Genomic DNA, 55,970 nt, shown 5'->3' with positions numbered 1-55,970 from the left:
ACATCCTGATCTATATCCCCACGCACAAATTATTCGCATTTGCCGAGTCGGGGCAGTTGGTGCAAGCGCCCAGTCGCCGTGTCGGGAGGATTGCCTAATGGCTGAGATTCGTTTGCACAACCTAGCGCACAGCTACAGTGCCCAGCCCAAGGGGGCGGATGATTACGCGATTCGCGCCATGACCCACGTGTGGCAGCAGGGCGGTGCCTATGCCTTGCTGGGGCCTTCGGGCTGTGGCAAGTCGACGTTGCTGAATATTATTTCGGGCTTGCTGCAGCCCTCCGAAGGCGAGGTGCAGTTTGATGGTCAGGTGGTTAATCAGTTGACCCCGCAAGAGCGCAATATTGCTCAGGTTTTTCAGTTTCCCGTGGTGTACGACACCATGACGGTGTTCGATAACTTGGCGTTTCCGCTGCGTAATCAAGGCATGGACGAGCCGCGCATCCTCAGCAAGGTGCACGAGATTGCCGAGGTGCTCGAACTGCACCCGCTGCTCAAGAAAAAAGCCAGCAACCTGACCGCCGACGAAAAGCAAAAAGTCTCCATGGGGCGCGGCCTGGTGCGCGATGACGTGTCGGCGATCTTGTTTGATGAGCCGCTCACCGTGATCGATCCACACCTGAAGTGGAAGCTGCGGCGCAAGCTCAAGCAGATCCACGAGCAGTTCAACATCACCATGGTTTACGTCACCCACGACCAGCTGGAGGCCTCAACCTTCGCTGACAAAATCGCGGTGATGTACGGCGGGCAAATTGTCCAGTTCGGCACCCCGCGTGAGCTGTTCGAACGGCCGCGCCACACCTTTGTCGGTTACTTCATTGGTAGTCCCGGGATGAACCTGATCGACGTCACCGTGTGTGCCGGCGGCGTGCGTTTTGCCAACACCGAAGTGCCGTTGTCGGCAGCGCTCAATGCGCGGCTGGCACAGTGCGGTGCGCGGCGTTTGCAGTTGGGGATTCGACCTGAGTTTGTGCATGTCTGGGAGGGGCCTGCCGATGGCGCGCTGTGTGCCCAGCTTGAGCATGTTGAGGATCTGGGGACTTACAAAATCCTCACCCTGACGTTGGATGGCCAGCCCCTCAAGGTGCGCCTGCAAGAAGATCAAGCCGTGCCGCAACACACGGTTTACCTGAGCTTCCCCAGTCAGTGGTTGATGCTCTACGCCGATGACTATCTGCTGGAGGTCGACGCATGAATAAGGTGCATAACAATAAAGCGTGGTGGCTGGTGCTGCCGGTGTTCTTGCTGGTCGCCTTCAGCGCCATCGTGCCGATGATGACGGTGGTGAACTATTCGGTGCAGGACATCTTTGATGCCTCCACACGGTTTTTTGTCGGTACCGATTGGTACAAGCAGGTGCTGCAAGACACGCGCTTGCATGACTCATTGCTGCGCCAGTTTGTTTTTTCTAGCTGCGTGCTGCTGATTGAGATTCCGCTGGGGATTGCCATTGCCTTGAGCATGCCGACGCAAGGGCGCTGGACCTCGGTGTGCCTGATTGTGCTGGCGATTCCGCTGCTGATTCCATGGAACGTGGTCGGCACGATTTGGCAGATTTTCGGTCGCGCCGATATTGGCTTGCTCGGCTGGAGCCTGAATGCGCTGGGGGTGGACTACAACTACGCCTCCAACACGATGGATGCGTGGGTCACGGTGTTGGTGATGGATGTCTGGCACTGGACTTCGCTGGTGGCACTGCTGTGTTACTCCGGTTTGCGCGCTATCCCCGATGTCTATTACCAAGCGGCGCGCATCGACCGTGCATCGCCGTGGGCGGTGTTTCGCCATATTCAGTTGCCGAAGATGAAAAGCGTGCTGCTGATCGCCGTGCTGCTGCGCTTTATGGACAGCTTCATGATCTACACCGAACCCTTTGTGCTGACCGGCGGCGGGCCGGGCAATGCCACCACCTTTTTAAGCCAAACCCTGACGCAAATGGCGGTCGGGCAGTTCGACTTAGGGCCGGCGGCGGCGTTCTCGCTGGTGTACTTCCTGATCATCCTGCTGGTGTCGTGGCTGTTCTATACCGCCATGACCCACGCTGACCAGAATCGTTGAGGGGCTTATGAATACGCGTAAACGGGTGGTGTTGGCGCTGTTTGTGGTGTTCTTGCTGGTGCCGATTTATTGGCTGCTGAACATGTCGTTTAAGAGCAATACCGAGATCCTCGGTGGGCTGACGTTATGGCCGCAAGACTTCACCTTGGCGAACTATCAGGTGATCTTTACCGATCCCAGTTGGTATTCGGGGTACATCAACTCGCTGTACTACGTGAGCTTGAACACGCTGATCTCGTTGTTGGTGGCCTTGCCTGCAGCGTATGCGTTTTCGCGGTACCGCTTCTTGGGCGACAAGCACTTGTTTTTTTGGCTGTTGACCAATCGGATGGCACCGCCGGCGGTGTTTTTGCTGCCGTTCTTTCAGCTGTATTCCTCCATCGGCTTGTTCGATACCCACATTGCGGTGGCACTGGCGCATTGCTTGTTCAGCGTGCCGTTGGCGGTGTGGATTTTGGAAGGCTTCATCTCGGGCGTGCCGAAAGAAATCGACGAAACCGCCTATATCGATGGCTACAGCTTCCCCAAATTCTTCGTGAAGATTTTTATCCCCTTGATTGGCTCGGGCATCGGCGTCACCGCGTTTTTCTGCTTCATGTTCTCGTGGGTTGAGCTGCTGTTGGCGCGCACGCTGACGTCGGTTAATGCCAAGCCGATTGCCGCGGTGATGACCCGCACGGTGTCGGCCTCCGGCATTGACTGGGGCGTGTTAGCCGCTGCCGGTGTGCTGACTATTTTGCCCGGCGTGTTGGTGATTTGGTTTGTTCGTAACCACGTGGCTAAGGGCTTTGCCCTTGGCCGAGTTTGAGGAGCAGCACATGGAATGGATGGCTTGGACTTTGCCCACCGCCGCGTTCTTTATCAGCATCGCGGTGCTGCTGGTGGTGATGACGGTATGGGAAGTGCGGTCACCGTGTGTGGAGCGGCGCGGCTTTTTGCCAATCGTCACCACGCGCGGGGATCGCTTGTTTATTGGCCTTTTGGGCAGCGCGTACCTGCATCTGATGGTGCTAGGCCTGACCACTTGGCCGATCTGGATCGCCTCAGTACTGGCACTGGTTTGGCTGGTGGCAGTACTGCGTTGGGGCTAGTGCGGTACCCGCGTTTGGGGTGTAAGGCGACAGCGTTGTCGGTAGCGGGTGTGCTGGCGGCGTTTAATCAACACTAAGGAGAGCTCGATGTTTAACAAAAACAACAAAAGGCAGCAGAGCCGAGCATTGGCGGCGTTTATCGCGCTGGCCAGTGTCAGCGGTGCGGTATGGGCAGATGCGTATGAAGAGGCTGCGAAAAAGTGGATTGGCGCCGAGTTTGCGCCATCTACCTTGACCAGCGAACAACAGCTGGAAGAGTTGAAGTGGTTTATTAAGGCGGCTGAACCGTTTCGCGGGATGGAAATTAACGTCGCCTCCGAAACCATCGCCACTCATGAGTACGAAGCCAAAGTACTGGCCAAAGCCTTCACCGAAATCACCGGCATCAAGCTCAATCACGACTTGATCCAAGAAGGTGACGTGGTGGAAAAGCTGCAGACGCAAATGCAGTCTGACAAGAACATCTATGACGGCTACATCAATGACTCGGATTTGATCGGTACGCACTTTCGCTACGGCAAAGTGGTGCCCATCAGCGACATGATCGCCGGTGACGGTAAGGACTACACCTTGCCGACCCTGGATCTGCCGGACTTTATCGGCTTGTCGTTTACCACCGGCCCCGATGGCAAGCTGTATCAGCTGCCCGATCAGCAGTTCGCCAACCTGTATTGGTTTCGCGCGGACTGGTTTGAGCGCCCTGAGCTGAAAGCCAAGTTCAAAGAGTTGTACGGCTATGAGCTGGGCGTGCCGGTTAACTGGTCGGCCTATGAAGACATCGCCGAATTCTTCTCTGAAAAGGTCAAAGAAATCGACGGCCAGCGTATTTACGGCCACATGGATTACGGCAAGAAAGATCCGTCACTGGGTTGGCGCTTTACCGATGCCTGGTTCTCCATGGCTGGCGCTGGCGACAAAGGCTTGCCTAACGGCTTGCCGGTGGATGAGTGGGGTATTCGTGTTGAAGGTTGTAGCCCCGTAGGCTCAAGCGTTGCCCGTGGTGGTGACACTAATGGCCCGGCTGCGGTGTACGCGACCACCAAGTATGTGGATTGGATGCGCCAGTACGCGCCGCCAGAAGCGCAAGGGATGACTTTCTCTGAGGCAGGTCCCGTACCGGCGCAGGGCAACATTGCCCAGCAAATCTTCTGGTATACCGCCTTCACCGCTGACATGACCAAAGCCGGTTTGCCGGTGGTAAATGAAGACGGCTCGCCGAAGTGGCGTATGGCGCCATCGCCCAAAGGCCCGTACTGGGAAGAAGGGATGAAGCTTGGCTACCAAGACACCGGTTCGTGGACATTCTTGAAATCCACCCCGCAAAAGCAGCGTTTGGCCGCTTGGCTGTATGCGCAGTTTGTGGTGTCAAAAACCGTGTCGCTGAAGAAGACGCTCGTGGGCCTGACGCCGATTCGTGCTTCTGACATCAACTCGCAAGCAATGACCGATGCCGCGCCTAAATTGGGTGGTTTGGTTGAGTTCTACCGCAGTCCAGCCCGCGTGCAGTGGACGCCCACGGGCACCAACGTGCCGGACTATCCACGGTTGGCACAGCTGTGGTGGCAGTTCATCGCCGAAGCGGCCAGTGGAGATAAAACCCCGCAGCAAGCGTTGGATGGCTTAGCTGCAGCTCAAGATAAGATGCTGTCGCGTATTGAGCGTTCAGCGGTACAGGGCGAGTGTGGGCCGAAACTGAACGAACCGCGTGATCCGCAGTATTGGTTCGATCAGCCGGGTGCGCCCAAGCCTAAATTGGCTGATGAAAAGCCCAAAGGCGAAACCATCGGTTACCAAGACTTGTTGAAGTCATGGGAGCAGGCTGCGCAGTAATCGGTGCAACCATAAAAAGCCGCGCTCACTTTTTACAGTGGCGCGGCTTTTTTGTGCCTGCGTGGCGGCGGGTAGCGCTTAAGGGTGTAAGCGCTCGGCGGCGTACAGGGTGTTCTCCAGCAGGCATGCGCGCGTCATCGGGCCCACACCGCCAGGCACGGGGGTGATGAATGCGGCATGCTCAGCAGCAACGGCAAAATCCACGTCACCGACCAAACGGCCGTCTTCCAGGCGATTGATGCCAACGTCGATCACAATAGCGCCAGGCTTGATCCACTCACCTTTAACCAGTCCGGGTTTGCCCACGGCAACCACCACCAAGTCAGCATTGCGTACGTGGCTTTCTAAATCGCGGGTGAAACGATGGGTGACGGTGGTGGTGCAGCCGGCGAGCAGCAACTCCAAAGCCATGGGGCGACCAACAATATTGGAGGCGCCGACAATTACGGCGTGCAGCCCATGCAAATCGACCTTGGTGGTTTCCAGTAGCGTCATGATGCCTTTGGGTGTGCAAGGGCGCAGTAACGGCATGCGTTGCGACAGGCGGCCAACGTTATAGGGGTGGAAGCCGTCGACATCTTTGTCAGGACGAATACGCTCCAGCAGCTGCGAGGCATCTAGATGCTCAGGCAGTGGCAGTTGCACCAAAATACCGTCGATCGCGGCATCGCTGTTGAGCTGATCAATCAAGGCCAGTAGTTCGGCTTGTTTGGTGCTGGCGGGCAGGTCGAAGGCACGCGAAACAAAGCCGACTTCTTCGCAGTCTTTGCGTTTGTGGCTGACGTACACCTGCGAGGCGGGGTCGCTGCCGACCAAGATAACGGCCAGGCCGGGCGCGCGTTGGCCTTGGCTGCGGCGCTCTTTAACGCGTTCGGCGATAGTGAGGCGAAGGTCAGCGGCGATTTGTTTGCCGTCGATAAGCGTGGCGGTCATGGGGGCCTGCATAACAGAGTAAGGAAGATGACGGCTATTTTCGCATTGGTAGGCGTGCGGGCCAAGGCTGATCCCGCTTTTGCATGTAACTGATTGCGCAGGCTGAATTTTTTTATTTTTTTCGTTGACGACCCTAGGGGCGCTGAGTATGATTCGCCCCGCTTGCCGAACGCTGCTTGCGGCGAGGTAAGAAGGCGGTGCAAACCGGCCTTGCGGCGGTTTAAGTTGGGCTGCAAAGTCTGACAAGCCAAACCAAGCGCCCGTAGCTCAGCTGGATAGAGCATCCGCCTTCTAAGCGGATGGTCGCAGGTTCGAGTCCTGCCGGGTGCGCCATTTGGCCGCTGGGTATAGCAAGCAAGTTGTAAAAATATGGTGGGCGTAGCTCAGCTGGTAGAGCACAGGATTGTGGCTCCTGTGGTCGTGGGTTCGATTCCCATCGTCCACCCCATATTTAAAAACGCCAAGCCACTGGCTTGGCGTTTTGCTTTAAGACCACTTGCGGAAGTGGTGGAATTGGTAGACACACTGGATTTAGGTTCCAGCGCCGCGAGGCGTGAGAGTTCGAGTCTCTCCTTCCGCACCATTATTTAAGTCGAGTTCGATGAGTCAGTGGCAGTAAAGCGCGGCTTGTTAACCACTTAAAAGTAAGTAAGCAGCTGCGTTAGTTTGACTCAACGCTGCGCAGCAAAAAGGCAGCCAAGAGCTGCCTTTTTGCGTTTTACCGCTCTGGCTTTGTGCAAAACAGGTTATGTGGTGCGGCTTTGGGCTGCTTTAGCGTGCCGGTTGATGTTGCGGCTGTCGCCAGTGGCGTGACTTATACAGTTACCCGAACTAGAATGCCCGCCTTGGTTTAGGGGCGGTGTGCCCTTTTGTATCTGTTGGTGAGGATGATTCATGCAAGTTTCCATTGAAGCCACCTCTGGCCTCGAGCGTCGTATGACCATCGGCGTACCTGCCGAGCGTATTGAAAAAGAAGTGGACAAGCGTCTGCAGCAGACCGCCCGTCGCGTTAAGGTTCCGGGCTTCCGTCCGGGCAAAGTGCCGATGAATGTGGTGCGCCAGCGTTACGAAGACTCCGCTCGTCAAGAAGTGTTGGGTGATGTAATCCAGTCTTCTTTCTACGAAGCCGTTGTGCAGGAAAAACTGAATCCTGCCGGCTCGCCTTCAGTAGAGCCAAAAGTATTCGAAAAGGGTAAAGACCTCGAGTACATCGCTACTTTCGAAGTATTCCCAGAAATCGACGTGGCCGGCTTTGAAAGCATCGAAGTTGAGCGCCTGCAAGCGGATGTCGCTGATGCAGACCTCGATAACATGCTGGAAGTGCTGCGCAAGCAAAACATCAGCTACACCGCCGTAGAGCGCTCAGCGCAAACGGATGACCAGTTGGTGATCGACTTTGTTGGTAAGAAAGACGGCGAAGCCTTTGCTGGCGGCAGTGCTAAAGGCACGCAGCTGGTGCTGGGTAGCGGTCGCATGATTCCAGGCTTTGAAGATGGCTTGGTCGGTGCGAAGGCGGGTGAAGAGCGTGTGCTTAACCTGACTTTCCCTGAGGACTACCAGAACAAGGATCTGGCCGGTCAGGCGACTGAGTTCACCGTAACGGTCAATGCCGTACAAGAGCCAACCCTGCCTGAGTTGAACGAAGAGTTCTTCTCTCAGTTTGGTATCAGCGAAGGCGGTGAAGCCGGCTTCCGCGAAGAAGTCCGCAAGAACATGCAGCGCGAACTCAAACAGGCGATCAAGACCAAGGTTAAGAGCCAGGTCATGGACGGTTTGCTGGCCGCTAATGCGATTGAAGTGCCGAAGGCTGCGATTGAGTCTGAAGTTAATCGTCTGCGTCAGCAGGCTGTGCAGCAGTTCGGTGGCGGCCTTAAGGCTGATCAACTGCCGGCTGAGCTGTTCGAAGAGCAAGCCAAGCGTCGTGTTAGCTTGGGCTTGATCGTGGCTGAAGTGGTCAAGAAGTTTGATCTCAAGCCCAACGAAGAGCGCGTTAAAGCGATGATCGAAGAGCTGGCCGGTGCTTACCAAGAGCCCGAGCAAGTTGTTAGCTGGTACTACAAGAACGACCAGCAGCTGAACGAAGTGCGTTCGGTTGTTTTGGAAGAACAAGTTGTAGATACTGTGCTCGAGAAGGCCAAGGTGACCGACAAACAGGTCTCCTACGAGGAGGCGGTCAAGGCCGCTGGAGCCCAGCAGGAATAAGCTGCGCTCAACCTCTAGCACGTGCACATAAGCCAGCCTTCGGGCTGGCTTATGTTTTTCTGAATTAAGGAGTGATGCCAGGTATGTCTCTGATCAATAGCGGCAATTTTCCCCCAGTCATCGAAGCTGCCGGTGGCCTGGTGCCCATGGTGGTCGAGCAGACCGCTCGGGGTGAGCGCTCATACGACATTTATTCGCGTCTGCTGAAAGAGCGGGTGATCTTCCTGGTTGGGCAGGTTGAGGACTACATGGCCAACCTCGTGGTGGCTCAGCTGTTGTTCCTTGAAGCAGAAAACCCCGACAAAGATATTCACCTGTACATCAACTCGCCTGGCGGTTCGGTGACGGCGGGTATGTCGATTTACGACACCATGCAATTTATTAAGCCAGACGTGTCGACTATCTGTATTGGTCAAGCCTGCAGCATGGGCGCCTTGTTGTTGGCCGGTGGCGCGAAAGACAAGCGTTATGGTTTGCCACACTCGCGCATGATGATTCACCAGCCGCTGGGTGGTTTCCAAGGCCAAGCGTCAGATATCGAGATTCACGCGCGTGAAATCCTCACGATTCGTGAGCGCTTGAACAAGATTTTGGCCGATCATTGTGGTCAGCCGATTGACGTGATCGCACGCGATACCGATCGCGACAACTTTATGAGCGGTGATGAAGCGGTGAAGTACGGGCTGATCGACAAGGTATTGTCGCGCCGTGAGATGCCGGTTTAAGGCTATTGATAGGATTGATTGCCTAATCTAAGTGCAAGCGGGCTTGAAAATGGCCCGCTTTGCCTTCATCTTGTTTTAGAAGCCTTTTTAGACTGGATTGAGCGAATGAGTAATTCCCGCAACGGCGAGGACAACGGCAAGCTGCTGTACTGTTCCTTCTGTGGCAAGAGTCAGCATGAAGTGCGCAAGCTGATTGCTGGCCCGTCGGTATTTATCTGCGACGAATGCGTTGATTTGTGTAACGACATCATTCGCGAAGAAGTGCAGGAAGCACAGAGTGAGACAGGTAGCCAAAAGCTGCCGGCCCCCAAGGAAATCAGCGGCATTCTTGATCAGTACGTGATTGGTCAGGAGCGCGCGAAAAAGGTGCTGTCCGTGGCGGTGTACAACCACTACAAGCGCCTGAATCAACGCGATAAGAAAGACGATGTCGAGCTTGGCAAGAGCAATATCTTGCTGATCGGTCCAACGGGCTCGGGTAAAACCTTGCTTGCCGAGACCTTGGCGCGCTTGCTCAACGTACCCTTCACCATTGCTGACGCAACCACCCTGACCGAAGCCGGTTATGTGGGTGAGGATGTCGAAAACATCATCCAAAAACTGCTGCAAAAGTGTGACTACGACGTTGAGAAAGCCCAGATGGGTATCGTCTACATCGATGAGATCGATAAGATTTCACGTAAGTCCGATAACCCGTCGATCACCCGCGATGTCTCCGGTGAAGGCGTGCAGCAAGCGCTGCTTAAGCTGATTGAAGGCACGGTTGCTTCGGTGCCGCCGCAAGGTGGTCGTAAGCATCCGCAGCAAGAGTTCTTGCAGGTTGATACGCGCAATATTTTGTTTATCTGCGGTGGTGCGTTTGCTGGCCTTGAAAAGGTTGTGCAGATGCGTTCGACCAAAGGTGGCATCGGCTTTAACGCTGAAGTGCGCAGCAAGGACGAAGGCAAGAAAGTCGGTGACGCGCTACGCGAAGTCGAGCCAGAAGATCTGGTTAAGTTCGGTCTGATTCCAGAGTTCGTGGGTCGTCTGCCTGTGCTGGCAACGCTTGAAGAGTTGGACGAGGAAGCCCTGGTGCAGATCTTGGCTGAGCCCAAGAATGCCCTGACCAAGCAATACGCCCGTCTGTTTGCCATGGAAGACGTCGAGCTTGAGTTCCGCCCTGATGCCTTGGTGGCCATTGCTCATCGTGCCCTGGAGCGTAAGACCGGTGCGCGTGGCTTGCGCTCAATCATGGAGGGCATTTTGCTCGATACCATGTACGAAATTCCGTCCATGGATTCGGTCAGCAAGGTGGTGGTTGATGAGAGCGTGGTCACCGGCGCGTCTAAGCCGCTGTTGATCTATGAGAACAACGAGCCCAGCGCCAAAGCGGCACCTGACGCTTGATCCTATCGGGAGCCGCAAGGCTCCCGATTCGCTTTAACCCCTTTATTTATTAGTGCGCAATCTTCTATGGATGCCGTGCTTTGCCTTGTTTTTTCCCAAGCCTGCCCCCATCTTTGAAGTAAGCCTATGCGCGCCGACGCGCTTCACCGTCGCCCGAGAATGAATATGACTGAAGTAATTACGCTCCCCTTATTGCCCCTGCGCGATGTCGTGGTATTCCCGCACATGGTTATCCCGCTGTTTGTTGGGCGTGATAAATCCATTGCTGCGCTTGAGCAGGCGATGCGCGGCAGTAAACAAATCCTATTGGTCTCGCAGCGCAATCCCGGTGATGACGATCCGGCAGCCGATGGCTTATATGAGATGGGCTGCGTTGCCACTGTGTTGCAATTACTCAAGTTGCCCGATGGCACGGTTAAAGTGCTGGTCGAAGGTGAGTCGCGCGGCGCCATTACTGCGATCACGGAGCAAGATAACTACCTCACGGCCGATGTTGAACTGCTGGTCGAGGCGGAGCTGGATGCGCGTGAAATGGAGGTCTTTGGCCGCAGTTTGCTGAGCCAGTTTGAGCAGTATGTGCAGTTAGGGAAAAAAGTACCGGCTGAAGTGCTGTCTTCACTGCAAAGCATCGAAGAGCCAAGTCGCTTGGTCGATACCATGGCGGCGCATATGCAGCTGAAGCTTGAGCAAAAGCAGCAGATTCTTGAAGTGGTGACACTGCCTGAGCGTGTCGAGCGTGTGCTGGGCTTGCTGGATGCTGAGATTGACTTGCTGCAGGTTGAAAAGCGCATTCGTGGTCGCGTTAAGAAGCAGATGGAGCGCAGTCAGCGCGAGTACTACCTGAATGAGCAAATGAAGGCCATTCAGAAAGAGCTTGGCGACATCGATGAAGGCCACAACGAAATCGATGAGCTAAAAAAGCGCATCGAATCCGCCGGCATGAGCAAAGAAGCCCTGACCAAGGCCATGGCGGAGCTGAATAAGCTCAAGCAAATGTCGCCGATGTCAGCCGAGGCGACTGTCGTACGCTCGTATCTGGACTGGATGCTCAATGTGCCGTGGCAGGCGAAAACCAAAGTCCGCTTGGACTTGGCAAAAGCCGAAGGCATCTTAGAAACCGATCACTTTGGTTTGGAAGACGTCAAAGAGCGCATTCTTGAGTATCTGGCCGTGCAAAAGCGGGTCAAGAAGCTCAAAGGCCCTGTGCTGTGCTTGGTTGGGCCGCCCGGTGTCGGTAAAACCTCGCTGGCCGAGTCGATTGCGCGTTCGACGAATCGTAAGTTCGTGCGCATGGCCTTGGGTGGCGTGCGTGATGAGGCAGAAATTCGCGGTCATCGCCGCACCTACATCGGCTCAATGCCCGGTCGTTTAGTGCAGAAAATGACCAAAGTAGGTGTGCGTAACCCGCTGTTCTTGCTGGATGAGATCGACAAGATGGCCAGCGATATGCGCGGCGATCCAGCCTCGGCGCTGCTTGAGGTGCTCGATCCTGAACAGAATCACACCTTCAATGATCATTACCTTGAGGTCGATTATGACCTGTCCGATGTGATGTTCATCTGTACGTCTAACTCGATGAATATCCCCGGCCCCCTGTTGGACCGCATGGAAGTGATCCGCATCCCCGGTTATACCGAGGATGAGAAGCTCAATATTGCTAAGCGGTACTTATTGCCTAAGCAGCTCAAGGCGAACGGTTTGAAAACGTCTGAGTTGGCACTGGACGATGCAGCTTTGCTGGATGTGGTGCGCTATTACACCCGTGAGGCGGGGGTGCGGAGCCTTGAACGCCAGCTGGCTAAAGTGTGCCGTAAGGTAGTGCGTGAGCAAGCGACCAAGAAGAAATTTAGTTTAACCGTCACTGCGGATGAACTTGAGCACTACTTAGGTGTGCATAAGTTCAAGTACGGCTTGGCCGAGGAGCAAGATCAAATTGGTCAGGTGACCGGCCTTGCTTGGACTCAAGTGGGTGGTGAGTTGCTCACGCTAGAAGCCGCTGTGGTGCCCGGCAAGGGGGCTGTGACTAAAACAGGCTCCTTGGGTGATGTGATGCAAGAATCCATCGTGGCGGCGCTCACAGTGGTCCGTAGCCGTGCGCGCTCGCTGGGTATCGTCGGTGACTTCCACGAAAAGCACGATATCCATATCCACGTCCCTGAGGGGGCTACCCCCAAAGATGGCCCCAGTGCCGGTATTGGCATGTGTACCGCGTTGGTTTCTGCGCTCACAGGAATTCCAGTCAAAGCCGATGTGGCAATGACCGGAGAGATCACCTTGCGCGGTCAGGTACTGGCGATTGGTGGCTTGAAAGAAAAACTGCTAGCGGCACATCGCGGTGGGATCAAGACGATTGTGATTCCAGAGGAAAATCGTCGTGATCTACGCGACATCCCCGATAACATATTGGCCGATCTAACCATTAAGCCGGTGAAATGGATTGACGAGGTCCTGCAAATTGCGCTGCAATACGCCCCGGAACCCTTATCCGAGGCGGCTTCCAGTCTAGTGGCCTCGGACGAGTCGCGTGAACCTGACAGCAAAGATCGCGTCAGCACGCATTAAGCTGGAGGCTTCCTTGACACTGGTTTTTGGCGCTTGTTATAAAGCGGCGCCTATAGTGTCGGTGAGCCACTCAGCCCGAATTGCTTTGACCAGACATTAAAAAACATAACTCCGTACCAAAAAGGGGACATAAGAGTGAACAAGTCGGAACTGATTGATGCTATCGCCGCATCGGCTGATATCCCAAAAGCTGCCGCTGCTCGTGCACTGGACGCTGTAACTGAATCCATCACTGACGCGCTGAAGAAAGGCGAGTCTGTTGTACTGGTGGGCTTTGGTACTTTCGCGGTTAAAGAGCGTGCTGCACGCACTGGCCGTAACCCGCAGACTGGCAACCCGATCGAAATCGCGGCTGCCAAGATTCCGGGCTTCAAGGCCGGTAAAGCTCTGAAAGACGCCGTTAACTAAGCGTCTATCGGACTGGGAGGTGTGATTCGCACCTCTCTGCGCAGCGGTAGTTCAGTCGGTTAGAATACCGGCCTGTCACGCCGGGGGTCGCGGGTTCGAGTCCCGTCCGCTGCGCCACTAATCCCAAAAGGCGCATCCTTAACTGGATGCGCCTTTTTTGTTAAGGCCTGTGCCGCTGGGGTAATCAGCGCACGCTGGGGGAAGCATGCTGCAAAATATTCGCGACAACTCGCAAAGCATGATCTCGAAGGTTGTTATCGGCGCTGTGGTGCTGGTGATGGCGCTCTTCGGGTTCGATGGCATCGTAAGTTTGGCATCCAATAGTCAGGATGCTGCATCGGTTAACGGTCAAGTCATTGCCAAGACTGAACTGGAGCAAGCGGTTGAGCGCCAACGCCGCTCGCTGGCCCAGCAGTTGGGGAATCAATTTGACGAGTCACTGATTGATGACAAGTTGCTGCGCGAGTCGGCCCTGAAGGGGCTGGTTGAGCGCAGTCTGCTGATTCAGGCAGCACAAGACGGCAAGATGGATCTGGCGCCGCAGGCTTTAGATCAGCTGATTCTGCAAGAAAAGGCTTTCCAGCTGGACGGCAAGTTTAATGCCCAGCGCTTTGACCAGTTGATCAGCCAGAGCGGCCTCACGCGGCAAGGTTTCCGCGATTCCATGACCCAAGATGTGCTGCTAAACCAGCTGCGTTTGGGTGTGGGCGCGAGTGATTTTGCAACGGCCGAAGAGGTAGCGGCCTTGGCTGCGCTGGAGCAGCAAAAGCGTGATTTTGCTTTGCACACCATCAAAGCTGATAGCAGCGCGATTAACCCAAGCGATGACGAAGTGGCGGATTACTTCGAAAACCATCAGGTCGAGTTCATGAGCCCTGAGCAGGTGATCGTTGAGTACATCACGCTAAACAAGGCGCATTACTTCGATCAGGTGGAGTTGAGCGAGGAAGCCCTAGAAGCGCTGTACCGCGAGCAAATCGCTAACTTGGGCGAGCAGCGTCGTGCGGCGCACATCCTGATTGAAACCAGTGATGCGGTCAGTGACGAGCAGGCGCAAGCCAAATTGGCGGAGATTAAAGCGCGTTTAGCTAAAGGCGAAGCGTTTGCGGATTTGGCCAAAGAGCTGTCTGATGACAAGGGCTCCGCGGCCGATGGTGGCGACTTGGGCTTTGCTGGCCCTGGCGTGTATGACCCCGAGTTTGAAAAGGCGCTGTTTGCGTTAAAGCCTGAAGCAGTATCTGACGCGGTTAAAACCGAATTTGGCTGGCACTTGATCACTTTGTTGGGTGTGCAAGCCGCCGATGTACCGACCATGGACTCGATGCGCGCGCAGTTGGAGCAAGAACTGAAGAACAGCGAAGTTGAAAAGCTGTTTGTAGAAGGCAGTCGTGAGCTGGAAAGTTTGGCTTTCGAAGCGTCTGATCTGCAGCAGCCGGCGGAAGAGCTGGGCTTGAAGGTGCAGACCAGCGCGGCTTTCGGTCGTAACGGCGGCGAAGGCGTTCTAGCAAACCCGCAAGTAGCACGTGCCGCGTTTAGCGAAGAAGTGCTGCAGGATGCGGCCAACAGCAGCCTGCTGGAGCTGGATGCTGACACTGTGTTGGTGCTGCGCGCTAAAGAGCACCTTAAGCCTAAGCAGCAAGCCTTAGCCGATGTAAGTGCGGCTATTGCCGATCTGCTTAAGCAGCAACAAGCTGCCGATAAAGCAAAAGCCCAAGCGGATACCTTGCTCGCGGCACTGAAAGCAGGCTCTGCGGCTGAGTTGCAGTGGCAGGTGACCAAGGACGGTACACGCATGCAAGAAGGGGTAAACCCGCAAGTGCTGCAGGCGGTCTTCCGTCAACCTAAACCCACCGCGGATCAGCCTGTGTATGCGCAGCTGGCGATGGGTAACGGCGATGTGGTGGTGGTGCGTGTGGATGCGGTGACCACGCCTAAGGCTGAGCTAAATAAAGAAGAGCAGGCGATGTTCCAGCGCTACTTGGCATCACGTAATGGTCAGCAAGCGTTTGAAGCGTATCGCGTGGCACTCAAAGAAAGCGCCGATATCGAAGAGTATTAAAGGTTGTGGCACGGCGGGGCTTAGGCTCCGCCTAGTTAAGACCGGTGAGACACAAAAAAGCCGCTTGAGTGATCAAGCGGCTTTTTTGTTAGCAGTGGCTTATTCCTCTAAACCACCCATGGCGGTGATGTTAAAACCGCCATCGACGTAGGTGATCTCGCCACTCATGCCGGAGGCTAAGTCAGAGCAGAGGAACGCCGCGACATTGCCCACTTCATCAATGGTGACGTTGCGGCGCAGCGGCGTTTGTCGCTCGTTAGCGGCCAGCATCTTGCGGAAGCTCTTAATGCCACTGGCCGCCAGCGTGCGGATTGGGCCGGCGGAGATCGCATTGACGCGGGTGCCTTCTGGGCCAAGACTGGTGGCGAGGTAGCGTACGCCCGCTTCGAGACTGGCTTTAGCCATGCCCATGACGTTGTAGTTGGGCATGGTGCGCTCGGCGCCGAGGTAGGTCAGGGTCAGCAGGCTGCCGTTGCGGCCCTTCATCATGGTGCGGCCAGCACGGGCGAGGGCGACAAAGCTGTAAGCGCTGATGTCGTGCGCGATCTTAAAGCCATCACGGCTGGTCACGTCGGTGAAATCACCATCGAGCTGGTCGCCCGGCGCAAAGCCGACCGAGTGCACGATGCAGTCGAGGCCGTCCCACTTTTGCGCGAGGGCTTCAAACACGGCGGTAATTTCGCCATCGTCGGCCACATCACAGGGGAAGCACAGTTCAGGGCCTGAGCCCCATTCTGCGGCAAAGCCTTCAACACGGCCTTTGAGCTTTTCGTTTTGGTAGGTGAAGGCCAGTTCGGCGCCTTCGCGGTGCATGGCGGCGGCGATGCCGGAGGCAATCGACAATTTGCTGGCTACGCCAACGATCAGAACGCGCTTACCGGTTAAAAAACCCATGGTCATTCCTTCCTTTTGTTTAGGCAGTGCTAGTGGCGAATAAAAGCGGCCTCTAACAACTGCTGGGTATAGGCATGCTGTGGCTCACGGAAAATCCCTGCTGCCTCGCCTTGCTCAACGACTTGGCCTTGGCGCACCACCATCAGTTGATGGCTAAGCGCTTTAACCACGGCCAAATCATGGCTGATGAACAAGTAGGTTAGGTTGTACTTAACCTGCAGTTGGCGGAGTAATTCGACCACCTGTCGCTGCACGGTGCGGTCCAGTGCTGAGGTGGGCTCATCCAGCAGGATAAGCTCAGGCTTAAGCACCAGTGCCCGGGCAATGGCAATACGCTGGCGCTGCCCGCCGGAAAACTCATGCGGGTAGCGATGGCGTGTTTCGGGGTCGAGTCCGACTTCCTTCAGCACATCAATAATCGTCTGTTCACGCTCGGCCGGCGTACCGATACCGTGGATCTCCAAGCCTTCGCCGATAATCTGGCCCACTGACATGCGCGGGCTGAGACTGCCGTACGGGTCCTGGAACACCACCTGCAATTGTCGGCGCAGCGGGCGAATCGCCTGCTGAGACAAGCCTTGCAAGTTATCGCCGTGCAAGCGGATCTGGCCTTCGCTGTTGATCAGGCGCAAAAGCGCCATGCCCAAGGTTGATTTGCCAGAGCCACTTTCGCCAACGATCCCCAAGGTATGCCCACGCGGCAGGCTGAAACTGATGCCGTTGACGGCTTTAACGTGGTCAACGGTGCGTCGCAGGATGCCTTTCTTGATCGGAAACCAGACCTTCAGTTGTTCGGCTTGCAAGATAATCTCGCCCGGCGCATTGCTGGCCGGATCGCCACTGGGGTCGGCTTCAATCAACTCGCGGGTGTACGGATGCTGGGGCGAGGTGAACAGAGCTTCACAATCGTTGGTTTCGACGATCTCACCTTGCTTCATGACACATACGCGGTGCGCAATTCGACGGACCAGATTCAAATCGTGGCTGATCAGCAAAATGGCCATGCCTAAGCGGGCCTGCAAATCCTTCAGCAGGTCGAGGATTTTGAGCTGCACGGTGACGTCCAAGGCGGTGGTCGGCTCGTCGGCAATTAACAGGTCTGGCTCGCAGGCCAGCGCCATGGCAATCACCACACGCTGCCGTTGGCCGCCGGACATCTCGTGCGGGTAAGCGCTCAGGCGTTTGGCCGGCTCTGGCAGGCCGACCAGCTCAAACAGTTCGATGATGCGCTGTTGCGCTGCCTCACCCTTCAGGCCTTTGTGCAGGGCCAGTACTTCAGCCAGCTGCTTGCCGACGCTGTGCAGCGGGTTGAGCGAAGTCATGGGTTCTTGGAACACCATAGACACGCGGTTGCCGCGAATACCGCGCAGGGTGTTTTCGTCGGCGCGAAGCAGGTTTTGCCCGTCGAGTAATACCTCACCCTCAGGGTAGTGGGTGATGGCCTTAGGCAGCAGGCGCAGGATGGAGTTAGCCGACACGGATTTGCCAGAGCCGCTTTCACCCACCAGGGCGAGGGTCTCGCCTTTGCGAATGCTGAAGTTAACGCCGTGAACGACGCGTGAGCGGGTTTGCCCTTGGGTGAATTCAACGGTGAGGTCTTTAATCGTGAGCAGCGCTTGATCCGACATGATTTATTTCCGCGGGTCGAAGGCGTCACGGGCGGCTTCGCCGATGAACACCAAAAGAGTCAGCATGATCGATAGCACCATAAAGGCGCTGATGCCCAGCCACGGCGCTTGCAGGTTGCTCTTGCCTTGCGCGACCAATTCGCCGAGCGACGGTGAGCCTGCGGGCAGGCCAAAGCCTAGGAAGTCCAGCGAGGTGAGGGTGCCGATGGCGCTGGTCAAAATGAAGGGCATAAAGGTGATGGTCGAGACCATGGCGTTGGGCAGAATGTGGCGGAACATGATCGCGCCATTGCCCATGCCCAATGCGCGAGCGGCGCGCACGTATTCAAGATTGCGCCCGCGCAGAAACTCAGCCCGCACCACATCGACCAAGCTCATCCAAGAGAACAGCAGCATGATGCCCAGCAGCCACCAGAAGTTGGGCTGCACAAAGCTGGCCAAGATGATCAGCAGGTACAGCACTGGCAGGCCTGACCAGACTTCTAAAATGCGCTGTCCAACTAAGTCGACCCAGCCGCCGTAAAAGCCCTGCAAGGCCCCAGCAAACACGCCAATGACCGAACTGATTAAGGTCAGCGTGAGGGCGAACAGCACGGAGATGCGAAAGCCATAGATCACGCGGGCGAACACATCGCGGCCTTGATCATCAGTGCCGAGCCAATTGCCGCTGGAGGGCGGCGCAGGCGCCGGTACGGTGAGATCAAAGTTGATGCTGTCGTAACTGAAGGGGATCGGCGGGAATAACATCCAGCCGTCTTTTTCGGCGATCAGTTCGCGGATATACGGGCTCTTATAGTTGGCCTCTAAGGGAAACTCGCCGCCAAAGTCAGTCTCGGCATAGCGCTGGACCACCGGGAAGTACAGGCTACCGTCGTACACCACCAGCAGAGGTTTATCGTTGGCGATGAACTCGGCAAACAGGCTTAAGCCAAACAGCACAAGGAATACCCACAGCGACCAGTAGCCGCGGCGGTTGGCCATAAAGCGCTGTAGGCGGCGTTGGTTGATCGGGTTGAGGCGCGGGAGCAGGCGATGCAGCATGACTTAGCCCTCCCGACTTTCGAAGTCGATGCGCGGATCGACCAAGGTATAGGTGATATCGCCGATCAATTTCACCACCAAACCCAGCAGGGTGAAGATAAACAGCGTGCCGAACACCACGGGATAATCTCGATTCAAGGCAGCCTCAAAGGACAGCAGGCCTAAGCCGTCGAGGGAGAAAATCACCTCAATCAGCAATGAGCCGGTGAAGAACAAACCGACAAAGGCGGCCGGAAAGCCCGCCACGATGATCAGCATGGCGTTGCGGAAGACGTGGCCATACAACACGCCGTTTTCGCTCAAACCTTTAGCGCGCGCGGTGACCACATACTGCTTGTTGATCTCATCCAAAAAGGAGTTCTTGGTCAGCAGGGTTAAGGTGGCAAAGCCGCTGATCGTCAGCGCAGTCACCGGCAGCACTAAGTGCCACAAGTAGTCGAGTAGCTGCTGGCCTAGGCTCATGTCTTCATAATGGTTGCTGGTTAGGCCGCGCAGTGGGAACCAGTCCAAATAACTACCGCCGGCGAACACCACGATCAGCATGATGGCGAGCAAGAAACCGGGAATCGCATAGCCGACGATCACCACGGTGCTGCTCCAGACATCGAACGCGCTGCCATGGTGGACCGCCTTGCGGATGCCCAATGGAATGGAGATCAAGTACGTCAGTAACGTGCTCCAGAGCCCGAGGGAAATGGAGACGGGCATTTTTTCTTTGATCAGATCGATCACTGAGGCATCGCGGAAGAAACTGTCGCCAAAGTCAAAATGCAGATAGTTAACCAGCATGATCCAGAAGCGCTCGCTGGGCGGCTTATCAAAGCCGTACATTTTTTCAATTTCAGCGATCAGCTCAGGGTCTAGGCCTTGTGCGCCACGGTAATTGGAGCCGGCGACCGAGACCTCAGCGCCGCCGCCGGAGATGCGGCTGGTCGCGCCATCAAAGCCTTCGAGCTTGGCGATCATCTGCTCAACGGGGCCACCGGGGGCGGCTTGGATGATGATGAAGTTCAGCAGCAGAATGCCCAGCAGCGTGGGGATAATCAGCAGCACGCGGCGAAAAATATAAGCCAGCATTTATTTGGAGTCCTTGTCGGCAGCGGCTGCCGGAGTGGCTTCTGGGTTTTTCCACCAAGTGAACAGGGCGTAATCCAACGGGGCAGGATTGGCAGGCCGTTGCAGCGGTTGCCAATAGGCCACCCGCCACGTGTTGACGTACCAGTTGGGCACCACGTAGTGGCCCCATTGCAGCACGCGGTCGAGGGCGCGCACATGGTTGACTAGGTTGTCGCGGGTTTCGGCGTTGATTAAGCCGTCCACAAGTGCGTCCACGGCAGGGTCTTTTAGCCCCATAAGATTGCGGCTGCCTGGGTTGTCGGCGCTTGATGAGTGCCAGTATTCGCGCTGCTCATTGCCGGGCGAGCTGGACTGACCAAAGCCTGAAACCACCATGTCAAAGTCGCGTGAACGGAGACGGTTGATGTACTGTGACACGTCGACACGGCGCAGCTGCATATCGATGCCGAGCTCTTTGAGGTTGCGCTTGTAGGGCAATAGCACGCGCTCAAAATCAGTTTGCGCGAGGAGAAACTCGAACACGAAGGGCTGCCCGTCGGCGTTGACCAGTTGATCACCTTCGATGCGCCACCCAGCCTCTTGTAGCAGCTTGAAAGCCGCGCGGCGCTGCTCGCGGATGATGCCGCTGGCATCGGTTTTACTGGGCTGGTAGGCCGCCTCAAATACTTGGCTGGGTAACTGTTTGCGCCAAGGCTCGAGCAGGTATTGCTGTGGACTATCGGGCAGGCCGACGGCCGCCAGCTCAGAGTTGTCAAAGTAGCTGCGCGTGCGGGTGTAAGCACCGTAGAACAACTGGCGATTGGTCCACTCAAAGTCGAATAGCAGGCTTAAAGCTTCGCGCACGCGGCGGTCGGCAAACAGTGGCCGGCGCAGGTTAAACACAAAGCCTTGCATGCCGGCGGGGTTGTGATTTTCTAAGTCTTCTTTGATCAGGCGGCCGTCTTTAAGGGCGGGCGTGTCGTAAGCGGTAGCCCAGTTTTTAGAGCTGGTTTCGAGGTTGAAGTCGAATTGGCCGGCTTTAAAGGCTTCCAGTGCCACGGTGTTGTCGCGGTAGTAGTCCACGTGCACGTGGGCAAAGTTGTAAAAGCCGCGATTAACCGCGAGGTCTTTGCCCCACCAGTCGTTGACCTTGCTGAAGCGCAGTTGGCGGCCGGCCTCGACGTCGCTGACACGATACGGGCCGCTGCCTAGCGGTGCCTCTAAGCTGGTTTTGCTGAAATCGCGCTCGGCCCACCAGTGCGCTGGTAGCACCGGCAGCTGACCGAGAATCATCGGCAGCTCGCGGTTGTTAGCGTGTTTGAAGTCAAAGCGGATCACGCGCTCAGACTCAATGACCGCCGCAGCGACGTCGGCGTAATAGGCTTTATACGCAGGGGCGCCGTGCTGCAAAAGGGCATTAAAGGTGAACTGCACATCGGCGGCGGTAACCGCTTGCCCATCATGAAAGCGGGCTTGCGGGCGCAAGGTAAAACGCACCCACTGGTTGGCCGGGTCTTTTTCGATGCTTTCAGCCAGCAAGCCGTACTCGGTAAACGGCTCGTCCAAGCTATGAAAGGTCAGGGTTTCATAGCTCAGGTTAAGGTAATCGCCGGCGACGCCCTTGCTGATAAAAGGATTAAGGCTGTCAAAACTGCCAAAGCCGGCCAGCCTGAGGGTGCCGCCTTGTGGGGCGTCGGGGTTTACAAAGTCAAAGTGTTTGAATTCGGCGGGGTATTTGGGCGCTTCGTTATACAAGGTAATGGCGTGCTGGCCGGCAGCAAAACTGCTGACGCTGGCCAAACACAGGCTGAGGAACAGGGCGGTACGGCGCATGCGGGTTCCTTGTCTTAATACTTACAGGCGGTATTCAGGTTTAAGCCACCAAGCCCTTAGACCTAGGGTGTAAGGCGGCGTGGTGCTTTTCTCAAAGCGGTTCCAGTACGCCACGCGGTGATAATCGATGTACCAGTTGGGGATCATGTAGTGCTCGCGCATCAACACACGGTCAATGGCGCGGGCTGCGGCAACTTGCCGCTCGCGGGTTTTGGCGTTGATCAGGTGGTCGAGCAGTTCATCGATAATGGGGCTTTGTACCCCCGCGTAGTTACGCGCGCCGCGCACATTGGCTTGGCTGGAGTGGAAGTACTGCCACTGCTCAAGACCAGGGCTGAGTGACTGCGACAGGGTCATGAGGATCATGTCGAAGTCAAAACCGTCGAGGCGCTGCTTGTATTGCGAGCGATCAACGGTGCGCAAGTCGGTGATGATGCCGACCCGTGCGAGGTTCTCGCGAAATGGCTGCAAGATGCGCTCAAAGTTGGGGTTTACCAACAACATTTCAAAGCGCAAAGGCTGATTGTCAGGACCGACTAAGGCGCCGCCGCGATGCTTGAAACCCGCCTCGTTGAGCAGCGTCAGCACACGGCGAAGGGTTTCGCGGGGAATGCCGTGGCCTTGGGTTTCAGGAACATTGATGGGCTGAGTAAACAGGGTTTTTGGCAGCTGCTGGCGGAACGGCTTAAGCAGTAGCCATTCGTCGCCAATGGGCAGGCCGTCGGCGCGAAACTGACTGTTGGGGTAGTAGCTACGCGAGCGCTTGTAGCTGTCGTTAAACAGCGTGCGGTTGGTCCACTCGAAATCAAATAGCAGGGCCAAGGCTTCGCGCACGCGCCGGTCTTGAAATACAGGGCGGCGGGTGTTGAAGAAAAAGCCTTGGGTTTGGGTCGGAATATCGTGGTGAATCTCTTCTTTCACCACTGCGCCGCGGTGCAGTGCCGGAAAGTTGTACCCGTTGGCCCAGTTTTTAGCTTGATGCTCGATGTAAACGTCAAACTCACCGGCTTTGAAGGCTTCAAAGGCTACGTGGCTGTCGCGGTAAAACTCGACGGTCATGCGGTTGAGGTTGTACTTACCACGGTTGACCGGCAGCTTTTCGCCCCACCAGTCGCGTACGCGTTCAAAGGTTAAGCGTCGGCCGGGCACGACTTCGGTGATCTTGTACGGGCCGCTGCCCAATGGCGGCTCGAAGGTGGTGGCCCGAAAGTCGCGGTCTTTCCAATAATGCTGTGGCAGCACCGGAATCTCGGCCAGCTGCAAGATCAGCTGTGGATTGCCGCTGCGCTTGAGAATAAAGCGGATGCGGTGGCGACTCAGAATATCGACCCGCGCGACTTCCTGTAAGTAAGTGCGGTACTGCGGGTGACCTTCTTTAAGCAGCAAACGGTAAGAGAACGCCACGTCATAAGCGGTAATGGGCTTGCCATCGTGAAAGCGTGCCTCAGGGCGCAGGTTAAATACTGCCCAGCTGCGATCCTCCGAGTACTCCACACTCTTTGCGATCAGGCCGTAGGCGGTCGAGGGTTCTTCGCCGTTGGGGTCGTAGATGCCATTGCCGACCATCAGCGGCTCATTCAATTCGGTAATTCCGTACTGAATAAAGTTGGGCGTGGCGATGGGGCTGGTGCCTTTGAGGCTGTAAGGGTTGAGCGTATCGAAAGTGCCGTTACCCATGATCCGTAGGGTGCCGCCTTTGGGGGCATCCGGATTAACCCAAGCAAAGTGAGAGAAATTAGCGGGGTATTTCAGTGCGCCAAATTGGGTATAGCCATGGCTCTTGATCACGCCGGCTTGCGCGGGGCCGATCAGGGCAAGGCAAGCAATAAGAGAGAGAACAAAACGCGGCATGATGTTGAGCAGACCTGACTAATAAATAGTCGGATAAGGTACCAGTTTGCGCGGGGTTGAATAAAGTGGCGCTTCTTTGTGAGTGGTGGCGTTTTGCTGGCTACACTGAGCTAAAGCCGTTTTAATACGAGCCTTTCAAGGCCCAGCAAAGAGTACTTAAGCAGTACTTAAGCCGTACTTAAGCACAGCTGAGTGCAGGGGCTGTTATGCAGACGTGGATGATCGAGGTGTGTAGTGCGGCAAAACGTAGGGCTGGAGTATTGGGTGCAACGCTTTACCGACAGCGAGTTACCGGCGCTGGCGGCGGTCGTCCAAGAGTTGCAACGCCTAGCCGGTGATGATCAAACCTCGGTTAAACAGTTGGCCGATGTGCTGCTGCGTGATGCGGCGCTGACGTCGAAAGTGCTGAAAGTCGCCAACAGCGCCTACTACAACCCGATGCAAGAAGGTATCCGTACGATTTCGCGGGCCATTGTGCTGTTGGGCTTCGCCAATGTGCGCAGCATTAGTTTGTCGACCTCGCTGGTTGATGCCTTGCTGCAGCATAAGCCGCATAGTCAGTTGCTCGAGTTATTGGCGCGGGCGTTTCATGCTGCGGTTCAGGCGCGCAATATCGCCGGCTACTTGCTGGTGAAAGACCAAGAAGAAGTGTTTGTTGCGGCGCTGCTGTATCACCTTGGCGAGCTGGCGTTTTGGAGCTGTGCCGATGACGAGGCCGACACCTTATTCACTCTGCAAAGCGAGCCTGGGGCTGATGCCGATGCCTGTGTGCGACAAGTGCTGGGTGTGAGCTTTTCGCAGTTAAGCCAAGGGCTGGCGAAGGCGTGGAATCTTGGAGAAAACTTGGTGTTGTCACATGGCACCGGCCCACGAAAAGACGCGCAATTACAAGCCATCTCATTAGGCGTGCGCATCAGCGATAGCTCGCTCAAGGGATGGGAAACCCCCAGCATGGAGCGCCTGATTGCCGAGATGGCGACGGTCACCGGCATCAGTCCCGATGAGGCGATGCAGCAGGTACTGCAAAGCGCCGAAGAAGCCGTCAGTGTGGTTGCCACGTTTGGCGATGAGCGTTTGGCATCGCTGATTCCGTCAACCGATCCTGAGCAAATAGCCCTTCAACAACAGCAACGCAAAGCGCGGCTGCTGCAGCCCAACTTGCAGGTGTTACAAGCGTGCCTGCAGGACATGAGTTTGCTGGCCAGCAAAAAGGGCAGCGTTGATCTGCTGATCGAAACGCTATTACGCGGGTTGCACCAAGGTGCAGGTATTGAGCGGGTGATGGTGGCGGTGCTGACCGATGGGCAGCGCAGTTTTAAGATGCGCCAAGCCACGGGTGAAGGGTTTGCTGAGCAGTTGGCTGGTTGGATATTGCCGGTGGATGTGCCGGAGCAGCGGCATGTGTTTAGCTATGTGCTGCGTGATCGTGAAGTGCTGTGGATGGGGGTGCCGGCCACCAGCAGCCTGAGCGATCTGATCACCCTGCCGCTATTGGATAAGTTCGGCAAGGGCATGTTTTTTATTGCTCCGGTCATGGCGGGTAACCGCCCGGTGGGCGTGCTGTATGCCGATTCGCGCAGTTCTGGCAGGGCGCTGCGCAACGAGCAGTTTGTGGCGTTTAAGCGCTTTTCGCAGTTGATTAATCGCGGCCTGGAAGCCATCACGGCTCGATGAAAAAGCAGTGAAATCGCTCACCCCAGAATGACGTAGGCCACTCGAAGGTGGCCTACTGAATAGGGACCTGTAAGCATCCATGCGCTACAGGTCAGAGGGGACCATTAAGGCCGGTCAGGCCGCATTTATCGTGTATATAAGGTCAGCAGCTGCCCCGGCTTGAGCGCTTTGCCGCTGCGCGGGTTCCAGCGTTGGATATCTTTGACGCTTACGCCGTGGTTGCGCGCGATCTGCCATAGATTGTCGCCACGGCGAACGGTGTAGCGTTTGTGATTCTGCTGGTTAGCTGGGCTTGGACTCGCTTGCTTTGCAACGCTGGCTACGTTCGTCGCGCTGTCAGGGACTACCAAGGTTTGCCCAATGCGCAGATTATTGCTGCGCAGGTTATTCAGCTCTTTCAGGCTCGAAACAGACAACGAGTAGCGATTGGCAATGGCGGATAGGTTATCGCCCGAGCGAACCTTGTATTGCCCCCAGGCGCTGGCTGGCTGCTTGTCCAGCGAGGCCAGACTCAGCGTGAAGTCTTCCAGCTTATCCACGGGGATGAGCAGTTCTTTGGGGCCATCTAAGGTGATGTTCTTCTTGAAGGCGGGATTAAGCTGTTTGAGCTCGTCTTCACTGATTTCGGACAGGCTCGCCAGCTTGGTCAGGTTGACTTGTTGCTTGAGTTTGACCACTTCGAAGTAGGGCTCATTGGCCACCGGCGTGAAGCTGACCCCGTAGGCTGCAGGGCTCATCAATAGCTCCGACAACGCCAGCAGCTTGGGCACGTAATTCATCGTTTCGCCCGGTAGCTGCAAGTTCCAATAGTCGGTCGGCAAGCCGCGTTGCTGGTTGCGCGCAATGGCGCGCCCGACGGTGCCCTCACCGGCATTGTAAGCGGCCAGGGCCAGCAACCAGTCACCGTTGAACATGCTTTGTAGGCGCTTGAGATAACTGATCGCCGCTTGAGTGGAGGCGGTTACATCGCGGCGGCCGTCGTACCACTGGGTTTGCTTGAGATTGAAATTGCGCCCAGTGGAGGGAATGAACTGCCACAGGCCGCTGGCATGGCTGCGCGAGTAGGCGTAAGGGTTGTACGAGCTTTCAATGATTGGCAACAACGCCAGCTCAAGCGGCATGTCGTTGGCTTCAAGTTGCTCGATGATGAAGTACAAATAAGGTTGGCTGCGTTCAGCCGCGGCGCTGATGGCGCGGCTATTACTCACGTACCACAGGCGTTGTTGCTCGATACGTGGGTTGGCGTCGGTGAGTTCGTCTTGTAATTGCAGGCCGTCACGCACGCGCTGCCACAAGTCTTCGGGAGTGCTGTCGTCTTCAAGCACCACTTCACTGACCGGTTCTTGCAGGCGCAAGTCGGTATCGAGTGCGCTGCGCTCAGGCTGTGACTGAAAGCTTTGGCAAGCGCCCAGTAACAGCATGATCGCAGTCAAACTCAGGCGTTGGCAGCTGCGCTGCGCGCTATCCCAAACATGGGACTTGCTTGGCTGTTGAGGCATGGGCAAGGTCTGGCATGTGGTTCGACAAGCGGGCGATTGTGTGGATGAACGGGCGGTCGGTCAAGACGACGGGGGTCTCAAAAAACGTCTTTCCACTGTCGCAGCAAAGCAAAACGGCTCTGGCAGCTGGTTTGGCGGGAGTTTTTTGACGCCTGCCATTCGTCGATTTTCTTGCCAATGGTGCTTTGTTCGGTGCGCAAAAAAGGATTGGTCGCGCGTTCTAGGCCGATGGTGCTGGGCAGGGTGGGTTGATGGGCTTGGCGCAGCTGGGCGACCGCATCGGCGCGTTGTTGCAGCGCGTGGTTGTCGGGTTCGACGGTCAAGGCAAAGCGCAGGTTGCTGGCGGTGTATTCGTGCGCGCAGCACACCAGTGTCGCATCCGGCAGGGCGGCGAGCTGCGCTAGTGAGGCTTGCATTTGCTCGGGGCTGCCCTCGAAGAGTCGCCCGCAACCCGCGCTGAACAAGGTGTCGCCACAAAATAACCACGGTGCTTGGGCATCGCCAATCACATAGGCGATATGCCCCAGCGTATGCCCCGGTAAGGCGAGTACACGGCACGCTTGGCCTAACACCGCGCACTGCTCGCCGCCGTGCAGAGCGGTGTCGCGCTCGGGGATGTTTTCTGTCGCAGGCCCCCACACCGTCGCGCCGGTCAGGGATTTGAGTTCTGCAATGCCTGCGGTATGGTCGGGGTGGTGGTGCGTGATCAAGATGTGGCTAAGCTGCACCTCAGGGTGTTGTTGCAGCCATGTGCTGACGGGCGCGGCGCTACCAGGATCGACGACTAAACAACGTTGCTGCTTGGCATCGTAAAGCAGCCAGATATAGTTATCGGTGAAGGCGGGTAAAGCGATCAGCTGTGGCATGGCGTTCTCCTCGAGTGACGTCATGGTAACAAGGCCAAGCCAAGCAAGGCCAAGCCAAGCAAGGCCAAGCCAGCGAGACTAAGCAAGCAAGGCGAAATCGCCGAGCGAGGTGTTAGCGAGATGCCGAGTTTTCAACCCCATGCCGATTTCATGGCAATCCAGCATGACGCACTACTCGAAGCGCGGCGCTGGTTTGCCGGCAGCACCGGTCAGCAATTGTGGCGCGCCGAACAGCAGCAGCTGCAAGCCATGCTGGAGAGCCTGTTCGGCAGTTATTGGGTGCATTACGGCCCGTGTCATGGCTTGGCGTTGGAGGCGCAGCAATTGCGCCGGCGCATCAGCTTAGGCCCGCAAGGGATGGCCGCCGAGATTATCTGCACCGAGCAAGCGTGGCCGGTGTTAGAGCACGGCGTGGACATGGTGCTGCTGCAACATGGCTTGGATTTCAGCCCCGCGCCACACACGCTACTGCGTGAAGCGGCGCGCGTGGTGCGCCCGGGTGGGCACTTGTTGGTGCTGGGCTTTAATCCGTGGAGCCTCTGGGGTTTGCAGCATCGTTGGCGGCAGCGGCCTTTTGTTGGGCTCAAGCCGGTGAGCCAAAACCGCTTGGTCGACTGGTTGCACCTGTTGGGTTTCGCGGTGGAGAAACGCCGCTTCGGGTGTTATTGTCCGCCGCTTTCTGATCCGCGCTGGCAGCAGCGCTTGAGTCTGTTAGAGCCCATAGGGGCTCGTTTGGCCTTGCCGGGCGCGGGATTCTACGTGTTACAAGCGCGTAAGCTGATGAGTGGTCTCAGGCCCTTGCGGCAACCGCGCAGTGGCAAAGTGGTGACGCTGATGCCGATGCCGGTCGCGCGCACCAATCGCCGACAAAACAACAGCGCGGATCCCTCCTAACGCACAAAGGAAACGGCATGACCGACGTGGTCGAGATTTACACTGATGGTGCTTGCAAGGGCAATCCTGGGCCAGGCGGCTGGGGTGCGTTGCTGTGCTACAAAGGTCATGAACATGAGTTGTGGGGCGGTGAGCGCGATACCACCAATAATCGCATGGAGCTGACCGCGGCGATTCAGGCACTGGCTTCGCTCAAGCGGCCGTGCCAAGTGCGTCTGGTCACCGACTCGGAATACGTCATGAAAGGCATCAACGAATGGATGCCGGGCTGGAAGAAGCGTGGCTGGAAAACCGCAGCCAAGCAGCCCGTTAAAAATGCCGACTTATGGCAGCAGCTCGATAGCGAAGTCGCCAAGCATGAGATTCAATGGCAATGGGTGCGTGGTCATACCGGCCACCCCGGCAATGAACGTGCCGACCAGCTGGCCAACCGTGGCGTTGCCGAACTGTAAGAGAAACAAACGTTTAATCCGTCCACCGATCGATAACAACGAGTCGTTATGCGCCAAGTCGTATTGGATACAGAAACCACAGGTATGCCGGTTGGCGATGGCCATCGGGTGATCGAGATCGGCTGCGTCGAGCTGGTCGGACGCCGCTTAACCGGTCGGCATTATCACGTTTACCTGCAGCCCGACCGCGAAGTGGACGAGGGCGCCTTCCAAGTTCATGGCATCAGCAATGAGTTTCTTGCGGATAAGCCACGTTTTGCTGAGGCCGCAGCAGATTTCTTCGCCTTTATCCAAGGCGCCGAGCTGGTCATTCATAACGCGGACTTTGACGTCGGCTTTTTGAACGCAGAATTTGCTCGCCTCAATAGTGCTAAGGGCACCGACTACGCTGCCGTTGAGGACTTCTGCGGCATTCTCGATACCTTGAAGATGGCCCGTGAACGCCATCCGGGGCAGCGTAATAGCCTCGATGCGTTGTGTAAGCGCTATGGCGTCGATAACTCCGGTCGCGACTTGCACGGCGCTTTGCTCGATGCCGAGATTCTGGCGGACGTCTACCTAGCGATGACCGGTGGGCAGACTAGCCTGTCGTTGGCCAACCAAGGTGCGGAAGGTGGTGATGCGCAGTCCTCGACCGCGATTCGACGCCTTGCGGCAGGTCGTGCGGCGTTGCCGGTGATTGCCGCCAATGCCAGCGAGCTAGAAGCGCACGAAGCGCGGCTGGCGATTATTGATAAGTCCTGCGGCGGCACGGCGCTGTGGCGTACGCTGGCGCTGCCCGGCGGCGAGTGACGCCGCTTTAACCGGCTGTCGCGGAGCAATGCGGCGGTCGAGTTATATCTAAGCGACATTTCACGTACTGAGTTATTTCCTTACTGGCGCTTGCCGTTCTAGGCTGACGAGAACAACAAGGCGTGCCGCCGATTAAGGAAGCGCATGTACAAAGATCTGAATTTTCCGGTGCTGATCGTGCACCGCGACATCAAAACCGACAGCGTCGCTGGCGAACGCGTGCGTGCGATTGCCAAAGCCTTGGAAGAAGAAGGTTTAAGCGTGCTGCTCACCGCCAGTGCGAGCGACGGTCGTATTGTCGCCGCTACCCACCATGGTTTGGCCTGCGTGTTAGTCGCGGCGGAAGGGGTGGGCGAAAACCAGCGCTTATTGAGCGATGTGATCGACCTGATTCGTGTGGCACGGGTGCGTTCGCCAAAATTGCCGATTTTTGCCCTTGGCGAACAAACCACCTTAGAAAATGCGCCGGCTGAGGTGATGGCTGACCTCAATCAGTTGCGCGGCATTTTGTACCTGTATGAAGACACCGTGTCGTTCTTGGCGCGGCAGGTCACGCGTGCCGCGCGCAGCTATTTGGATGCGCTGCTGCCGCCGTTCTTTCGCGCCTTGCTGCAGCACACCGCGCAGTCGAATTATTCGTGGCATACGCCGGGGCATGGGGGCGGTGTGGCATACCGGAAAAGTCCCGTCGGTCAGGCTTTTCACGAGTTTTTTGGTGAAAACACCCTACGTTCGGATTTGTCGGTATCGGTGCCGGAGTTGGGGTCATTACTGGATCACACCGGCCCCTTGGCCGAGGCGGAGGCCCGGGCGGCGCGCAACTTTGGCGCGGACCACACCTTTTTTGTGATCAACGGCACCTCAACGGCGAATAAGATTGTCTGGCACGCCATGGTTGGCCGTGGCGACTTGGTCTTGGTCGATCGCAACTGCCATAAATCGATTTTGCACGCGATCATCATGACCGGTGCCATTCCGTTGTATTTGTGTCCTACCCGTAACGAGCTGGGCATTATCGGGCCGATTCCACGCAGCGAATTCAGCGCCGAATCCATCGCGGCCAAGATTGCCGCCAACCCTTTGGCGGCGGGTCGTGAGGCCAAAGTTAAGCTCTGCGTGGTGACTAACTCCACCTACGATGGCCTGTGCTACAGCGCCGACATGATTCGTGATGAGCTGGGCTCGCGCGTCGATGTGCTGCACTTTGACGAGGCGTGGTTTGCCTACGCGGCGTTTCATGAATTTTATGCCGGTCGCAACGGCATGGGCGTGTCGCATGGTCGCGAGCGTTGCCAGCATCCGCTGGTGTTCGCAACGCACTCCACGCACAAAATGCTCGCGGCGTTCAGTCAGGCATCGATGATTCATGTGCAAAACAGCGAGGCGCGCAGCCTCGATGTAGAGCGCTTTAATGATGCTTTCATGATGCACACCTCGACCTCGCCGCAGTACGGCATCATTGCCTCGTTGGATGTGGCATCGGCAATGATGGAAGGGCCGGCCGGGCGCTCGTTGATCCAAGAAACGTTTGATGAGGCTTTGAGCTTTCGCCGCGCTTTGAGCTTGATTCGGCAAAACCTGCGCGCCGGTGACTGGTGGTTTAGCGTATGGCAGCCGGAGGCCGTGGAAGGCACCGAGCAGGCCCAAAGCCAAGATTGGCAACTGTCACCGAGCGCCGATTGGCATGGCTTTGCTGGGCTGGATGAAGGCTACGCGCTGCTAGATCCGATCAAGGTGACCTTGTTGATGCCTAGGCTATCGGTGGATGGCACGCATGCCGAGCAAGGCATTCCCGCCGTGGTGGTGAGCAAGTTCTTGTGGGAGCGCGGCTTGGTGGTGGAGAAAACCGGCCTGTATTCCTTCTTGGTGCTGTTCTCCATGGGCATTACCAAAGGCAAATGGAGCACCTTGGTCACCGAGCTTTTAGAGTTTAAGCGCTTGTACGATGACAACGCGCCGTTGACCGAGGCATTGCCATCGATCTGCAGCAAAACACCGCAACGCTACGCGCGCATGGGGTTGCGTGAACTGTGCGATGAGTTGCACAGCTGCTATCGCCAGCATCATGCGCCGCGCACCCTGCGCGCGATGTACACCGAGTTGCCGCAATTGGTGCTGAGCCCTGCCGATGCATACGATCGGCTCGTGCATGGGGCTGTTGAGCCTGTGCCGCTGGATCAGCTGGAAGGGCGGATCGCCGCGGTGATGCTGGTGCCTTACCCGCCGGGCATTCCATTGATCATGCCGGGCGAACGGTTTGCCATCGGCGATGATGCGATTCGGGGTTATCTGCGTTTTGCGCGTCAACTGGATGTGCAGTTTCCGGGCTTTGAGAGTGATATTCACGGGCTGCGCCGTGATGAACGCGGTCAGTTATTGATGGACTGCATTGTCGAGTAATGGCTGTTGCGGTTGCTGCAGGCAACAAAAAGCCCAGCACATCAGGCTGGGCTTTTTGTTGTGGCTAGCGCTTACAAGAAGTAGCTAACGCCAACCCAACCCAAGCCACCCATCACGATGGTGTAGGGCAGGGCCATCCAGACCATGCGGCCGTAAGACAGCTTAACCAAGGGCGCGATGGCGCTGGTCAGCAAGAACAAGAACGCCGCTTGACCATTAGGGGTCGCCACACTGGGCAGGTTAGTGCCGGTGTTGATGGCCACAGCCAAGCGCTCGAAGTGCTCGCGGCTGATGGTGCCATCGACCAATGCTTGTTTCACTTCGCTGATGTACACGGTCGCCACAAACACGTTGTCGCTGATGGCCGAGAGTAAACCGTTGGCAATAAAGAACATGCCCGGTTGTTGCCTCTCAGGCAGCGCCAGCACCCAGTTGATCACCGGTGTGAACAGGTGTTGCTCGTGAATTACGGCGACGACAGCAAAGAACACCACCAACAACGAGGTGAACGGTAGCGCTTCTTCAAAGGCCTTACCGATGGCGTGTTCTTCGGTGATGCCGACAAACGCGGTGATCAGCACGATGATCATCAAGCCGATCAAGCCGACTTCCGCAACGTGAAAGGCCAGCGCCAAAATCAGTAGCACCGCGGCGATGGCTTGGATGATCAGATGGGCGCGGTGGCCGTGGGTCATGCTCAGGCGTTCGTGCTCGGCAAAATCCCAGAGAATGAGGCGGACAGGCTCGGGGAGCTCTGCGCCATAACCAAACCAATGGGTCTTTTCCAAGAGGAAGCAAGTCACTAAGCCGGCGACTAAAACGGGCAGTGTGACGGGCGCCATGACAAGAAAGAAATCGACAAAGTGCCAGCCTGCTTCGTTACCGATCAGCAGGTTTTGCGGCTCGCCAACTAAAGTGCACACGCCGCCTAGCGCCGTGCCGACCGCGCCGTGCATCAACAGCGAACGTAAGAAGGAGCGAAATTGCTCTAGGTCGTTGTGGTGTACTTCAACGATTTCGCTGTCGGTAAGGATGTGGTGGTCATCATGCAGTTTTTTGCCCGAAGCCACCTTGTGGTACACCGAGTAAAAGCCAACGGCCACGCTGATAATCACGGCGGTGACGGTCAAAGCATCCAGAAATGCCGATAACACCGCGCACATCAGCGAGAAAATCAATGACAGCATGGCCTTGGAACGCACGGTAAGCAGGATGCGCGTGAAGGTGAATAACAGCAGATCCTTCATAAAGTAGATGCCCGCCACCATAAACATCAGCAGCAGGATCACCGGGAAGTTGTGTTCGACTTCCTTGTACAGCATGGTCGGCGTGGTGAGACCGATAATCAGCGCCTCAATCACCAGCAAGCCGCCGGGTTGCAGCGGATAACACTTGAGTGCCATGGCGAGGGTGAAGATGAACTCAATCACCAGCAGCCAGCCCGCCACAACGGGGCCTAAGGCATACAGGATTAGCGGGTTAAGCAGCAAAAAAGCCAGAATGGTTTTTTTGTACCAGTTGGGCGCGTGCCCCAAAAAGCTCTGGCTAAACGCTTGGCCTAACGTGGCATAGGCGTGTGGCATGGTGTGTTCCTTATTCTAATGATTAACATCACTAACTGAGTCATTTGGCGGCTAGGGTACTGCTCAAGCAATAAAAGTACAGTTTTGCCGTTAAGTGGCCATGCCCGCTGCTGTTTTTTGCCAGTTTGTGCATAAACCTAGAACGTGTCGGCATCGACATTTAGTGCTTGCTTGTTATAGTGATCGGCACTCTGGGCAAACTGTTGCTAAATCCAGAGCTTAGCTGATGAATTTGCCAAGGCACGGAAAGAAAAATCCAACCTTGGATTGCGCGCTGAATAATGTCAGCCATGATGACGTTGAGTCATTGCGGCAGACATGACGCTAGACACAAACATAATCACAAAGGCTGACAATGATCGGCTTGGGAGATGCATAGAGCATGAGCAGTGGCGCCAACTCTTTGAGCATGGTTCGCGATGTGCTGTTTGCGACCATGGAGCAGGCGGAGCAGAATCTCGAGCATTTTATTGCTGAGCGCGACAACAGCAGTTTGTTGCAGGCTTCGGTTGAATGTTTACAGCAAATTCAAGGCACGCTGCGCATTGTTGATTTGCCCGGTGCTGCTTTGCTGGCGCGTGAAATGTGCCAAGCGGCCACCGATATTCCTGAAGGCGCTGGTAGCGAACGCGATGGCCAATTATCTGCCATCAGCAACGCCTTGTTTGTCTTGCGTCGTTACTTAGAAAATCTCGAAACCAATCGTGTTGAGCTGCCTGAGTTGTTAATCCCTGTGATTAATGAGCTGCGTCAGGTGTGCAACGAGCCTTTGCTGGATGAGAGCTACTTCTTCAGCGTGCGCCTAGATCACAAGCGCGCCACGCAAGGCGTGCCCGAAGATAACCCCGTGCTGCAAAAGCGCTTACGGCAGATGTATCAAGTGGGCTTGCTGGATTTGCTGCGCGAGAACAAACCTTACGCCGGCATGAAAATCATGAGCCGCGCCCTGCATCGTCTCGATGGTCAGTTAGGCGCAGGCCCGCTGACGCGTCTGTGCTGGGCAGCGGCCGCCGCGCTGGAAACCATGGTTGATGCACACATGCTGCTGCGCCCGTCGCGCAAGCGCTTGTTTGCGCGCGTCGATCGTGAATTGCGCCAAATCATGACGGCCTCGGCCGGTTACAACGAGCCGCAGCCGCTGCTCAAGGAACTGCTCTATGTCGTGGCCGTCGGTGATGGCAAAGGCCCGTTGGCGAGTCAGGTAAAGCAGGTGTTCAACCTCACTGCGCTACCGTTCAATGATCAGTATCTTGAAGAGCAATATCAGCAAATGGCCGGCCCCGGTCATTCTGTGATGCGTTCAGTGTCGGTGGCGTTGCGTGAAGAGCTTTCTGGCCTGAAAGATCTGGTCGACTTGATTGAGCGTGGCGCCGCGCAAAGCGATGCCTTTGCGCAACTGCATGCCTTGTTAGGACGCTTAGCTAAAACCTTGGGCGTTGTTGGGCTAACGTCGGCGGGTAACGCTTTAGATGCGCAGCTGCCAGTGGTCAAGCGCTGGATTGATGCTGAACAGCTTGGCCCACGTGAAGAACTTAACCGCTTGGCCGATGCGGTGCTGTACACCGAAAGCATGGTAGCCAGTCTTGAACGTGGTGAGCGCAACTTGCGCCCCGCTGAAGTGACGCCCGGTAGTGAGGCTGAGTCGTTTGCCGCCAACCAATTGGCCGAGGCGCGCATTGTTTTGCTGGATGAAGCCGCTTCCGGCTTAGCACTGGCCAAACGTGCGATCACCGCTTATCTGGAGTCCAACGGCGACAAGCTGCATCTGGCTAACGTGCCCAGCAGCTTGCAAGCGGTGCGCGGCGGTTTGTGGTTCCTTGAGCAGCAACGCGCTGGCGAGTTGATTGGTTTGTGCGCTGATTATATTCAGCAGCACATGCTTGAAAGCGGCGGTATGCCCTCTGAGCAAATGCTGGAAACTTTGGCCGATGCGCTGACCAGCCTTGAGTATTTCCTAGAGGGTGGCGCTAAAGCCGTGGTCGGTCAGCCTGACGTGTTGGGCTTGGCCAGTGAAAGTGTTCGCGCACTGGGTATGACGGCGTAACGCGCTTATGAGCTGGCAGGCCGAGCTGTTTGCCCCCACTGAACCTGTGCAGTGGGTGCTGGTGCACAGCCAGCAGCAGTTTCTCTGCGATGAGTACGGTGCCTTGTTGCCGCTGGCTTTCTGGCGCTCACGTGGTATCGATAGCTTGTTGGAGGCGCCCCTTGGGCGCTGGCGCGGAGAGCGCGTACTGTTGATCGAGTTGCCCGAGCCTGACCCTGCCATAGGGCAGTGGCAGGCGGTGCGGCAACTGATGTTCAGTGCTGGCGGTGATGAGTTTGCGCTGTATCGATATGCTACCCAAATTGGCTTGTGGGCCCGTCAGCATCGTTTCTGCGGTAGCTGTGGTGCGCCGACCACGCTGCATAGCTATGAGCGTGGCGCTCATTGCGCTGCGTGTCATCTCACCCAGTATCCGCGGCTGTCGCCTTCGATCATTACCTTGATTACGCGCGGCGATGAAGTTCTGCTGGGGCGTGCCTCGCGCTTCCCGCCGGGGCTGTACAGTACCTTGGCGGGCTTTGTGGAGCCGGGCGAAAGCTTAGAAGATTGCCTGGTTCGTGAGGTGCGTGAAGAGGTCGGGGTCGAAGTGACCAACCTACGCTACCTTGCCAGTCAAAATTGGCCTATGCCGCACTCTTTAATGCTGGGCTTTCATGCCGAGTACGCAGGTGGCGAGATTGTGCTGGGCGACGATGAGCTAGAAGACGCGCGCTGGTTTGCTCTCGATCAGTTGCCGCATTTGCCGCCTCAAACCACGATTTCGCGCTATCTGATTGATCTGTACTTGCGTGAACGTGGCTTGTCAGTGGAACCAGTGTTGCCAGGCTAAGCGAGCGGTTAGCGCCAAAACTACCAAGATAAACACCGGTCTGATCAGTTTAGAGCCGCCGGCAATCGCCGTGCGCGCGCCCAAGAAAGCGCCCACCATCAAGGCGGCGCCCATGCTGACGCCCAGCACCCAAGCAACATGGCCATGCAGCGCGAACACGCCGAGCGCCATGCCGTTACTGACAAAGTTCATGGTGCGGGCTACACCGCTGGCGCGGACCAGTTCCAAGGGGTACAGCAGCAAGGTACTGACGGTCCAAAAGGCACCGGTACCGGGGCCGGCCACACCGTCGTAAAAACCAAGACCAAGGCCTTGTGGCCATTGCCGCCGTTGTTGAATAGGGCTGTCGTTGTGGCTGGGTTGCTCAGGGGTTTTGCCAAACAGCAGGTATAGCCCGCACGCGAAGATCACGGCCGGCAGCATTTGGTTGATCCATTCAGCCGGCAATGCATCCGCCAGCCAAGCGCCTAAGCCGGCGCCAATGGCAGTGGCAATCAAAGCGGGTTGCCATTGGCTGGGGTTGAACAATTTGCGCCGATAAAAAGTTAGCGCTGCGGTGGCTGAGCCAAACGTAGCGGCGAGCTTGTTGGTGCCCAGAACTAAGTGCCCGGGTAGGCCGGCCATCATCAGTGCGGGGATGGTTAATAAACCGCCGCCGCCGGCAATAGCATCGATAAAACCGGCGATAAAAGCGACGACCGCCAAGATCAGAACCACCTCTGGCGAAACCATCATTTCAAAAGGCATAACAATCCTTTGTCAGTCTGTGAACGCCTCGGCTGGCGGCGAGCTGGTGTGACACGCATAATTCGGGCATCGATCCTAACAGGGAAGAGGCATACATGCAGTATTTGGGTTTGGCGCTATTGGTGGGTTTGCTGGCGCTGGTTTGCGGCGTGGTAGCGCTGCGCGTATTGCTGGGCGGTAACTGGCTGCTGGGCTGGTTGCGCGGCACCTTGGGCTTGCTGATTTTGGCGGTCAGTGCGGTGGTTGGCTTGATCGCTTGGGATGTGACCAGCTACCAAGTGTTACCCAGCGATAAGCCGCTAGCGACCTTGAGTTTTCAGCGTCAAGGGCCGCAACAGTTTCGTGTGACCTTGCAAGAGCATGGCGAAGAGCGCTTGTACGAGATGCGCGGCGACTTGTGGCAGCTGGATGTGCGCGTACTGCAATTCAAAGGCTTGGCTGCGATCTTGGGCTTTCAAACGGCTTATCGGCTTGAAGCCTTGGCCGGGCGTTATTTGGCGCTTGAGCAGCAAAACAACTCGCTGCCGAGCCATACGCCGCTGGCGAGCAGTTTGTACGGTATCGATTTTTGGCGCTGGCTGCGCGAGTCCGAGCGTGACCTCATGATGTTTAAGCCCGAAGCCGGCCGCGTGACCTTCCTGCCGATGGCGGACGGGGCCTTATTTGCTGTGCGGCAAAGCGCGACGGGGTTGTTGGTGGAGCCCTTGAATCAGGCTGCCGAACAAGCGTTGCAAGATTGGCAGTGAGTTTTAGCGAAAGACGACAAAGGGGCCAGCAGGCCCCTTTGTCGTTAGTGCGCGCAGGTGGTGCTTACGACAAAAAGCCGCCGTCGACGTTTAGCGTTACGCCGGTGGTGTAGCTAGAAGCTGCGCTGGCGAGATACAGCACGGTGCCGGCCATCTCTTCTGGCATGGCAACGCGGCTCATGGGGATGCGTTGTAGCGCGGTTTTAAGGATGGCGTCGTTGCTGGTCAGCGCGGAGGCAAACTTAGTATCGGTCAAGCCTGGCAGTAGGGCGTTGCAGCGAATGCCTAAGCCTGCGCACTCTTTGGCGAAGACCTTGGTCATGTTGATCACCGCCGCTTTGGTCACCGAGTAGATGCCCTGGAAATGGCCGGGGGATACACCGTTGATCGACGCAACGTTAATGATGCTGCCGCCGCCGTTAGCTTTCATCAGTTTGCCGGCTTCGACGGACATAAAGAAATAGCCGCGAATATTCACATCAACGGTTTTCTGAAACGCGACCAAATCGGTGTCGAGTACATGGCAAAACTGCGGATTGGTCGCCGCGTTGTTGACCAATACATCGAGCTTGCCGAACTGTTCTTTAATCGCGGCAAAGGCAGCGCTGATTTGCTCCATTTCGCCAATATGGCAAGCCAGTGCGGTGGCTTGGCCGCCATCGGCGCGAATGCTTGCGGCAACGGCTTCGCAGCCCTCAAGCTTGCGGCTAGAAACAATCACGTGGGCGCCTTGCTGGGCTAGTAAGCGGGCGATAGCTTCACCAATGCCGCGGCTGGCGCCGGTTACTAGGGCCACTTTGCCGTCGAGGTTAAACAGGTCGGTCTTTTCCATGAAAGTCTCCGCTTACAGCGTTGATTGGTTGATGACGTTAAGGGCTACTTGTTCGAGCAGTTTGTTCATCATGATGAACTGGGCAAAGCGCTTGTCTTGCGTTTGGCCGTGGTAGTAGCGGTAGTAGATTTGCTGCACGATGCCCGCCAAGCGGAACAAGCCGTAGCAGTAGTAGTAATCAAAGTTGTCGATCTTGAGACCGGCTTTTTCCGCGTAATAAGCAACAAACTCGGCGCGGGTCAGCATGCCGGCCGCGTTGCTCGGCTGGCGGCGCATCAGTTGCATCGGTTGCGGGTCGCTGGCTTCAATCCAGTAAGCCAAGGTGTTGCCGAGATCCATCAGCGGATCGCCAATGGTGGTCAGTTCCCAATCCAATACGCCAATGATCTGCATTGGGTTGTCTGGGTTAAGCAGGACGTTATCGAAGCGGTAATCGTTGTGCACAATGCCGGGCTTGGGATGATCCGCTGGCATTTTGTCGTGCAGCCATTGCTTCACTGCTTGCCAGCTGGGGGCGTCTGGTGTGATGGCTTTGTCGTAGCGGTCGGTCCAGCCTTCGATTTGGCGTTTAACGTAGCCTTGCGGGTTGCCTAAATCGCCCAAGCCGCAGGCTTGGTAATCAACGTTGTGCAGCTCGACTAGCTTATCGATAAAGCTTTCGCACAGGGCGCGGGTTTGCTCAGCTGAAAAATTCAGCTCAGCCGGCATATCGCTACGCAAAATGATGCCATTGACGCGCTGCATCACATAAAACTCATCCCCAATCACCGCTGGATCGGTGCAGTGCAGGTAAGCTTTGGGGCAGTAGGGGAAGCCGGCATTCAGTTGGTTGAGAATGCGGAACTCGCGGCCCATGTCGTGCGCGGATTTGGCGCGGCGGCCAAAGGGTGGGCGCCGCAGGACGAACTCTTGCTCGGGATAGCGCAGTAGGTAGGTTAAGTTCGATGCGCCACCGGGAAACTGGCTTATTTCAGGCGTCCCGCTTAAGTTCATAGCAGGCAGTTGTTGCTTGAGGTAGGCATCGATGGTGCTGGCATCCAGTTCTTCGCCTTGGCGAATCTGGGTGGCCTGATCAGTCAGGGTCATACTTATCCCGCCTGTTTATGATAGTGGGGAGTAACTATTGGCTAATCTAATGATAGTCGTCAGCCCTCACAAGCTTGGCGTAAGACAGATTAGCTTGAGTGTTGTAGCAGAATTTGCAGGGGTTATAAGTGGCAGAAGACTGGCGATTTTGGCAGCGATGGGGCAAAGAGCCGGCTAAACCGCCGACGATTAGTTGGAGTTTAGGCCCCGGCGCTTTTTTGTCCTATGACGAGTTGCAGCAGCACCGTGAGCAATTGCCGCAAGATTTGCAGGCCGTTTTGAGTTTGGCGCCGCTGCCGGCCGGCAGTGATCTATTTGTGTTGCATCAAGAGGCCCGCCAACAGCTGCAGCAAGCTCTTGAACGCTGGCAGGCAGGCGCGGCCACCAACATTGTGCTGTTTGGCCCTGATGGTATTGGTAAAACCAGTCTGCTTAATCAGTTAGAGGCCGATGTTGAGCACGCAGTGTTGGTACGCCGCCTGTGCTTATCCAAACGCATTCGCAGTGAAACCGAGTTATTACGCTACATGGCGCAGGTGTTTGACTTGGGTGAGTGCCATGATTTGCCCGATTTATGCGAGCGCTTAGCCAAGGTGACCCCGCAGGTAGTGCTGTTGGATAACGCCGCTTTGCTGCATTTGCGCGCGATGGGCAGTGCCTCAGTTTTGCGTGTGCTGTGGCGCATCATGCTGGCTGCGCGGCAGTTGGCGTGGGTGCACGTTTGGCCTGAGCAAACCTGGCGGCGGGTACGTTTGCAGTGGCAATTAGATGCCTTAGTCAGCCAAGACGTGCTGCTGGACTGGCCCGCGCAGGCTGAGTTTTTGGCCGCTTTAGAACAGCGCTTTGCGCGTCTTAAAAAGCATGGTCGTGATTTATGGTGGCAAGACGCAGAAGGAGAGGCTGCGCGCCCGTTTGATGCGCAGCGCGAAGGCTTAACGGCCTTGTATCAACCCTGCCAAGGTAACTTTTTTAGCGCTGTTTATGCTGCTCTATGTGCGCTGCATAAAGACCTAGATGGGCGCGTGTGGTTACGTGGCTTTCGCATTCCAGAACAGGTGGATTTACGCAGCGCAGATGCGCGTACCCGATTAACGGTGGCGGAAGTGATGGCGCATGGCTCGCTGACCGCCGCAGAGCATGCGCAGATTTTTCAGTTGTCGCGCGATGCCAGTAATTGGTTGCTGAGTACCTTGCGTGCCAAACAATGGCTGATCAGCGACAGCCAAGATGATGGTGTCGACGTATTCCGGATCAATCCGTTATTTGCGCGCAGCTTGCTTGTCGCGTTACGCAGCAGCAATGCCTTGTACTAAGGACTTAGCATGAGCGAAAACAGTTTCTTAAGCTTTGTACAACAGTTGTCGTTCTGGCAAATCGGCCGTGTTGTGTTGGTCTTGCTGGTGTCGGCCGCGTTGTATTGGGGCAGCGCTTGGGTGTTACTTAAAGTGGCTGAAAGCCATCCTAAGCGTCGCTTAATGCTGCTGCGCTGGCGGCCAGGGGTTGGCTTGTTGGTCTGGGGCGCGGCGCTGACGTACATCGCGCTAGTGGTGCTGGCGCTGCCGACGCAGCTGTTGTTAGGGGTGTTAGCCACGCTGGGCTTGGCGGTGGGATTGGGTGCGCAAGATCTGCTGCGTAATTTAATCGCCGGGTTGGTGATTGTGTTTGATCGCCCGTTTGGCATGGGGGATATGGTCGATATTGAAGGTCAGTACGGCGAGGTCACCCATATCGGCTTACTCAGCACACGCTTACAAACCTTCGATGACAACGAAATCTACATCCCCAATCAGCTGCTGCTGCAAAAAACCATCAGTGACAGTAATGCGGGCGCTTTGGTGGAGCAGGTCAAAGTGCCGGTTAAAGTGCGGGCCGATGCCGACTTGGCAGCGCTGCGCCGTATTGGCGAGCAGGTGGCGCGTGTGTCGCCGTATTGCTATCTCGCCAAGCCAGTGAGCGTGCAGCTAGAGGAGGGCGATGACTGGCACGGCAGTGTCACCCTCAATATCAAGGCCTATGTTTTGGATGTGCGTCTTGAGCGTGAGCTGGCCAGCGATATTCTGGCGCGGTTTAAGGCGCAGGTGCCAGAAGCGCTGGTTGGTGATGCGCGGCGCGCACGTTGAAGTGGTATTTACGTGGTGATGCCGATAGACTGCGACAAAATCTGTATGGATAAACAGTTGTTGTGAGCCTAATCCTCGGTATCGACCCCGGTTCGCGTTTAACGGGCTTTGGTGTGGTGCGCAGCCTGCCGCGTGGTCAGTGCGAATACATCGCCTCAGGCTGTATACGAGCCGGTGACGGTGCTTTTGCCGAGCGCTTGGGGCTGATCTACCGCAGCCTGCGCGAGGTGATTGCCGAGTACGCGCCGGGCGAGGTGGCGATCGAGCAAGTGTTTATGGCGCGCAACGCCGATTCAGCGCTCAAGTTAGGGCAGGCGCGCGGCGCCGCAATTGTCGCCGCCGTTGAGTCGGGCCTCAGTGTTGAGGAATACACCGCAACCCAAGTCAAACAAGCCCTGGTGGGGAAAGGCAGCGCCGATAAAGAACAAGTGCGGCAAATGGTCATGCACCTGCTGCGCTTAACTCAGGCACCGCAAATGGATGCCTCAGACGCCTTGGCCATCGCCTTGTGTCATGCCCATCATCAACAATCGTTGGTGCCGCATCAGCTAACGGCCACGCGCCGTCGCAGCGGCCGTTTACGTTTTAAGGAAATGCCATGATCGGTCGCTTAAGCGGTACGTTGTTGGAGAAACAGCCGCCCCATTTACTGATAGACGTGGCCGGCATTGGTTATGAGGTGGATGTGCCGATGAGCACGGTATACCGCCTGCCGCCGCTCAATAGCACCGTGACCTTGCATATTCATATGGTGGTGCGTGAAGACGCACAGCTGTTGTTTGGCTTTTATGAAAAACGCGAGCGCGAATTGTTCCGCGAGCTGATTCGCTTAAACGGCGTTGGCCCCAAGTTGGCGCTGACTTTGATGTCTGGGCTTGAGGTCGACGATCTGGTGCGCTGTGTGCAAGCGCAGGACACCTCCGTGTTGGTCAAGGTGCCGGGCATCGGTAAGAAAACCGCTGAACGTCTGTTAGTCGAGTTAAAAGACCGCTTCAAAGCGTGGGAGTCGATTCCACAGATGGCGCCTTTGGTGTTGCCAGAGCCAATCGAGATCCCGCCCGCCAGCGCGCAAAGCGACGCCGTGGCCGCGTTGGTGGCGCTAGGCTTTAAACCGCAAGAGGCCAGCAAAGCCGTCGCGCGGATTAAGGACGATGAACTGAGCAGCGAAGAACTAATCCGTCAGGCACTCAAGGGCATGGTGTGAGTCGCGCCCTCGTTCCTAGCGTGCGGCAGGGGTACACTGCGCACTGTTTTTGTGAGTGCCACTGATGATTGAACAAGACCGTCTAATTGCCGCTGCGGCTAACCCACGTGAGCGCGAAGAGCAGCAGGATCGCGCCATTCGCCCTTTGCGCTTGGCTGACTACACTGGCCAGCCCACGGTGCGCGAGCAGATGGCACTGTTTATTCAGGCGGCGCGGCAGCGCAACGAGGCGCTGGATCACACCTTGATTTTTGGCCCACCCGGTCTGGGTAAAACCACCCTCGCCAACATCATCGCGCAAGAAATGGGCGTCTCGATCAAGAGCACGTCGGGCCCAGTGTTGGAGCGGCCGGGCGATTTGGCCGCGCTGCTGACCAATTTAGAAGCCGGTGATGTGCTGTTTGTCGATGAAATTCACCGCTTGTCCCCGGTGGTCGAAGAAGTGCTGTATCCGGCGATGGAGGACTACCAGCTCGACATCATGATCGGTGAAGGCCCCGCTGCCCGTTCGATCAAGCTCGATCTGCCGCCGTTTACCTTGGTCGGCGCGACCACCCGCGCGGGTTCTTTGACCTCACCCTTGCGAGATCGTTTTGGCATTGTGCAGCGCTTGGAGTTTTACCAAGTGGCTGACTTGGCCAGCATCGTGCGCCGTTCGGCGCAAATTTTAGGTTTGCGCATGGATAGCGCCGGTGCGCTAGAGATCGCCCGACGTGCTCGGGGCACGCCGCGCATTGCAAACCGTTTGTTGCGCCGTGTGCGCGACTTTGCCGAAGTGCGCGGCCAAGGCGACATCACCGCGGAGATCGCTGACCAGGCGCTGAATCTTTTAGATGTTGATGCCTGTGGCTTCGACCACCAAGACCGACGTCTACTGCTGGCGATGATGGAAAAGTTCGACGGCGGCCCCGTTGGGGTAGAAAGCCTAGCTGCGGCCATCGGCGAAGAGCGCCACACCATTGAAGATGTGCTTGAGCCGTACCTGATCCAGCAAGGTTTCATGATGCGCACACCGCGCGGCCGAGTGGTCACCCGACATGCGTATTTGCACTTTGGTTTGAATTTGCCCAAGCGCCTGAATACGGCCGCTGACGACGATGTGTTGGTCGCCGACGAATAACTGTAAAAAGACGTGTCTAGCCGATTGGCAAGACGCGAGCGAGGCACTACTATGCGCGCGCCCAATGGCGTCCTGCCATTTACCCACGCGGTGAGGGTCTATTACGAAGACACCGATGCGGGCGGCATTGTTTATTACGTTAATTATTTGAAGTTTATGGAGCGGGCTCGCACCGAAGCGCTGCGCAGTTTGGGCTATGCCCAATCGCAGATGGCTGAGGCGAACCTGCTGTTTGTTGTGCACAGCGCAGAGGCGCAGTACCGTCAGCCCGCACGGCTCGACGATGCCTTAGTGGTGCGCACCGGCGTGGTGGAACTCAACCGCGCCAGCTTGGTCTTTGAACAGGCCATTTATCACCAAGAACAGGATGCGCTGCTGTGTCAGGGGCGCTTTACCGTGGCCTGTGTTCGGGCCGATACCATGAAACCGCAGGCTATGCCTGCCACGCTGCGTGAGGCCTTTGCCCAGCAGCTCAGCGCGAGATGACAGGAGAGTCCCTAGGTGGAAGCTAACGCCGTCGATCATATGTCCATGTGGAGTTTGGTCAGTAACGCCAGTGTGGTGGTGCAACTGGTCATGCTGACCTTGGTGGGGGCCTCGGTGGTTTCGTGGGTCATGATTTTCCAACGCGGCACAGCATTGCGTCGTGCTAAGCGCGCCCTGGAAGAGTTTGAGGATCGTTTCTGGTCCGGTATCGACCTATCCAAGCTCTATCGTCAGGTAGGTAGCAGCCCAGATCCAGACTGCGGTGTTGAGCAGCTGTTCCGCGCCGGCTTTAAAGAGTTTTCGCGCATGCGCCAACAGCAGGGCGTTGACCCGGACGCGGTGATGGACGGCGTACAGCGCGCTATGCGTGTGGCGATTTCACGCGAAGAAGAAAAGCTCGAGCAAGCGCTACCCTTCTTGGCCACTGTCGGCTCGACCAGCCCTTATATCGGCTTGTTTGGCACCGTGTGGGGCATCATGAACTCGTTCCGTGGTTTGGCCCAGGTGCAGCAAGCCACCTTGGCTACCGTGGCCCCCGGCATCGCCGAAGCCTTGATCGCCACCGCCATTGGCCTGTTTGCCGCGATTCCTGCGGTTATCGCGTACAACCGCTTCTCGGCGCGCTCTGACAACTTGATCGGTCGTTACTACACCTTTGCCGATGAGTTCAGCAGCATCCTGCACCGCAAAGTGCATACCAAGGAAGACTGAGGACAGGCTGATGGGTCCGATGCGCCAACGTGAGCGACGTAAACCGGTCGCCGAAATGAATGTGGTGCCCTACATCGATGTGATGTTGGTGCTGCTGGTGATCTTCATGGTGACCGCGCCGATGCTTAATCAAGGCGTTAAGGTCGATTTGCCGAAGGTCTCCAGCGAAGTACTGCCGCAAGATAACAACGCCAAAGTGCTGACCATTTCAGTCAAGGCCGATAAGACCTATTACTGGAATACCGGCGATGCGGTGCAAACCGAGCAAGACAAGAGCAGTGAAACGGCGGTGAGCTTGCCGGATTTGGTGCAAGCCGCTGGCGCGATTTTGCGTCAAAACGCTACAGGCGGTCAGGCGATTCAGGTGTTTGTGCGCGCAGATAAAGCCGTGGATTACGGCACCGTGATGGCGGTGATGGGCGGTTTGCAAGAAGCCGGTATCAGTAACGTCGGCCTGATCACCGAAGCACCGTAAGGAAATAGGCAGCGTGCGACCGTCTTCTCAAGGTTACTTCTGGCCTGTGCTTTGGGCATTAACCCTGCACGTGTTGATGTTCGCCTTGTTGTTTGTCAGCTTTCAATTCACGCCGGACTTACCCCCAGCGCGACCGATTGTGAAGGCAACGCTGGTGTCGTTGAAGTCAAAAAGCCCAGCGCAAGTACAAACCAATCAGAAAATTGCCGGCGAAGCGCAAAAAACTGCGGCTCAGCAATATGAGGCCGAGCAGTTAGAGCAAAAGAAAGCCGACGATAAAAAACTGGCTGACGCGAAAAAAGCGGAGGCCATGAAGAAACAAGCCGAGGCGCAAAAGCAAGCTGAGGCCAAGAAGGCCGAAGCGCAGAAAGCCGAAGCTAAAAAACAAGCGGAAATCGCCAAGAAAAAAGCAGCGGACGAAGCGGCAAAAAAGAAAGCCGCCGAAGACGCCAAGAAGAAAGCCGCGGAAGAGGCGAAGAAAAAGGCCGCCGCTGAGCAGGCCCGCAAGAAGGCGGCCGCTGATGCGAAAAAAGCCGCCGAAGATGCAAAGCGCAAAGCGCAAGCTGACGCCAAGGCGAAAGCACTGGCTGAGCTGATGAGCGACGAGCCGCAATACCAAATGGATGTGGGCGATGACAAGGATGACGAAGTAACAGCGGGTATAGATGCCCGTATTGTTCAATTGGTGAGTGAGCAATGGTCACGTCCACCTTCTGCACGGAATGGTATGAGCGTGACGGTGTTGATTGAGATGCTGCCGTCAGGGCAAATCACTAATGTCAGCCTCGTCCAAAGTAGTGGTGACGCAGCATTTGATCAGTCCGCAATTTCTGCGGTGAAAAATGTCGGACGAATTCATGAAATGATTGAGATTGATCGTGCCACTTTTGAGCGAAAGTACCGTAAGCGAGAAATGATTTTTAAACCGGAGGATTTGTCTCTGTGAATATCGTAAAGAGCCTGGTTTTATTGGCGTTGGTCTGGGTTGGGATGGTCCAAGCGGCCGACCCACTGGTGGTGTCACATGGTGCTGACCGCGCGATTCCCATCGCTGTGGTGCCGTTTGGTTGGCAGGGCGGGGCGATGCTGCCTGAAGATATGGCCGAGGTCGTGGGCAATGACCTGCGCAACTCTGGCTACTTTGAGCCGATCCCACGGCAAAACATGCTGAGCATGCCGACCACTGCCGAAGGCGTGTTCTACCGCGACTGGAAAGCCCTCGGTGCGCAGTACGTGTTGGTGGGTAACGTCAATCCCGACGGTGGCCGTCTGTCGATCAACTACGCCTTGTTTAACGTCGCGACCGAACAGCAAATGCTGACCGGCAATGTGGCGGGCACACAGCAGCAGTTGCGCGACATGGCGCACTACATCAGTGACCAGGCGTTTTTGAAAATGACGGGGATTAAAGGGGCATTTTCGACGCGCCTGCTGTACGTCACCGCAGAAAACCTCGCCACCAATAACACTCGCTACACCTTGCAGCGTGCCGACTATGACGGCGCTCGCGCCGTGACCCTGCTGCAATCGCGCGAGCCGATTTTGTCGCCCAGCTTTGCGGCCGACGGTAAGCGCATTGCTTATGTGTCGTTTGAGCAAAAGCGCCCGCGGATTTTCATTCAGCACATCGACACCGGTCGTCGCGAGCAAGTGACTAACTTTGAAGGCCTGAATGGCGCGCCGGCCTTTTCGCCCGACGGCAGCCGCTTGGCGTTTGTCTTGTCGCGCGACGGCAATCCAGAAATCTACGTGATGAATTTGGCCACGCGGCAGTTGGCGCGTGTCACCAATCACTTTGCCATCGATACCGAACCCTTCTGGGGCGCGGACGGGCAAACAATCTATTTCACCTCTGATCGTGCGGGTAAGCCGCAGATCTACCGTACCAACGTCAATGGCGGCGGCGCGGAACGGGTGACTTTTATTGGCAACTACAATGCCAACCCAAAGCTGTCGGCTGACGGAAAAACCATGGTGATGGTGCATCGCCAGGATGGTTACAAGGTCTTCCAGATTGCGGCGTTTGATCTACAAACCAGCCGCCTGAAAGTGCTGTCACAAACCACCCTCGACGAGTCACCAACTGTTGCCCCCAATGGCACCATGCTAACCTACGCAACCCGCCAGCAAGGCCGTGGTGTACTCATGCTGGTTTCGACCAACGGGCGTGTGCGCATTCCACTGCCAACCGCACAGGGTGATGTGCGTGAACCTTCTTGGTCACCCTACTTGCAGTAAGTAGGCGATCGCTAGTAACTCCTTAACTCTTATGCATTTTGCACTCTCGGGGATAACACAATGGAAATGACTAAATTCGGTAAGTTGGCGGCTCTGGGCTTGGCTCTGGCTATCGCAGCGGGCTGTTCTTCTAAGGGCGGCGACTCTGCTGGCGAAGGCGCTGTTGATCCAAACGCAGGCTACGGCGCTAACACCAGCGGTGTTGACGGCAACCTGGCTGCTGAAGAAGCGGCTCTGCGCGCCATCACTACCTTCTACTTTGAGTACGACAGTGCTGACCTGAAGCCAGAAGCCATGCGCGCTCTGGATGTGCACGCCAAAGACCTGAAAGGCAATGGCGCTCGCGTAGTGCTGGAAGGCCACGCTGACGAGCGCGGTACCCGCGAGTACAACATGGCACTGGGCGAGCGTCGTGCTAGCGCCGTTCAGCGCTACTTAGTGCTGCAGGGTGTGTCTCCAGCGCAGCTGGAACTGGTTTCTTACGGCGAAGAGCGTCCGTTGGTACTGGGCAGCAGCGAAGAAAGCTGGGCGCAGAACCGTCGCGTAGAACTGCGTAAGTAAGACTGCACGTCAGATAAGAGGACCGTACGAATGTCGCTGCCAAGGATCGCTCTGTTCACCGCTGTTGCACTGCCGTTGTGGGTAAATGCTGAAGTCCAAGTGGTGGATAGCTCCGCCACTATGGGCGGCAATTACAACAACGCTTACGACAATAGTGGTGCGTATGCAGGTGGTTCGGTAGCGGCACCGTCGGCCCAGGGTGGGCTCTTTCTTCAGCTGCAACAAATGGAGCAAGAGCTCACGCGTCTGCGTGGCATGGTCGAAGAGCAGCAATACAAGATTCAGCAGCTTGAGCGTGATAGCCAAGAACGCTATGACGACTTGAACTCGCGCCTTGGCCAAGGCGGCGCAGCTGCGGCAGCCACTGCCGGTCAAGCAGCCAGTCAAACGCCTGCGCCGGTGAACGCCGCGCAAACGCCCACCGCACCAGTGCAGCCAGCGGCTGAGGCAGATCCAGAGAAAGAAAAGCTGTATTACGAAGCGGCTTTTGATCTGATCAAAAACAAAGATTTTGATAACGCGATCAAGGCTTTTAGTGCCTTTCTGCGTAAATACCCACAAAGCCAATATGCCGGCAACGCGCAATATTGGTTAGGTGAAGTGCACTTGGCGCAAGGCGGCTTGCAAGAAGCCGGTAAGGCTTTTGCCTTGGTCAATCAGAATTACGCCAGCCACCCCAAAGTCAGTGATGCCCTGTACAAGCTGGGCGTCGTCGAGCAGCGTCTAGGCAATGCCGATAAAGCCAAAGCTATTTTCCAGCAAGTGGCCGGTCAATATCCGAATTCCTCCGCAGCGGGCTTGGCCCGTCGCGAGCTGGGGCAGTAAGCCTCAACCTCACGCTGGCTTGCGTTGTACAAGCCAGCGCCGGGTTTTTTCAGTACAATCGCGCGCTTGTTTAACTGCGGAGGCGGCTAGCCTGTTCAGCTATCACGCCCGTGGCCTGTATGAAAGACACCCTGCGTATTACCGAAATTTTCTATTCGCTGCAGGGCGAAACGCGCACCTTGGGCTTGCCCACGGTGTTTGTTCGCCTTACCGGCTGTCCCCTGCGTTGCCAATATTGCGACACCGCCTATGCCTTCTCCGGTGGTGAGCTGCACAGCCTTGACGCCATTGTGGCGCAGGTCAGTACGTATCAGCCGCGTTATGTGTGCGTCACCGGTGGCGAGCCTTTGGCTCAGCCCAATGCGCTGAAATTACTGACCTTGCTCTGCGATGCGGGTTACGAAGTCTCACTAGAAACCAGTGGCGCGTTGGATGTCAGTGGCGTCGACCCGCGTGTGGTGAAAGTGCTTGATCTGAAAACGCCAGGCTCGGCTGAAATGTCGCGCAACCTGTACAGCAATATCGCCCACTTATTGCCACACGATCAGGTTAAGTTTGTGATCTGCTCGCGAGAAGACTATGACTGGGCGGTGAGCAAGCTGATCGAGTTTGATTTGGCCTCACGTGTGCAGGATGTGCTCTTCTCGCCAAGCTTTACTGAGCTGGATAGTCGCGCATTGGCCGATTGGATTGTCGCCGACAATCTGCCAGTACGCTTTCAACTGCAGCTGCATAAAATTCTCTGGCAAGACCAAGCGGGGCACTGACATGACGACGGAAAAACGCGCGGTTATTTTGCTCTCTGGTGGCCTAGATTCGGCAACGATTTTGGCCATGGCCAAAGCAGAAGGTTTTGCCTGCTACACCATGGCTTTCGATTACGGCCAGCGCCATCGCGTGGAGTTACAAGCCTCTGCGCAGGTGTCCACGGCGCTGGGAGCACGTGAACATAAAGTGGTGGGGCTTAATCTCAATGGCATTGGCGGCTCGGCGCTCACGGATAACACGATCGCAGTGCCGGAAAGTCCGACTGAAGGCATTCCCGTGACCTATGTGCCGGCACGCAATACCACGTTTTTGGCGTTGGCTTTGGGTTGGGCAGAAGTGCTGCAAGCCACGGATATTTTTATCGGCGTTAACGCGGTGGATTACTCCGGCTACCCTGATTGCCGCCCTGAGTTCATCGAGGCCTTTGAGCGTACCGCCAATTTAGCTACCCGTGCCGGGGTGGAAGGCCCAGGCTTTAAAATTCGCGCGCCGCTGCAGGATATGAGCAAAGCGCAAATCGTTGAGCTAGGCACACAACTGGGTGTCGACTACGCGCTGACAGTGTCGTGTTATCAGGCTGATGAGCAGGGTAGGGCTTGTCGTAAGTGCGATAGCTGCCGTTTGCGCGCGGCAGGCTTTGCCGCTGCAGGCATGCCTGATCCGACTCGGTATGTGTAAAAACTTCCCATGAAGTGTTGATTACTCTAAAAAAATCAGTAAGATACGCGCCATCCAACGGGTCGTTAGCTCAGTTGGTAGAGCAGTTGGCTTTTAACCAATTGGTCGTAGGTTCGAATCCTACACGACCCACCATATTTGCGAGGCCAGCCATGTGCTGGCCTTTTGCATTTCTGGGCTATAGCCAATGGGCTGGGTTAAGCCCCGGTGTATACTCGCAAGCCTGATTAGCCAGGGTTACCGTGATGTCGCAGATTCCCGAGCGGGTGTTGGTCCAAGCGCACTTGGATGCCAGACAACCCAAGCCATTGAGTGCAGAAGAGATCGCCCAATATCAGGTCGATATTGCCGCCGAGCTTAAAAAGCAAAACGCGGTGCTGGTGGCTCATTACTACACCGATCCTTTGCTGCAAGCCTTGGCTGAAGCAACCGGTGGCTGTGTGTCGGACTCCCTTGAAATGGCGCGCTTTGGTAATCAGCATTCGGCTCAAACGGTGCTGGTGGCCGGCGTTAAGTTTATGGGTGAGACCGCGAAAATCTTAAATCCAGAGAAGCGGGTGTTGATGCCGACCTTGGAGGCTACCTGCTCGTTGGATTTAGGTTGCCCGATTGATGAGTTTTCGGCTTTCTGCGATCAGCATCCCGACCGCACGGTGGTGGTGTACGCCAATACCTCGGCGGCGGTCAAAGCGCGGGCTGATTGGGTCGTGACCTCAAGCTGTGCTTTGGAAATTGTTGAAAGCCTGATGGATAAAGGCGAAAAAATCCTATGGGCGCCGGATCAGCATCTGGGGCGCTACATCGAGCGTGAAACCGGTGCCGATATGTTGTTGTGGCAGGGTAGCTGCATCGTGCATGAGGAGTTTAAAGCGAAGCAGCTGGCGGATATGAAGCAGCTGTACCCTGATGCGGCGGTGCTGGTGCATCCGGAGTCCCCCGAGTCAGTGATTGCCTTGGCTGATGCTGTGGGCTCGACCAGTCAGCTGATTAAGGCTGCGCAAACGCTGCCTAATCCGCAGTTTATCGTCGCGACCGATCGTGGCATTTTTTACAAAATGCAGCAGTTGTGTCCGGGTAAATCCTTTATTGAGGCGCCAACCGCCGGCAGTGGTGCGACTTGTCGCAGCTGTGCACATTGCCCGTGGATGGCGATGAATACGCTGGAGCGTACTCTCAGTTGCTTGCGTGAAGGCAGTAATGAAATCCATGTGGACAGCGCTTTGATTCCTGAGGCGGTGCGACCGCTTAAGCGCATGCTGGACTTCACCCAAGCCAATCAATTACGCCGCCAAGGTAATGCGTAAGGCGCGCTTGCTAGCTCGTTGAGAGGTACAAAAAAAGGCTGCGCAAGGCAGCCTTTTTTATTGGGTGTGGGTTACAGCTTTTTCGCTTCCAAAATAAACACTGGGTTTTGCGGCACGTTCTGGTGCATGCCGTAGTTGCTGGTCTTCACGCCGGCGATTTTATCGATCACGTCCATGCCACGAACCACTTTGCCAAATACCGCGTAGCCAAAATCACGTGAACCGTGGTTGAGGAAGTCATTGTCATTCAGGTTGATAAAGAACTGGCTAGTGGCGCTGTCAACAACGGCGGTGCGGGCCATGGCGATGGTGCCGCGTGCATTCTTCAGGCCGTTATCGGCTTCGTTTTTGACCGGTGCCTGGGTGGGTTTTTGCTCGAGGGTTTCAGTGAAACCGCCGCCTTGAATCATGAAGCCCGGAATCACACGGTGAAACACGGTGTCTTGATAGTGGCCGGCTTCGACGTATTGCAAGAAGTTGCGCACGCTCAAGGGGGCTGCGTCACCGTCCAGCTCCAGTTCAATGTCACCGTAGTTGGTGGCGATTAATACGTGGGGGCGATCTGCGGCTTGAGCTAGGCCGGCCAAGAGCAGGCTGGCGGTCAGTAACAGCGATTTAAGCATGTTGGGTTTCCTTGTTCAGGCTGTGTAGAAAATTGAGGACGCATTGATTAAAACGTTCGGGCTGATCAAGCGGAGTGGCATGGCGCGAGTCTTCAATCACCACCAAGCGCGCATTGGCCATTTCGCGGGTGTAAGCCTGCTTCAGGCTGACGGGGGTGTAGTCATGGTCGGCGCTGATGATCAGGGTTGGTACGTTGATCTCTGGCAGATGCTCGCGCACCCCCCAGCCAATGATGGCGTGCAGGGCGCTTAAATAGGCGCGCTTATCGTTTTCCGGCCAGCGTTGGGCAATTTTGTCGCGTAGCTCTTGTTGCTCAGGCTTAGGAAAAAGCATTTTACCGAGCGCTTTGCCAAGGGTGTTTAAGCCCAGCACGCGAGCGAGCAGCAGGCGCTTGATCACTTGGATGCGGTCATTCAGTGTGTTGACCTTCACCTCGGGCGAGCTGTTGACGATCACTAGGCTTTTTAGCAACTGCGGATGCTGGCTGGCCAATTGAAAGCCAATCATGCCGCCCATGGAAATGCCGAGATAATGCACGGCGGTTAGGTTTAAGTGCTCGATCAGGGCGCGGACGTCATCGGCAAAGGCGGCGATACGGTAGCGTTCGCGAGGCTTGTCGGATTGGCCATGACCACGCACGTCCATGCAGATCACTTGGTAGTGCGCGGCAAGGTGCGGCACTTGGTATTCCCAGTCGCGCGTGCTGGAGCCAAGGCCGTGAATCAGCAATAAGGGTTCGCCATGGCCGTGGACTTCGTAATACAGGCGGCAACCTTGGTGAGTGAAGTAGGCCATGCTTATTCCTTGTGCGCGTTATCTGGCTGGGTCGGGCGTAGCAATTGGGCAAGTACGCGGGCAGCGGGGCCGAGGCTACGGTTGGGGTAAAGATAGAACCGTACGTTGCGCACACTACCGTTTTCAAGCGCCAGCGGTACCAGTTGTTGGTTTTTTAGTTCTTGTTGAATCAAATGTTGTGGAAGCCAGGCGAAACCAAGCCCTTGTTTGACCAGGGTGGCGGCGGTGCTGAGGCTGGTAACGGTCCAGCGTTGGGCGGCGCCCAGCCAGCCGACGTCACGCGGTTGGCTGCGGCCTGAGTCGCGAATGACCACTTGCAAGTGGTTGGTCAGGTCTTGTGCGGTGATGTGCCGCCCCAGTGTTTGCAGTGGATGTTCAGGGTGCGTCACCGCGTGGAATATTTCACCGTCAAGATCATCCCCAAGATGGCCGGCGATGAGTAAGCCGCTGATAGCCAGGTCCGCTTGGTCGTTTTTAAGGGCTTCCTCAACGCCGGATAAAACTTCCTCGTGCAACTGCACACGGGTGCCGCGGCTCAGTGGCTGAAACGCCAAAAGCGCGCTGGCTAGGCGTTCGGTTGGGTAGGCGGCGTCGACTACTAAGCGAATCTCGGGCTCCCAGCCGTCGTCCATGTGTGCGGCGAGCTCTTCGAGCTGGCTGGCTTGCAGCAATAGGTTGCGTGAGCGTAGGAGTAGCGTTTTACCGGCTTCGGTGAGCACGGCCTTGCGCCCTTCAATATTCAGCAGTGGTACGCCTAACTGTTCTTGCATTCGCGCTAAGGTGTAACTTACCGACGATTGCGAACGGTGTAGTGCATGTGCCGCTTGCGCATAGCCGCCGTGGTCGATAACGGCTTGCAGGGTGCGCCATTGATCCAGTGTCACGCGTGGGGCTTTCACAACAGCAGGCCTTCTATTAAGGAGAGAGCTGCATGCTAAAACAAATTGTGCTCTGGGGTGGACTGCTCGCGGCGCCGTTAGTGCAAGCGTTTCCTGTTGAGGTGATGCCGCAGTTTGCCGGCGCCGCGCTTAGTTATGAGGCGCAAGCATTGCCGCGCAATATGGCAGCCCTGCATGTGACGAACGCTACAAGGGAAGTGCAGGGGTGCTCAGTGCGGTTCAATAACGGCCCCGAGGGTGATCAGTGGCGCCGTGTGCGGCTTCAGCCGAGCGAGAAGGTTTCGCTGGCAGCAAGCTTTCAGCGCGAGATCGTGCGTCTGCGAATATGGCTCAACTGCGCGCCGCAGCAATAAAGCGGGTATTACTCTTCGCTACTGGCTTCTTGGCCGATCAGGGCGACGAGGGCGTTCTGCTGGCGCTGTGTCAGTTGACGAAAGCGCACCAGCAACTGGCGCTCATGATGGCTCAGCTTGTTGCTGTCGAGGCTGATAGACAGGTCATCGCTTTCTGGCGCGTCGATGCTCAGGCTTTGCTCAAGACGATTGATGATTTCTGAGTTCATGCTGCGGTGGCGCTGACGCGCCACCTCGGCAATGCGGTCGCGCATTCCTTGCGGCAAGCGCAAGACAAACTTGTCGGCGGTGCGGCTGGAATAAAGATTTTGCGCGTGCTTCATTTTGTTGCCTAACAGGTGAGGGTGAGTTTGGCGGCTGGCACAATCATGACAAACTGATTGCAAAGTGCCGTCAAAAAAATGGTGCTGTTAATTTGACGTTAATTTTACACCGCTTAGCACAAAGTTTCGACTAGAAAAAGTACGGCAACCACTACCGGATGTCAGGAAATGTGCGTCAGTAGTCTTTTGTTGGCTGGCCAAATACAGGGGTCGCTCGCTTGTTGGCTGGCATGACAAGTGCTGAGCGAGTCGTTACTATGCACGCCCTTGTGCGCTTGTAGCTCAGCTGGATAGAGCGACCGCCTCCTAAGCGGTAGGTCCCGGGTTCGAATCCCGGCTCGCGCACCATGTTTAATCTTGGTTGCTATCGCGGCATATTCTCAGGCATGGGCTTGCTAAAGCCAAATGAGAATTGTTGATGGATGTTGCGAGTATTGGCTGGGCATAAAAAAACCCGAAGGAAATCCTTCGGGTTTTTTTATTGG

53 protein-coding genes and 6 tRNA genes (1 of these 59 cut by a window edge) are annotated in these 55,970 nt (G+C 56.4%); 42 read left to right on the top strand and 17 right to left on the bottom strand.

The window, feature by feature from the left end; genetic code table 11:
• From MKI83_RS01985 to MKI83_RS01960, 6 genes are all read left to right on the top strand, one after another.
• Window positions 1-98: the 3' end of an ABC transporter ATP-binding protein gene (locus MKI83_RS01985; protein ID WP_241583023.1), read on the top strand. The gene continues 997 nt to the left of window position 1, outside the view; 98 of the gene's 1,095 nt are visible here — the last part of the coding sequence; the start codon falls outside the window, past its left edge; it ends in the stop codon at window positions 96-98.
• The gene (locus tag MKI83_RS01980; RefSeq protein WP_241583022.1) at window positions 98-1,195 is read left to right on the top strand and encodes an ABC transporter ATP-binding protein; all 1,098 of its coding nucleotides are present in this window, start codon (window positions 98-100) and stop codon (window positions 1,193-1,195) included. Before MKI83_RS01985 ends, MKI83_RS01980 begins: the two co-directional genes overlap by 1 nt.
• Window positions 1,192-2,058, top strand: a complete 867-nt coding sequence (locus MKI83_RS01975; protein ID WP_241583021.1) for a carbohydrate ABC transporter permease — start codon at window positions 1,192-1,194, stop codon at window positions 2,056-2,058. The genes MKI83_RS01980 and MKI83_RS01975 overlap by 4 nt, the downstream gene beginning before the upstream one ends.
• Before the next feature lie 7 nt (window positions 2,059-2,065).
• Entirely contained in the window at window positions 2,066-2,866 is an 801-nt protein-coding gene (locus tag MKI83_RS01970; RefSeq protein ID WP_241583020.1) for a carbohydrate ABC transporter permease, read from the top strand.
• Window positions 2,867-2,876: 10 nt separating this feature from the next.
• Window positions 2,877-3,149: a DUF2160 domain-containing protein gene (locus MKI83_RS01965; RefSeq protein WP_241583019.1), complete on the top strand. Its 273-nt coding sequence runs from the start codon at window positions 2,877-2,879 to the stop codon at window positions 3,147-3,149.
• Window positions 3,150-3,236: 87 nt separating this feature from the next.
• Window positions 3,237-4,979, top strand: a complete 1,743-nt coding sequence (locus tag MKI83_RS01960) for an ABC transporter substrate-binding protein (protein ID WP_241583018.1) — start codon at window positions 3,237-3,239, stop codon at window positions 4,977-4,979.
• 78 nt (window positions 4,980-5,057) lie between these two features.
• On the opposite strand, the gene folD is transcribed toward MKI83_RS01960, so the two are convergent.
• A complete protein-coding gene (folD, locus tag MKI83_RS01955; protein ID WP_241583016.1) occupies window positions 5,058-5,912 on the bottom strand; it encodes a bifunctional methylenetetrahydrofolate dehydrogenase/methenyltetrahydrofolate cyclohydrolase FolD in 855 nt (284 codons plus the stop codon).
• Window positions 5,913-6,168: 256 nt separating this feature from the next.
• On the opposite strand from folD, the gene MKI83_RS01950 reads away from it, so the two are divergent.
• From MKI83_RS01950 to MKI83_RS01905, 10 genes are all read left to right on the top strand, one after another.
• Window positions 6,169-6,245: transfer RNA gene (locus MKI83_RS01950), tRNA-Arg, on the top strand.
• Between the two features lie 39 nt (window positions 6,246-6,284).
• Window positions 6,285-6,360 (top strand) — tRNA-His (locus MKI83_RS01945).
• 50 nt (window positions 6,361-6,410) lie between these two features.
• Window positions 6,411-6,495: transfer RNA gene (locus MKI83_RS01940), tRNA-Leu, on the top strand.
• A 311-nt stretch (window positions 6,496-6,806) separates the two neighbouring features.
• Complete coding sequence (gene tig, locus MKI83_RS01935; RefSeq protein ID WP_241583014.1) at window positions 6,807-8,114, top strand: trigger factor; 1,308 nt, start codon at window positions 6,807-6,809, stop codon at window positions 8,112-8,114.
• 83 nt (window positions 8,115-8,197) lie between these two features.
• Entirely contained in the window at window positions 8,198-8,839 is a 642-nt protein-coding gene (clpP, locus tag MKI83_RS01930) for an ATP-dependent Clp endopeptidase proteolytic subunit ClpP (protein WP_241583013.1), read from the top strand.
• Between the two features lie 105 nt (window positions 8,840-8,944).
• On the top strand, window positions 8,945-10,225 hold the full coding sequence (gene clpX, locus MKI83_RS01925) for an ATP-dependent Clp protease ATP-binding subunit ClpX (protein ID WP_241583012.1): 1,281 nt from the start codon (window positions 8,945-8,947) through the stop codon (window positions 10,223-10,225).
• A gap of 165 nt (window positions 10,226-10,390) precedes the next feature.
• On the top strand, window positions 10,391-12,787 hold the full coding sequence (lon, locus tag MKI83_RS01920; RefSeq protein ID WP_241583011.1) for an endopeptidase La: 2,397 nt from the start codon (window positions 10,391-10,393) through the stop codon (window positions 12,785-12,787).
• Window positions 12,788-12,922: 135 nt separating this feature from the next.
• Window positions 12,923-13,195 (top strand): non-specific DNA-binding protein Hbs, encoded by a 273-nt coding sequence (hbs, locus tag MKI83_RS01915; RefSeq protein ID WP_071871310.1) that lies wholly within the window; start codon window positions 12,923-12,925, stop codon window positions 13,193-13,195.
• Window positions 13,196-13,235: 40 nt separating this feature from the next.
• Window positions 13,236-13,312 (top strand) — tRNA-Asp (locus MKI83_RS01910).
• A gap of 88 nt (window positions 13,313-13,400) precedes the next feature.
• Window positions 13,401-15,254 (top strand): SurA N-terminal domain-containing protein, encoded by a 1,854-nt coding sequence (locus MKI83_RS01905; protein WP_241583010.1) that lies wholly within the window; start codon window positions 13,401-13,403, stop codon window positions 15,252-15,254.
• Window positions 15,255-15,353: 99 nt separating this feature from the next.
• Here the strand turns inward: MKI83_RS01905 and fabI are convergent, their stop codons facing one another.
• From fabI to MKI83_RS01875, 6 genes are read right to left on the bottom strand one after another with little or no spacing between them, the layout of a single operon-like run.
• Window positions 15,354-16,148, bottom strand: coding sequence for an enoyl-ACP reductase FabI (fabI, locus tag MKI83_RS01900; RefSeq protein ID WP_241583009.1), 795 nt, complete (start codon window positions 16,146-16,148; stop codon window positions 15,354-15,356).
• Window positions 16,149-16,177: 29 nt separating this feature from the next.
• Complete coding sequence (locus MKI83_RS01895; RefSeq protein ID WP_241583008.1) at window positions 16,178-17,776, bottom strand: ABC transporter ATP-binding protein; 1,599 nt, start codon at window positions 17,774-17,776, stop codon at window positions 16,178-16,180.
• Window positions 17,777-17,779: 3 nt separating this feature from the next.
• The gene (locus tag MKI83_RS01890) at window positions 17,780-18,817 is read right to left on the bottom strand and encodes an ABC transporter permease (protein ID WP_241583007.1); all 1,038 of its coding nucleotides are present in this window, start codon (window positions 18,815-18,817) and stop codon (window positions 17,780-17,782) included.
• Window positions 18,818-18,820: 3 nt separating this feature from the next.
• Window positions 18,821-19,894: a microcin C ABC transporter permease YejB gene (locus MKI83_RS01885; protein ID WP_241583006.1), complete on the bottom strand. Its 1,074-nt coding sequence runs from the start codon at window positions 19,892-19,894 to the stop codon at window positions 18,821-18,823.
• A complete protein-coding gene (locus MKI83_RS01880; RefSeq protein ID WP_241583004.1) occupies window positions 19,895-21,706 on the bottom strand; it encodes an extracellular solute-binding protein in 1,812 nt (603 codons plus the stop codon).
• Between the two features lie 21 nt (window positions 21,707-21,727).
• Window positions 21,728-23,557, bottom strand: coding sequence for an extracellular solute-binding protein (locus MKI83_RS01875; RefSeq protein WP_241583003.1), 1,830 nt, complete (start codon window positions 23,555-23,557; stop codon window positions 21,728-21,730).
• Window positions 23,558-23,791: 234 nt separating this feature from the next.
• Between MKI83_RS01875 and MKI83_RS01870 the strand changes: the two genes are divergently transcribed.
• Window positions 23,792-25,231 carry an HDOD domain-containing protein gene (locus MKI83_RS01870; protein ID WP_241583002.1) on the top strand — a complete coding sequence of 480 codons (1,440 nt, stop codon included), beginning with the start codon at window positions 23,792-23,794 and terminating at the stop codon, window positions 25,229-25,231.
• Window positions 25,232-25,356: 125 nt separating this feature from the next.
• On the opposite strand, the gene MKI83_RS01865 is transcribed toward MKI83_RS01870, so the two are convergent.
• Together MKI83_RS01865 and gloB are read right to left on the bottom strand one after the other, a co-directional pair.
• Entirely contained in the window at window positions 25,357-26,730 is a 1,374-nt protein-coding gene (locus MKI83_RS01865; protein WP_241583001.1) for a LysM peptidoglycan-binding domain-containing protein, read from the bottom strand.
• A gap of 77 nt (window positions 26,731-26,807) precedes the next feature.
• On the bottom strand, window positions 26,808-27,596 hold the full coding sequence (gloB, locus tag MKI83_RS01860) for a hydroxyacylglutathione hydrolase (protein ID WP_241583000.1): 789 nt from the start codon (window positions 27,594-27,596) through the stop codon (window positions 26,808-26,810).
• Window positions 27,597-27,716: 120 nt separating this feature from the next.
• On the opposite strand from gloB, the gene MKI83_RS01855 reads away from it, so the two are divergent.
• The 4 genes from MKI83_RS01855 (at window position 27,717) to MKI83_RS01840 (ending at window position 32,134) form a co-directional block, all read left to right on the top strand.
• Window positions 27,717-28,490, top strand: coding sequence for a class I SAM-dependent methyltransferase (locus MKI83_RS01855; protein WP_241582999.1), 774 nt, complete (start codon window positions 27,717-27,719; stop codon window positions 28,488-28,490).
• 17 nt (window positions 28,491-28,507) lie between these two features.
• Window positions 28,508-28,942 carry a ribonuclease HI gene (gene rnhA, locus MKI83_RS01850; protein WP_241582998.1) on the top strand — a complete coding sequence of 145 codons (435 nt, stop codon included), beginning with the start codon at window positions 28,508-28,510 and terminating at the stop codon, window positions 28,940-28,942.
• 48 nt (window positions 28,943-28,990) lie between these two features.
• Window positions 28,991-29,734: a DNA polymerase III subunit epsilon gene (gene dnaQ, locus MKI83_RS01845; RefSeq protein WP_241582997.1), complete on the top strand. Its 744-nt coding sequence runs from the start codon at window positions 28,991-28,993 to the stop codon at window positions 29,732-29,734.
• A gap of 144 nt (window positions 29,735-29,878) precedes the next feature.
• Window positions 29,879-32,134, top strand: a complete 2,256-nt coding sequence (locus tag MKI83_RS01840; protein WP_241582996.1) for an Orn/Lys/Arg family decarboxylase — start codon at window positions 29,879-29,881, stop codon at window positions 32,132-32,134.
• Window positions 32,135-32,205: 71 nt separating this feature from the next.
• On the opposite strand, the gene nhaB is transcribed toward MKI83_RS01840, so the two are convergent.
• On the bottom strand, window positions 32,206-33,717 hold the full coding sequence (gene nhaB / locus MKI83_RS01835) for a sodium/proton antiporter NhaB (protein WP_241582994.1): 1,512 nt from the start codon (window positions 33,715-33,717) through the stop codon (window positions 32,206-32,208).
• Window positions 33,718-34,099: 382 nt separating this feature from the next.
• Here nhaB and MKI83_RS01830 point away from each other — a divergent pair, with 382 nt between their 5' ends.
• Window positions 34,100-35,761, top strand: coding sequence for a FimL-related protein (locus MKI83_RS01830; protein WP_241582992.1), 1,662 nt, complete (start codon window positions 34,100-34,102; stop codon window positions 35,759-35,761).
• Between the two features lie 7 nt (window positions 35,762-35,768).
• A complete protein-coding gene (gene nudC / locus MKI83_RS01825; protein ID WP_241582990.1) occupies window positions 35,769-36,590 on the top strand; it encodes an NAD(+) diphosphatase in 822 nt (273 codons plus the stop codon).
• Here the strand turns inward: nudC and MKI83_RS01820 are convergent.
• Window positions 36,564-37,337 (bottom strand): TSUP family transporter, encoded by a 774-nt coding sequence (locus MKI83_RS01820; protein WP_241582989.1) that lies wholly within the window; start codon window positions 37,335-37,337, stop codon window positions 36,564-36,566. The genes nudC and MKI83_RS01820 overlap by 27 nt on opposite strands.
• Before the next feature lie 95 nt (window positions 37,338-37,432).
• Between MKI83_RS01820 and MKI83_RS01815 the strand changes: the two genes are divergently transcribed.
• Entirely contained in the window at window positions 37,433-38,083 is a 651-nt protein-coding gene (locus MKI83_RS01815; RefSeq protein ID WP_241582988.1) for a hypothetical protein, read from the top strand.
• A gap of 64 nt (window positions 38,084-38,147) precedes the next feature.
• Here MKI83_RS01815 and MKI83_RS01810 read toward each other — a convergent pair whose 3' ends face one another.
• Both MKI83_RS01810 and MKI83_RS01805 read right to left on the bottom strand, forming a co-directional pair.
• On the bottom strand, window positions 38,148-38,915 hold the full coding sequence (locus MKI83_RS01810; RefSeq protein ID WP_241582987.1) for an SDR family oxidoreductase: 768 nt from the start codon (window positions 38,913-38,915) through the stop codon (window positions 38,148-38,150).
• A 12-nt stretch (window positions 38,916-38,927) separates the two neighbouring features.
• On the bottom strand, window positions 38,928-40,001 hold the full coding sequence (locus MKI83_RS01805; RefSeq protein WP_241582986.1) for a phosphotransferase family protein: 1,074 nt from the start codon (window positions 39,999-40,001) through the stop codon (window positions 38,928-38,930).
• Window positions 40,002-40,129: 128 nt separating this feature from the next.
• Between MKI83_RS01805 and MKI83_RS01800 the strand changes: the two genes are divergently transcribed.
• From MKI83_RS01800 to nadA, 16 genes are all read left to right on the top strand, one after another.
• Window positions 40,130-41,314: an AAA family ATPase gene (locus MKI83_RS01800; RefSeq protein ID WP_241582985.1), complete on the top strand. Its 1,185-nt coding sequence runs from the start codon at window positions 40,130-40,132 to the stop codon at window positions 41,312-41,314.
• A 9-nt stretch (window positions 41,315-41,323) separates the two neighbouring features.
• Entirely contained in the window at window positions 41,324-42,121 is a 798-nt protein-coding gene (locus MKI83_RS01795; protein WP_241582984.1) for a mechanosensitive ion channel family protein, read from the top strand.
• Window positions 42,122-42,183: 62 nt separating this feature from the next.
• Window positions 42,184-42,723, top strand: a complete 540-nt coding sequence (gene ruvC / locus MKI83_RS01790; protein WP_241582983.1) for a crossover junction endodeoxyribonuclease RuvC — start codon at window positions 42,184-42,186, stop codon at window positions 42,721-42,723.
• Window positions 42,720-43,325: a Holliday junction branch migration protein RuvA gene (gene ruvA, locus MKI83_RS01785; protein ID WP_241582982.1), complete on the top strand. Its 606-nt coding sequence runs from the start codon at window positions 42,720-42,722 to the stop codon at window positions 43,323-43,325. The genes ruvC and ruvA overlap by 4 nt, the downstream gene beginning before the upstream one ends.
• A gap of 64 nt (window positions 43,326-43,389) precedes the next feature.
• On the top strand, window positions 43,390-44,445 hold the full coding sequence (gene ruvB, locus MKI83_RS01780) for a Holliday junction branch migration DNA helicase RuvB (RefSeq protein WP_241582981.1): 1,056 nt from the start codon (window positions 43,390-43,392) through the stop codon (window positions 44,443-44,445).
• 51 nt (window positions 44,446-44,496) lie between these two features.
• A complete protein-coding gene (ybgC, locus tag MKI83_RS01775; protein WP_241582980.1) occupies window positions 44,497-44,931 on the top strand; it encodes a tol-pal system-associated acyl-CoA thioesterase in 435 nt (144 codons plus the stop codon).
• Between the two features lie 15 nt (window positions 44,932-44,946).
• A complete protein-coding gene (tolQ, locus tag MKI83_RS01770) occupies window positions 44,947-45,642 on the top strand; it encodes a protein TolQ (protein ID WP_241582979.1) in 696 nt (231 codons plus the stop codon).
• A gap of 10 nt (window positions 45,643-45,652) precedes the next feature.
• Entirely contained in the window at window positions 45,653-46,117 is a 465-nt protein-coding gene (tolR, locus tag MKI83_RS01765; RefSeq protein WP_241582978.1) for a protein TolR, read from the top strand.
• Between the two features lie 4 nt (window positions 46,118-46,121).
• Window positions 46,122-47,063 (top strand): cell envelope integrity protein TolA, encoded by a 942-nt coding sequence (tolA, locus tag MKI83_RS01760; protein ID WP_370867331.1) that lies wholly within the window; start codon window positions 46,122-46,124, stop codon window positions 47,061-47,063.
• A gap of 44 nt (window positions 47,064-47,107) precedes the next feature.
• Entirely contained in the window at window positions 47,108-48,355 is a 1,248-nt protein-coding gene (gene tolB, locus MKI83_RS01755; RefSeq protein WP_241583150.1) for a Tol-Pal system beta propeller repeat protein TolB, read from the top strand.
• Between the two features lie 60 nt (window positions 48,356-48,415).
• On the top strand, window positions 48,416-48,916 hold the full coding sequence (pal, locus tag MKI83_RS01750; protein WP_241582974.1) for a peptidoglycan-associated lipoprotein Pal: 501 nt from the start codon (window positions 48,416-48,418) through the stop codon (window positions 48,914-48,916).
• A 30-nt stretch (window positions 48,917-48,946) separates the two neighbouring features.
• Window positions 48,947-49,741, top strand: a complete 795-nt coding sequence (gene ybgF, locus MKI83_RS01745) for a tol-pal system protein YbgF (protein ID WP_241582972.1) — start codon at window positions 48,947-48,949, stop codon at window positions 49,739-49,741.
• Between the two features lie 119 nt (window positions 49,742-49,860).
• Window positions 49,861-50,508, top strand: a complete 648-nt coding sequence (gene queE, locus MKI83_RS01740; protein WP_241582970.1) for a 7-carboxy-7-deazaguanine synthase QueE — start codon at window positions 49,861-49,863, stop codon at window positions 50,506-50,508.
• A 1-nt stretch (window position 50,509) separates the two neighbouring features.
• Window positions 50,510-51,187 (top strand): 7-cyano-7-deazaguanine synthase QueC, encoded by a 678-nt coding sequence (gene queC, locus MKI83_RS01735; protein WP_241582968.1) that lies wholly within the window; start codon window positions 50,510-50,512, stop codon window positions 51,185-51,187.
• Between the two features lie 59 nt (window positions 51,188-51,246).
• Window positions 51,247-51,322 (top strand) — tRNA-Lys (locus tag MKI83_RS01730).
• 110 nt (window positions 51,323-51,432) lie between these two features.
• Window positions 51,433-52,491: a quinolinate synthase NadA gene (gene nadA / locus MKI83_RS01725; RefSeq protein WP_241582967.1), complete on the top strand. Its 1,059-nt coding sequence runs from the start codon at window positions 51,433-51,435 to the stop codon at window positions 52,489-52,491.
• 71 nt (window positions 52,492-52,562) lie between these two features.
• On the opposite strand, the gene MKI83_RS01720 is transcribed toward nadA, so the two are convergent.
• The 3 genes from MKI83_RS01720 to MKI83_RS01710 are packed head-to-tail and all read right to left on the bottom strand — an operon-like array spanning window position 52,563 to window position 54,809.
• On the bottom strand, window positions 52,563-53,114 hold the full coding sequence (locus tag MKI83_RS01720) for a peptidylprolyl isomerase (protein ID WP_241582966.1): 552 nt from the start codon (window positions 53,112-53,114) through the stop codon (window positions 52,563-52,565).
• The gene (locus tag MKI83_RS01715; RefSeq protein ID WP_241582965.1) at window positions 53,107-53,910 is read right to left on the bottom strand and encodes an alpha/beta fold hydrolase; all 804 of its coding nucleotides are present in this window, start codon (window positions 53,908-53,910) and stop codon (window positions 53,107-53,109) included. Before MKI83_RS01715 ends, MKI83_RS01720 begins: the two co-directional genes overlap by 8 nt.
• 2 nt (window positions 53,911-53,912) lie before the next feature.
• Complete coding sequence (locus tag MKI83_RS01710) at window positions 53,913-54,809, bottom strand: LysR family transcriptional regulator (protein WP_241582964.1); 897 nt, start codon at window positions 54,807-54,809, stop codon at window positions 53,913-53,915.
• Window positions 54,810-54,841: 32 nt separating this feature from the next.
• Here MKI83_RS01710 and MKI83_RS01705 point away from each other — a divergent pair, with 32 nt between their 5' ends.
• Window positions 54,842-55,162: a 3-phosphoglycerate kinase gene (locus tag MKI83_RS01705; protein WP_241582963.1), complete on the top strand. Its 321-nt coding sequence runs from the start codon at window positions 54,842-54,844 to the stop codon at window positions 55,160-55,162.
• An 8-nt stretch (window positions 55,163-55,170) separates the two neighbouring features.
• Here the strand turns inward: MKI83_RS01705 and MKI83_RS01700 are convergent, their stop codons facing one another.
• Complete coding sequence (locus MKI83_RS01700) at window positions 55,171-55,485, bottom strand: Arc family DNA-binding protein (protein ID WP_241582962.1); 315 nt, start codon at window positions 55,483-55,485, stop codon at window positions 55,171-55,173.
• Window positions 55,486-55,756: 271 nt separating this feature from the next.
• On the opposite strand from MKI83_RS01700, the gene MKI83_RS01695 reads away from it, so the two are divergent.
• Window positions 55,757-55,833, top strand: a tRNA-Arg gene (locus MKI83_RS01695).
• Window positions 55,834-55,970 lie beyond the last annotated feature (137 nt).

The organism is Atopomonas sediminilitoris (genome assembly GCF_022601735.1).
GTDB classification, from domain to species: Bacteria; Pseudomonadota; Gammaproteobacteria; order Pseudomonadales; family Pseudomonadaceae; genus Atopomonas; species Atopomonas sediminilitoris.
Note: the sequence above shows the minus strand (reverse complement) of the source record. Positions and strands in the feature narration are given on the sequence as shown.

What these genes read in the sequence shown, in the direction of transcription:
- nadA (WP_241582967.1), top strand. Translation starts at nt 51,433, where the DNA reads ATGTCGCAGATTCCCGAGCGGGTGTTGGTCCAAGCGCACTTGGATGCC.
- folD (WP_241583016.1), bottom strand. Translation starts at nt 5,912, where the DNA reads ATGACCGCCACGCTTATCGACGGCAAACAAATCGCCGCTGACCTTCGC.
- MKI83_RS01855 (WP_241582999.1), top strand. Translation starts at nt 27,717, where the DNA reads ATGCCGAGTTTTCAACCCCATGCCGATTTCATGGCAATCCAGCATGAC.
- MKI83_RS01960 (WP_241583018.1), top strand. Translation starts at nt 3,237, where the DNA reads ATGTTTAACAAAAACAACAAAAGGCAGCAGAGCCGAGCATTGGCGGCG.
- tolR (WP_241582978.1), top strand. Translation starts at nt 45,653, where the DNA reads ATGGGTCCGATGCGCCAACGTGAGCGACGTAAACCGGTCGCCGAAATG.
- MKI83_RS01810 (WP_241582987.1), bottom strand. Translation starts at nt 38,915, where the DNA reads ATGGAAAAGACCGACCTGTTTAACCTCGACGGCAAAGTGGCCCTAGTA.
- MKI83_RS01875 (WP_241583003.1), bottom strand. Translation starts at nt 23,557, where the DNA reads ATGCCGCGTTTTGTTCTCTCTCTTATTGCTTGCCTTGCCCTGATCGGC.
- MKI83_RS01715 (WP_241582965.1), bottom strand. Translation starts at nt 53,910, where the DNA reads ATGGCCTACTTCACTCACCAAGGTTGCCGCCTGTATTACGAAGTCCAC.
- ruvA (WP_241582982.1), top strand. Translation starts at nt 42,720, where the DNA reads ATGATCGGTCGCTTAAGCGGTACGTTGTTGGAGAAACAGCCGCCCCAT.
- MKI83_RS01795 (WP_241582984.1), top strand. Translation starts at nt 41,324, where the DNA reads ATGAGCGAAAACAGTTTCTTAAGCTTTGTACAACAGTTGTCGTTCTGG.
- gloB (WP_241583000.1), bottom strand. Translation starts at nt 27,596, where the DNA reads ATGCCACAGCTGATCGCTTTACCCGCCTTCACCGATAACTATATCTGG.
- nhaB (WP_241582994.1), bottom strand. Translation starts at nt 33,717, where the DNA reads ATGCCACACGCCTATGCCACGTTAGGCCAAGCGTTTAGCCAGAGCTTT.
- MKI83_RS01840 (WP_241582996.1), top strand. Translation starts at nt 29,879, where the DNA reads ATGTACAAAGATCTGAATTTTCCGGTGCTGATCGTGCACCGCGACATC.
- pal (WP_241582974.1), top strand. Translation starts at nt 48,416, where the DNA reads ATGGAAATGACTAAATTCGGTAAGTTGGCGGCTCTGGGCTTGGCTCTG.
- MKI83_RS01880 (WP_241583004.1), bottom strand. Translation starts at nt 21,706, where the DNA reads ATGCGCCGTACCGCCCTGTTCCTCAGCCTGTGTTTGGCCAGCGTCAGC.
- MKI83_RS01705 (WP_241582963.1), top strand. Translation starts at nt 54,842, where the DNA reads ATGCTAAAACAAATTGTGCTCTGGGGTGGACTGCTCGCGGCGCCGTTA.
- MKI83_RS01980 (WP_241583022.1), top strand. Translation starts at nt 98, where the DNA reads ATGGCTGAGATTCGTTTGCACAACCTAGCGCACAGCTACAGTGCCCAG.
- dnaQ (WP_241582997.1), top strand. Translation starts at nt 28,991, where the DNA reads ATGCGCCAAGTCGTATTGGATACAGAAACCACAGGTATGCCGGTTGGC.
- MKI83_RS01805 (WP_241582986.1), bottom strand. Translation starts at nt 40,001, where the DNA reads ATGACCCTGACTGATCAGGCCACCCAGATTCGCCAAGGCGAAGAACTG.
- ybgC (WP_241582980.1), top strand. Translation starts at nt 44,497, where the DNA reads ATGCGCGCGCCCAATGGCGTCCTGCCATTTACCCACGCGGTGAGGGTC.
- MKI83_RS01965 (WP_241583019.1), top strand. Translation starts at nt 2,877, where the DNA reads ATGGAATGGATGGCTTGGACTTTGCCCACCGCCGCGTTCTTTATCAGC.
- MKI83_RS01905 (WP_241583010.1), top strand. Translation starts at nt 13,401, where the DNA reads ATGCTGCAAAATATTCGCGACAACTCGCAAAGCATGATCTCGAAGGTT.
- MKI83_RS01700 (WP_241582962.1), bottom strand. Translation starts at nt 55,485, where the DNA reads ATGAAGCACGCGCAAAATCTTTATTCCAGCCGCACCGCCGACAAGTTT.
- MKI83_RS01970 (WP_241583020.1), top strand. Translation starts at nt 2,066, where the DNA reads ATGAATACGCGTAAACGGGTGGTGTTGGCGCTGTTTGTGGTGTTCTTG.
- MKI83_RS01865 (WP_241583001.1), bottom strand. Translation starts at nt 26,730, where the DNA reads ATGCCTCAACAGCCAAGCAAGTCCCATGTTTGGGATAGCGCGCAGCGC.
- ruvB (WP_241582981.1), top strand. Translation starts at nt 43,390, where the DNA reads ATGATTGAACAAGACCGTCTAATTGCCGCTGCGGCTAACCCACGTGAG.
- MKI83_RS01815 (WP_241582988.1), top strand. Translation starts at nt 37,433, where the DNA reads ATGCAGTATTTGGGTTTGGCGCTATTGGTGGGTTTGCTGGCGCTGGTT.
- clpP (WP_241583013.1), top strand. Translation starts at nt 8,198, where the DNA reads ATGTCTCTGATCAATAGCGGCAATTTTCCCCCAGTCATCGAAGCTGCC.
- ybgF (WP_241582972.1), top strand. Translation starts at nt 48,947, where the DNA reads ATGTCGCTGCCAAGGATCGCTCTGTTCACCGCTGTTGCACTGCCGTTG.
- MKI83_RS01820 (WP_241582989.1), bottom strand. Translation starts at nt 37,337, where the DNA reads ATGCCTTTTGAAATGATGGTTTCGCCAGAGGTGGTTCTGATCTTGGCG.
- MKI83_RS01720 (WP_241582966.1), bottom strand. Translation starts at nt 53,114, where the DNA reads ATGCTTAAATCGCTGTTACTGACCGCCAGCCTGCTCTTGGCCGGCCTA.
- fabI (WP_241583009.1), bottom strand. Translation starts at nt 16,148, where the DNA reads ATGGGTTTTTTAACCGGTAAGCGCGTTCTGATCGTTGGCGTAGCCAGC.
- rnhA (WP_241582998.1), top strand. Translation starts at nt 28,508, where the DNA reads ATGACCGACGTGGTCGAGATTTACACTGATGGTGCTTGCAAGGGCAAT.
- MKI83_RS01890 (WP_241583007.1), bottom strand. Translation starts at nt 18,817, where the DNA reads ATGCTGCATCGCCTGCTCCCGCGCCTCAACCCGATCAACCAACGCCGC.
- tolB (WP_241583150.1), top strand. Translation starts at nt 47,108, where the DNA reads ATGGTCCAAGCGGCCGACCCACTGGTGGTGTCACATGGTGCTGACCGC.
- queC (WP_241582968.1), top strand. Translation starts at nt 50,510, where the DNA reads ATGACGACGGAAAAACGCGCGGTTATTTTGCTCTCTGGTGGCCTAGAT.
- MKI83_RS01975 (WP_241583021.1), top strand. Translation starts at nt 1,192, where the DNA reads ATGAATAAGGTGCATAACAATAAAGCGTGGTGGCTGGTGCTGCCGGTG.
- tig (WP_241583014.1), top strand. Translation starts at nt 6,807, where the DNA reads ATGCAAGTTTCCATTGAAGCCACCTCTGGCCTCGAGCGTCGTATGACC.
- MKI83_RS01885 (WP_241583006.1), bottom strand. Translation starts at nt 19,894, where the DNA reads ATGCTGGCTTATATTTTTCGCCGCGTGCTGCTGATTATCCCCACGCTG.
- lon (WP_241583011.1), top strand. Translation starts at nt 10,391, where the DNA reads ATGACTGAAGTAATTACGCTCCCCTTATTGCCCCTGCGCGATGTCGTG.
- MKI83_RS01895 (WP_241583008.1), bottom strand. Translation starts at nt 17,776, where the DNA reads ATGTCGGATCAAGCGCTGCTCACGATTAAAGACCTCACCGTTGAATTC.
- nudC (WP_241582990.1), top strand. Translation starts at nt 35,769, where the DNA reads ATGAGCTGGCAGGCCGAGCTGTTTGCCCCCACTGAACCTGTGCAGTGG.
- clpX (WP_241583012.1), top strand. Translation starts at nt 8,945, where the DNA reads ATGAGTAATTCCCGCAACGGCGAGGACAACGGCAAGCTGCTGTACTGT.
- MKI83_RS01830 (WP_241582992.1), top strand. Translation starts at nt 34,100, where the DNA reads ATGAGCAGTGGCGCCAACTCTTTGAGCATGGTTCGCGATGTGCTGTTT.
- queE (WP_241582970.1), top strand. Translation starts at nt 49,861, where the DNA reads ATGAAAGACACCCTGCGTATTACCGAAATTTTCTATTCGCTGCAGGGC.